Source organism: Ruegeria sp. R13_0 (assembly GCF_017743995.1).
Taxonomy (GTDB): Bacteria; Pseudomonadota; Alphaproteobacteria; order Rhodobacterales; family Rhodobacteraceae; genus Ruegeria.
The window spans coordinates 1-57,671 of the sequence record NZ_JAGHRB010000016.1; the positions used below are offsets into that span (position 1 = coordinate 1).

Annotated in this window: 48 protein-coding genes, 1 tRNA gene and 1 pseudogene; 23 read left to right on the plus strand and 27 right to left on the minus strand. The window is 59.9% G+C overall.

The annotated features are described in order from the left end of the window. The first annotated feature begins 203 nt into the window (after positions 1–203). Positions 204–1,766 (plus strand): trimethylamine methyltransferase family protein, encoded by a 1,563-nt coding sequence (locus tag J7394_RS18575; protein ID WP_209255208.1) that lies wholly within the window; start codon positions 204–206, stop codon positions 1,764–1,766. A 236-nt stretch (positions 1,767–2,002) separates the two neighbouring features. Here the strand turns inward: J7394_RS18575 and J7394_RS18580 are convergent, their stop codons facing one another. The 4 genes from J7394_RS18580 to J7394_RS18595 are packed head-to-tail and all read right to left on the minus strand — an operon-like array spanning position 2,003 to position 6,487. Further along, entirely contained in the window at positions 2,003–3,343 is a 1,341-nt protein-coding gene (locus J7394_RS18580; RefSeq protein WP_209255209.1) for an FAD-binding oxidoreductase, read from the minus strand. Further along, a complete protein-coding gene (locus J7394_RS18585) occupies positions 3,340–4,836 on the minus strand; it encodes an aldehyde dehydrogenase (protein WP_209255210.1) in 1,497 nt (498 codons plus the stop codon). The genes J7394_RS18580 and J7394_RS18585 overlap by 4 nt, the downstream gene beginning before the upstream one ends. A 3-nt stretch (positions 4,837–4,839) precedes the next feature. Beyond that, positions 4,840–5,769: a dihydrodipicolinate synthase family protein gene (locus tag J7394_RS18590; protein ID WP_209255211.1), complete on the minus strand. Its 930-nt coding sequence runs from the start codon at positions 5,767–5,769 to the stop codon at positions 4,840–4,842. 7 nt (positions 5,770–5,776) lie between these two features. Beyond that, complete coding sequence (locus tag J7394_RS18595) at positions 5,777–6,487, minus strand: GntR family transcriptional regulator (RefSeq protein WP_209255212.1); 711 nt, start codon at positions 6,485–6,487, stop codon at positions 5,777–5,779. Positions 6,488–6,651: 164 nt separating this feature from the next. Here J7394_RS18595 and J7394_RS18600 point away from each other — a divergent pair, with 164 nt between their 5' ends. Beyond that, entirely contained in the window at positions 6,652–7,602 is a 951-nt protein-coding gene (locus J7394_RS18600; protein ID WP_209255213.1) for a GlxA family transcriptional regulator, read from the plus strand. A gap of 378 nt (positions 7,603–7,980) precedes the next feature. Here J7394_RS18600 and J7394_RS18605 read toward each other — a convergent pair whose 3' ends face one another. After that, positions 7,981–8,484 (minus strand): DUF2796 domain-containing protein, encoded by a 504-nt coding sequence (locus tag J7394_RS18605; protein ID WP_209255214.1) that lies wholly within the window; start codon positions 8,482–8,484, stop codon positions 7,981–7,983. 273 nt (positions 8,485–8,757) lie between these two features. On the opposite strand from J7394_RS18605, the gene J7394_RS18610 reads away from it, so the two are divergent. The 10 genes from J7394_RS18610 to speB all read left to right on the plus strand — a co-directional run bounded on the left by J7394_RS18610 (position 8,758) and on the right by speB (position 19,818). Further along, complete coding sequence (locus tag J7394_RS18610) at positions 8,758–10,029, plus strand: imelysin family protein (protein WP_209255216.1); 1,272 nt, start codon at positions 8,758–8,760, stop codon at positions 10,027–10,029. A 125-nt stretch (positions 10,030–10,154) separates the two neighbouring features. Then, positions 10,155–10,448 carry a bacterioferritin-associated ferredoxin gene (locus J7394_RS18615; RefSeq protein ID WP_170468500.1) on the plus strand — a complete coding sequence of 98 codons (294 nt, stop codon included), beginning with the start codon at positions 10,155–10,157 and terminating at the stop codon, positions 10,446–10,448. Further along, positions 10,396–10,881, plus strand: coding sequence for a bacterioferritin (gene bfr / locus J7394_RS18620; protein WP_170468502.1), 486 nt, complete (start codon positions 10,396–10,398; stop codon positions 10,879–10,881). The genes J7394_RS18615 and bfr overlap by 53 nt, the downstream gene beginning before the upstream one ends. After that, positions 10,841–12,388: a di-heme oxidoredictase family protein gene (locus tag J7394_RS18625; protein WP_209255218.1), complete on the plus strand. Its 1,548-nt coding sequence runs from the start codon at positions 10,841–10,843 to the stop codon at positions 12,386–12,388. The genes bfr and J7394_RS18625 overlap by 41 nt, the downstream gene beginning before the upstream one ends. A 3-nt stretch (positions 12,389–12,391) precedes the next feature. Beyond that, positions 12,392–13,402, plus strand: a complete 1,011-nt coding sequence (locus tag J7394_RS18630; RefSeq protein ID WP_209255220.1) for an imelysin family protein — start codon at positions 12,392–12,394, stop codon at positions 13,400–13,402. Further along, complete coding sequence (locus tag J7394_RS18635) at positions 13,403–14,488, plus strand: DUF1513 domain-containing protein (protein WP_209255222.1); 1,086 nt, start codon at positions 13,403–13,405, stop codon at positions 14,486–14,488. Positions 14,489–14,589: 101 nt separating this feature from the next. Next, positions 14,590–16,479 carry a biosynthetic arginine decarboxylase gene (gene speA, locus J7394_RS18640; RefSeq protein WP_209255231.1) on the plus strand — a complete coding sequence of 630 codons (1,890 nt, stop codon included), beginning with the start codon at positions 14,590–14,592 and terminating at the stop codon, positions 16,477–16,479. Positions 16,480–16,493: 14 nt separating this feature from the next. Continuing rightward, complete coding sequence (locus J7394_RS18645; protein ID WP_209255233.1) at positions 16,494–17,705, plus strand: saccharopine dehydrogenase family protein; 1,212 nt, start codon at positions 16,494–16,496, stop codon at positions 17,703–17,705. A 104-nt stretch (positions 17,706–17,809) separates the two neighbouring features. Next, positions 17,810–18,979 (plus strand): carboxynorspermidine decarboxylase, encoded by a 1,170-nt coding sequence (nspC, locus tag J7394_RS18650; protein WP_209255243.1) that lies wholly within the window; start codon positions 17,810–17,812, stop codon positions 18,977–18,979. Then, complete coding sequence (speB, locus tag J7394_RS18655; protein WP_209255252.1) at positions 18,976–19,818, plus strand: agmatinase; 843 nt, start codon at positions 18,976–18,978, stop codon at positions 19,816–19,818. Before nspC ends, speB begins: the two co-directional genes overlap by 4 nt. Here speB and J7394_RS18660 read toward each other — a convergent pair. Then, entirely contained in the window at positions 19,815–20,405 is a 591-nt protein-coding gene (locus J7394_RS18660; protein ID WP_209255260.1) for an HD domain-containing protein, read from the minus strand. The two genes, speB and J7394_RS18660, sit on opposite strands and share 4 nt — an antisense overlap. Positions 20,406–20,502: 97 nt before the next feature. Here J7394_RS18660 and J7394_RS18665 point away from each other — a divergent pair, with 97 nt between their 5' ends. Continuing rightward, complete coding sequence (locus J7394_RS18665) at positions 20,503–21,336, plus strand: LysR family transcriptional regulator (protein WP_209255262.1); 834 nt, start codon at positions 20,503–20,505, stop codon at positions 21,334–21,336. Here J7394_RS18665 and lptF read toward each other — a convergent pair. From lptF to J7394_RS18680, 3 genes are all read right to left on the minus strand, one after another. After that, positions 21,333–22,457: an LPS export ABC transporter permease LptF gene (lptF, locus tag J7394_RS18670; protein WP_209255264.1), complete on the minus strand. Its 1,125-nt coding sequence runs from the start codon at positions 22,455–22,457 to the stop codon at positions 21,333–21,335. The two genes, J7394_RS18665 and lptF, sit on opposite strands and share 4 nt — an antisense overlap. Positions 22,458–22,556: 99 nt before the next feature. After that, the gene (locus J7394_RS18675; RefSeq protein ID WP_209255266.1) at positions 22,557–23,402 is read right to left on the minus strand and encodes an FkbM family methyltransferase; all 846 of its coding nucleotides are present in this window, start codon (positions 23,400–23,402) and stop codon (positions 22,557–22,559) included. 744 nt (positions 23,403–24,146) lie between these two features. Then, a tRNA-Trp gene (locus J7394_RS18680) sits at positions 24,147–24,222 on the minus strand. A 142-nt stretch (positions 24,223–24,364) separates the two neighbouring features. On the opposite strand from J7394_RS18680, the gene J7394_RS18685 reads away from it, so the two are divergent. Continuing rightward, complete coding sequence (locus tag J7394_RS18685) at positions 24,365–25,072, plus strand: DUF374 domain-containing protein (protein ID WP_209255268.1); 708 nt, start codon at positions 24,365–24,367, stop codon at positions 25,070–25,072. Here the strand turns inward: J7394_RS18685 and J7394_RS18690 are convergent. The 5 genes from J7394_RS18690 to J7394_RS18710 form a co-directional block, all read right to left on the minus strand. Then, positions 25,069–25,314: a MoaD/ThiS family protein gene (locus tag J7394_RS18690; RefSeq protein WP_170468530.1), complete on the minus strand. Its 246-nt coding sequence runs from the start codon at positions 25,312–25,314 to the stop codon at positions 25,069–25,071. The genes J7394_RS18685 and J7394_RS18690 overlap by 4 nt on opposite strands. Then, the gene (locus J7394_RS18695) at positions 25,307–27,562 is read right to left on the minus strand and encodes a xanthine dehydrogenase family protein molybdopterin-binding subunit (RefSeq protein ID WP_209255270.1); all 2,256 of its coding nucleotides are present in this window, start codon (positions 27,560–27,562) and stop codon (positions 25,307–25,309) included. The genes J7394_RS18690 and J7394_RS18695 overlap by 8 nt, the downstream gene beginning before the upstream one ends. Then, positions 27,562–28,041, minus strand: coding sequence for a (2Fe-2S)-binding protein (locus tag J7394_RS18700; RefSeq protein ID WP_170662786.1), 480 nt, complete (start codon positions 28,039–28,041; stop codon positions 27,562–27,564). The genes J7394_RS18695 and J7394_RS18700 overlap by 1 nt, the downstream gene beginning before the upstream one ends. Then, a complete protein-coding gene (locus tag J7394_RS18705) occupies positions 28,038–28,904 on the minus strand; it encodes a xanthine dehydrogenase family protein subunit M (RefSeq protein ID WP_209255272.1) in 867 nt (288 codons plus the stop codon). The genes J7394_RS18700 and J7394_RS18705 overlap by 4 nt, the downstream gene beginning before the upstream one ends. Positions 28,905–29,031: 127 nt before the next feature. Then, complete coding sequence (locus tag J7394_RS18710; RefSeq protein ID WP_209255280.1) at positions 29,032–32,244, minus strand: reductive dehalogenase; 3,213 nt, start codon at positions 32,242–32,244, stop codon at positions 29,032–29,034. A gap of 74 nt (positions 32,245–32,318) precedes the next feature. On the opposite strand from J7394_RS18710, the gene J7394_RS18715 reads away from it, so the two are divergent. Next, positions 32,319–33,227, plus strand: a complete 909-nt coding sequence (locus J7394_RS18715) for a LysR family transcriptional regulator (RefSeq protein ID WP_209255282.1) — start codon at positions 32,319–32,321, stop codon at positions 33,225–33,227. Between the two features lie 8 nt (positions 33,228–33,235). Here J7394_RS18715 and J7394_RS18720 read toward each other — a convergent pair whose 3' ends face one another. Both J7394_RS18720 and J7394_RS18725 read right to left on the minus strand, forming a co-directional pair. After that, a complete protein-coding gene (locus J7394_RS18720; RefSeq protein WP_209255284.1) occupies positions 33,236–34,270 on the minus strand; it encodes an ACP S-malonyltransferase in 1,035 nt (344 codons plus the stop codon). Beyond that, a complete protein-coding gene (locus J7394_RS18725) occupies positions 34,267–36,459 on the minus strand; it encodes a dehydrogenase E1 component subunit alpha/beta (protein WP_209255285.1) in 2,193 nt (730 codons plus the stop codon). The genes J7394_RS18720 and J7394_RS18725 overlap by 4 nt, the downstream gene beginning before the upstream one ends. A gap of 144 nt (positions 36,460–36,603) precedes the next feature. Between J7394_RS18725 and J7394_RS18730 the strand changes: the two genes are divergently transcribed. Then, entirely contained in the window at positions 36,604–37,500 is an 897-nt protein-coding gene (locus J7394_RS18730) for a LysR substrate-binding domain-containing protein (protein WP_209255286.1), read from the plus strand. A 156-nt stretch (positions 37,501–37,656) separates the two neighbouring features. On the opposite strand, the gene J7394_RS18735 is transcribed toward J7394_RS18730, so the two are convergent. Together J7394_RS18735 and J7394_RS18740 are read right to left on the minus strand one after the other, a co-directional pair. Then, positions 37,657–38,814: an acyl-CoA dehydrogenase family protein gene (locus J7394_RS18735; protein ID WP_209255292.1), complete on the minus strand. Its 1,158-nt coding sequence runs from the start codon at positions 38,812–38,814 to the stop codon at positions 37,657–37,659. A gap of 80 nt (positions 38,815–38,894) precedes the next feature. Further along, positions 38,895–39,479 (minus strand): TetR/AcrR family transcriptional regulator, encoded by a 585-nt coding sequence (locus J7394_RS18740; RefSeq protein ID WP_209255294.1) that lies wholly within the window; start codon positions 39,477–39,479, stop codon positions 38,895–38,897. Positions 39,480–39,769: 290 nt separating this feature from the next. On the opposite strand from J7394_RS18740, the gene J7394_RS18745 reads away from it, so the two are divergent. The 5 genes and pseudogenes from J7394_RS18745 (at position 39,770) to J7394_RS18765 (ending at position 47,006) form a co-directional block, all read left to right on the plus strand. Beyond that, positions 39,770–39,940, plus strand: coding sequence for a hypothetical protein (locus J7394_RS18745; protein WP_170498690.1), 171 nt, complete (start codon positions 39,770–39,772; stop codon positions 39,938–39,940). Positions 39,941–40,018: 78 nt separating this feature from the next. Next, a complete protein-coding gene (locus J7394_RS18750; protein WP_209255296.1) occupies positions 40,019–42,490 on the plus strand; it encodes a heavy metal translocating P-type ATPase in 2,472 nt (823 codons plus the stop codon). Continuing rightward, positions 42,487–42,876, plus strand: a complete 390-nt coding sequence (gene cueR, locus J7394_RS18755) for a Cu(I)-responsive transcriptional regulator (protein ID WP_170468556.1) — start codon at positions 42,487–42,489, stop codon at positions 42,874–42,876. The genes J7394_RS18750 and cueR overlap by 4 nt, the downstream gene beginning before the upstream one ends. Before the next feature lie 27 nt (positions 42,877–42,903). Continuing rightward, a pseudogene (locus J7394_RS18760) lies at positions 42,904–43,839 on the plus strand (NAD(P)-dependent oxidoreductase); the annotation flags it as partial. 101 nt (positions 43,840–43,940) lie between these two features. Next, on the plus strand, positions 43,941–47,006 hold the full coding sequence (locus tag J7394_RS18765) for an aminotransferase class III-fold pyridoxal phosphate-dependent enzyme (protein WP_209255304.1): 3,066 nt from the start codon (positions 43,941–43,943) through the stop codon (positions 47,004–47,006). A 40-nt stretch (positions 47,007–47,046) separates the two neighbouring features. On the opposite strand, the gene J7394_RS18770 is transcribed toward J7394_RS18765, so the two are convergent. Both J7394_RS18770 and hemP read right to left on the minus strand, forming a co-directional pair. Continuing rightward, on the minus strand, positions 47,047–47,523 hold the full coding sequence (locus J7394_RS18770) for a hypothetical protein (protein ID WP_209255306.1): 477 nt from the start codon (positions 47,521–47,523) through the stop codon (positions 47,047–47,049). Continuing rightward, the gene (hemP, locus tag J7394_RS18775) at positions 47,520–47,687 is read right to left on the minus strand and encodes a hemin uptake protein HemP (RefSeq protein ID WP_170484503.1); all 168 of its coding nucleotides are present in this window, start codon (positions 47,685–47,687) and stop codon (positions 47,520–47,522) included. Before hemP ends, J7394_RS18770 begins: the two co-directional genes overlap by 4 nt. Before the next feature lie 220 nt (positions 47,688–47,907). On the opposite strand from hemP, the gene gph reads away from it, so the two are divergent. Then, entirely contained in the window at positions 47,908–48,582 is a 675-nt protein-coding gene (gph, locus tag J7394_RS18780) for a phosphoglycolate phosphatase (RefSeq protein WP_209255308.1), read from the plus strand. A 251-nt stretch (positions 48,583–48,833) separates the two neighbouring features. Here the strand turns inward: gph and dld are convergent, their stop codons facing one another. The 4 genes from dld to J7394_RS18800 form a co-directional block, all read right to left on the minus strand. Further along, entirely contained in the window at positions 48,834–50,522 is a 1,689-nt protein-coding gene (gene dld / locus J7394_RS18785; protein ID WP_209255309.1) for a D-lactate dehydrogenase, read from the minus strand. Between the two features lie 16 nt (positions 50,523–50,538). Then, positions 50,539–51,690 (minus strand): alpha-hydroxy acid oxidase, encoded by a 1,152-nt coding sequence (locus tag J7394_RS18790; RefSeq protein ID WP_170681397.1) that lies wholly within the window; start codon positions 51,688–51,690, stop codon positions 50,539–50,541. Between the two features lie 12 nt (positions 51,691–51,702). Further along, entirely contained in the window at positions 51,703–53,766 is a 2,064-nt protein-coding gene (locus J7394_RS18795; protein WP_209255311.1) for a TRAP transporter large permease subunit, read from the minus strand. A gap of 115 nt (positions 53,767–53,881) precedes the next feature. After that, complete coding sequence (locus tag J7394_RS18800; RefSeq protein WP_209255313.1) at positions 53,882–54,931, minus strand: TRAP transporter substrate-binding protein; 1,050 nt, start codon at positions 54,929–54,931, stop codon at positions 53,882–53,884. Between the two features lie 313 nt (positions 54,932–55,244). On the opposite strand from J7394_RS18800, the gene J7394_RS18805 reads away from it, so the two are divergent. Further along, positions 55,245–56,018 carry a FadR/GntR family transcriptional regulator gene (locus J7394_RS18805; RefSeq protein WP_209255316.1) on the plus strand — a complete coding sequence of 258 codons (774 nt, stop codon included), beginning with the start codon at positions 55,245–55,247 and terminating at the stop codon, positions 56,016–56,018. A gap of 69 nt (positions 56,019–56,087) precedes the next feature. On the opposite strand, the gene comE is transcribed toward J7394_RS18805, so the two are convergent. From comE to J7394_RS18820, 3 genes are read right to left on the minus strand one after another with little or no spacing between them, the layout of a single operon-like run. After that, on the minus strand, positions 56,088–56,642 hold the full coding sequence (comE, locus tag J7394_RS18810; protein ID WP_170494501.1) for a sulfopyruvate decarboxylase subunit beta: 555 nt from the start codon (positions 56,640–56,642) through the stop codon (positions 56,088–56,090). After that, entirely contained in the window at positions 56,639–57,145 is a 507-nt protein-coding gene (locus tag J7394_RS18815) for a sulfopyruvate decarboxylase subunit alpha (protein WP_170468582.1), read from the minus strand. The genes comE and J7394_RS18815 overlap by 4 nt, the downstream gene beginning before the upstream one ends. Before the next feature lie 51 nt (positions 57,146–57,196). Further along, positions 57,197–57,604 carry a universal stress protein gene (locus tag J7394_RS18820; RefSeq protein WP_170718415.1) on the minus strand — a complete coding sequence of 136 codons (408 nt, stop codon included), beginning with the start codon at positions 57,602–57,604 and terminating at the stop codon, positions 57,197–57,199. Positions 57,605–57,671 lie beyond the last annotated feature (67 nt).

The following is a 57,671-nucleotide window of genomic DNA, read 5'->3' on the forward strand; positions in this document are numbered from 1 at the left end:
GGTCTCCCTCGCCAAGGCGCTGTTCCGCGATGGCCAACGTGACAAACACGCCGCCACAACGCAGGCTGCGGAATAAACACACCTAATCCCAAACAATCCAAGCGCCGCCCAAAAAGGGCGGCGCTTTCGCGTGTCGCATCCTGCAAGCACATATCGCTATCAGAGAGGTTGGCGCGCCGCGAATCCGTCATTTTGGTTCCAAGATGGAGGATTGCCCTTTGAATATTCGAACCCAATCACGTTCCGGAGGCCGCGCTGCGCGGCGTGCACAACGCACAGCCCCGAACTTTGAAATGCTCCCCGGCCTGACCCGCGCCATCCCCGAATGCGAGGTGATGGACGGCAGCCAGGTCGAGATGATCGACAATGCCGCCATGGACATTCTGGAAAATGTCGGCGTTCAGTTCCGCGACCCGATCGCGTTGGAAGACTGGAAGGAAGCCGGTGCCAAGGTCGACGGAGAGCTGGTCTATCTTGACCGCAACATGGTGCGCGAGCTGATCTCGACCATTCCGGCACAGTTCACCTATCACGCGCGTAACCCCGCCAACAACGTCAAGCTAGGCGGCAAGCATTCGGTCTTTGTGCCGATGACCGGCGCGCCTTTCCTGCGCGATCTAGACGATGTGCGCCGCAACCCGCTGCTGGAAGATCTGGCGATGTTCCACAAGCTCAGCCATATGATGCCCGCGCTGCACAGTTCGGCCCACCATATCGTCGAGCCTTATGATCACCCGATCAGCCAGCGCCACCTGCGCATTACCTACTCGTCGATGAAATACTCGGACAAGATGTTCATGGGCATGACCACCTCGCCCAAGAATGCCGAGGACGTGATGGATATGTGCGCGATCCTGTTTGGGGATGAGTTTATCGATACCTACCCCGTGACCACTGGCAACTGCAACGGCAACAGCCCTCTGGTCTGGGATGAGACGATGCTGGGCGCGATGCGTGCGTTCTGCCGCCGCAATCAGCCGGTCCTCTGCTCACCCTTCGTTCTGGGGGGTGCAAACACGCCTGCCTCTGTGCCTGCCACCGTGGCGCAATTGACGGCCGAGGCGCTTTCAGCGCTGGCCTATACGCAGGTGGTCCGCAAAGGAGCGCCCGCGATCTGGGGTCACTACCTGTCGACCGTATCGATGAAGTCCGGCGCGCCGATGGCGGGTACGCCCGAGATCAGCCTGATGAACTTCATGATCGGTCAGATGGCGCGATTCTATGATGTTCCCTGGCGCACTTCAAACACGTTGGGTGGTGCCAAGACGTTTGACGCTCAAGCCGGGTACGAATCTGCCACGACGCTCAGCGCGGTTCTGCATGCCGGGGCGAATTACATCTGGCACTCGGCGGGCTGGAACGAGGCCGGTATGCATTGCTCGGTCGCCAAGTTCATCGTGGATTCGGAACAATGCGCCATGGCCTATCGCATGGCGGAAGGTCCCAAATGGGGCGACTTCGATCAGGCACTGGCCGCCGTTCCGGATGTCGGCCCGGGCGGTCACTATCTGGGCCATCCACACACGCAGGACAATTTCCAGACAGCGTTCTTCATGCCCGAGCTCTTCGACAACAACTCGATCGAGCAGTGGCAGGCCGAAGGCAGCGTCGAGATCACGGAACGCGCCCTCAAACACGCCAAGAAACTGCTGGCCGAGTATCAGGAACCAAAACTGGACGAGGCCAAGAACGAAGAGCTTCTGGACTATATCGCGCGACGGGAACGGGAAATTCCGGCAGCAGATGAGTTGAACCAGACCTACTGATACCAACTCCCCTACTGGCCCGCCCACCATTCAGGGCGGGCCTTTTTTTTGCAAATTCGCTAGTGCTGCAACAGGCGAGAGAACGTGCATGTCTCAGGCCGCTAAGTGGCAGCAGGCTCAGTTGAGCCCGCCAAGCCTAGATCGCTTTGCGTTTGATTTGAATCGAAATACGCTGCCTCTCCCTGCGGTCGAACGCGCATTTCGATAGCTTTGCTTCAGGTAAAACGCAAAACGCTTTATTCATCCCGCGCGCTCCATTCTTTCCAACGCAACACGGCATTCGCCCCGATTTCCCGAAACGGCTGGGGCGGCAGGCGCTTGGGCGTGTCTTCGGCTTCAAAAAAACCTGTGATGTCGGAGCTGTGGCCACTGGCCCTCTCGGCTGCGGCGATCCCGGTCAGGGTCCCGCGTGCAGTGCCCAGCCCATTCTGAACGCAACCGGAATAAACACCCGGCTCGATCTCTCGGGCGACGGAGACGCTATTGAGGCTGAGGCATAGGTGACCGGCCCACTGATGCTCCATCCTCAGCCCTGCCAGTTGCGGGAACCGCTGATCGAACTTGCGCTGCATCACTTTGGCGGCGCGTGCCAGATCGCTCGAGGTTGCTGCCATGCCTGGCCGCAACGCCGCACAGGTCCGGGTGACAATGCGATTACCGCCCTGGCCGGTGTCGATCCTGCGCATGGTCGTTCCCATCGGGTCCGAGGGCGTCACGCCCCAGCGCGGCTGCCCGCCCAAACAGGCCAGCGTATTGGCGTCCAACTCGGGCGTCATGGAGGCAAAGAGGAACAGCTGCATCAACCGGTCACGCTCGATCCCGAAGCTTTCCAGATGGCCGTTGACCGTCAGGATGATCTTGCCGGTGCTTACGGTGCTTTTCCCAGTCCGCACCACCCAATCGCTACCGCTTTTTTCAAATCCCAGTACGGGCGAGTTTTCGAAAATGGCGACCCCGTCCCCGGCCAACCCAGCAGCCAACCCACGAACATAGCCCGCCGGTTGCAGCATGACCGTTCCGGGCGTGAACAGGCCTGATTGATAGTGCCGTGATCCGGTGAGCTCGCGCATCTGCGCGGGGTCCAGCATCTCGCTGGTTTCACCCAAGGTTTCCAGATGCCGCGCATAGCTGACATTGTGCGCATGGCCCGTGTCACCAAACGCTCCGTTGACCTTGCCCACTTCGTCGAAAAAGTTGCGGTCGATCTGGTACTGCTCAACCGCGGACCGCGCGAATGCGATGGCCTGCCGATTGAGGCCGATCATGGTCTTGTCATCGCCCGCACCGGCATAGTCGTCCGATGCCAGATCGTGCGGCAGATCGATCATGAAGCCCGAGTTTCGCCCCGCAGCCCCCTCGGCCACGCGACCGGCCTCAAGCACGATAACACGCGCCTTAGGGTCCAATTGGGTCAGACGCCGCGCCGCCGACAAACCGGCAAAGCCGGCGCCGACGACCACGACATCAGCCGTCAGGTCCTTGTCCAACTCCACCGCGGGCGGCTGGGCACCGAGGATGGCGCTCCAAGCCGCTGGGCCGCGATGGGTTGGCAGTTTGCGTGCTGAGTATGCGCTCAATCGACAGCCTCATCCGCATCATCGGCCAGATCAATCCAGATGGTTTTCAACTGGGTGTACTGATCATGCGCATGGACCGAGTTGTCCCGCCCGCCGAAGCCGGACTGCTTATAGCCGCCAAAGGGCGTGGTGATATCCCCTTCGCCAAAGCTGTTCACCGTGACGGTGCCAGCCCGGATCGCCCGAGCACCCCGGATCGCGCGTTTCGCGTTGGCCGTGAAGATCGAGGCGCAAAGGCCATACTCTGTATCATTGGCGATTTTGATGGCCTCATCGAAGCCCGAGACCTCAATCACCGACAGGACGGGGCCAAAGATCTCCTCGCGCGCCAGAGTGGCGTCATTGCCCGAGACTTCGACGACGGTGGCCTCGACAAACCCTTTTTCTGCCTTGCCGCCAATCACTACGTTCTCGGCCTGATCCAGATAGCCGCACACTTTGTTAAAGTGCCCTTCGCTAACCAGCGCGCCCATACGGGTTTCCGGGTCCAGCGGGTCGCCAATGTTCCACTGTTTGGCGTGATGGGCGATGCGCTCCAGCAACTCGGCCTTGACATCCTTGTGCACGATCAGCCGTGACGAGGCCGAGCAGTTTTCGCCCATGTTCCAGAACGCACCATTGACGATATGTGCGGCCACGCGATCCAGGTTTTCGGCGTCGTCCATAACGATGGCGGGGTTCTTGCCGCCCATCTCCAGCACCACCTCTTTGGCGTTGCTTTCAGCGGAGTAGGTCAGGAACCGCTTGCCGGTCACGGTCGAACCGGTGAACGAGACCATGTCGACATCCATATGCCGCCCGATCGGCTCACCCACTGCCGCACCGCCGCCGGGGACGATGTTCAGAACGCCGCGTGGAAGGCCCGCCTCCATTGCCAGTTCGGCCAGACGCAGCGCAGTCAGCGTTGTCTCAGCTGCGGGCTTCACAACGACCGAGCAACCCGCCGCCAGAGCCGGTCCGATTTTCCAGGCCAGCATGAGCAGCGGGAAGTTCCACGGCAGCACCAGACCCACCACGCCAATCGGCTCACGCACGACCATGGCGATATGGTCATCGCTGGCGGGTGAGACCTGATCGTAAATCTTGTCGATCGCTTCCGCGTGCCATTTCAGACAGTGGATCGTTTCAGGCACGTCCACGGTTTCACAGTCATAGATGGTCTTGCCGCTGTCGATGCTCTCCATCACCGCAAGCTCACGGGCGTTGCGGGTCATCAGTTTGCAGAGCCGGATCAAAACGTCCTTGCGCTCCGATGGGTGCAGTTTCGACCACCGCCCATCGTCAAAGGCTTCGCGCGCTTTCTCGACCGCGAAATCAACGTCCGCAGCACCGCAAGCGGCGATATCGGCCAGCTTTTCACCGGTCGCGGGGTTCACCGTCTCGAATGTCTCGCCCGAGATCGCCGGGCGGTACGCGCCGTCAATGAATGCTCCGGTCGGCAGAGTCAGGTCTGCGGCGATGGATTTGTATTCGTCCTGTGTCAGCAATTCCATGCCTTAGCCCCCAATCTTCTTTTCAGCTACGATATCAGCGATTGTTTTCTTCAACACGCGGGTCACCTGTTCCAGCGCTCGCTTGTCATCCTTGTTCAGCCCTTTCAGCGGAGCCCGCATCGCGCCCGCCTCAATGCCGTTCATCGTGACACCATGTTTGATGGTCTGGATGAACTTGCCGCCCTGTTCCAGCACTCGCATCAGAGGCATCATCGCGCTCATGATCCGGCGGCCTTTGGCGAAGTCTCCTTCGATCACACAGGCGTTGTAGAGCGCAACATGCTCTTCCGGCAAAAAGTTCGACCCGCCGCACACCCAGAAAGGTGCGCCCCAGGCAAAGAACTCCAGCGCCTGATCGTCCATGCCACATCCAAGCTGGATATGTGGGTAGTCGCGCGCTAGCAGATGCACTCGGTTGATATCGCCCGAGCTTTCCTTGATGCCGCAGAAATTCCGGCTCCGGCCCACGCGGTCGAGGAATTCCTCGCCCATCATCGTTCCGGTGCGGTGCGGGTAGTTGTACAGCATCACCGGCAGGTCAGCGGCCTTGTCGATGGCCAGCGCGTTCAGCGCGTTTTCCCGGTCGGTGGGCACCGAATAGGGCGGGCTTGCCAGCAGGATCGAGTCTGCTCCGATCTCACGCGCGCCAGAGGCCAGCGCAATCGAGTCCGGTGTCAGCATCGCTCCGGTCCCGACGACCATAGGCAGACGACCTTTCAACTGCGCGTGCGTGAACCTGGCCAGCTCCAGCCGCTCTTCCACGGTCTGGGCATAGTTTTCGCCGGTCGAGCCGCCCGAGATCAGCCCGTGAACGCCGCTGGCGATCAGGTATTCGATCACGTCGGACAAAGCGTCCCAATTCACGCTGCCATCCTCGTGATAGGGCGTGACCACAGGGGTGTAGATCCCCTCAAATTTGAAAATCGGGTTCATTCCGTCCTCATGCAGGTTTCGAAAGAGGCGGGATGCCCATCGGGACATCCAGCGCATCAGGCATCACGAACAGCTCAATCTGATCGCGAGACAGGTTCCAATGGTCCTCGGCCAGCTGCGCAGCAGCCGCCTCATCGCCCGCCTCGATGGCGGCGATGATGGCGTCGTGCTGACGGCTGGCTTCAGTCAGGTTTTCGGTCAGACCCGTGTTGCGCGGTCTGTAAAAGGTCATCCCGATCCGCGCATGGTCGATCAAAAGACGATTGAACGACGGCAACAGATATACATTGCCGGACATCTGCCCCGTGACATCGTGAAACCGGTTATTGGCCAGCGCACGATCCTCGGCAGACCCCGATTGCAAAGCCGAACAAAAGAACCTTTGGGCATCTTTCAAGGCCTCAATCTGATCTGGCAGAGCGTTGCGCGCGGCCAGCCTCAGGATGGCGCCATACACCATCGGGGCCGCCAGAAAGAAATCGCGCAGCGTGGTATGCGACATCTCGGAGACGCGCGTGCTGCGGTTGGCGCGCTGGTCCAGATATCCCTCGCCAGCCAATTGCCGGAACACTTCGCGCAGCGGGGTGCGCGACAGGCCGAAAGCTTCGGACAGATGCGCCTCATCCAGATCCGCGCCGGGTTGTAGCCGCAAGGTCAGAATCGAGACCTTGAGGTGTTCTGCAAGCTCAGATTTGCGCGAGCGCGCCTCGTCCTTCATCCGCCTATCCCTTTGTCGCAGCCGCTTGGCGAATCGAGATCGCCCGGCCAAGGGTGTTGTATGCGATTAAAATACAACTTGTATACAATTAATTTTCGTGCAGGTTGCGGCCCGCGCGACTATTGTCGACTCCACTCAGCAGCCCCGGAACCACAAAGGCGACCATGCCCGATCCCAGCCACATCACTTTCATTCTGATCGAGGAGTTCTCGCACCTCGCGTTTTCCTGCGCGGTCGAGCCTTTGCGGATCGCCAACCTGGTCAGCGGGCAGGATCTCTACAGCTGGTCTTTTGTGTCTGAGCATGGCGAACACGCTGTCTGCTCCAACGGATCGGTGACTCTGGTGCATGGCGGCTTCGATAGTCTCCCCAAATCTGATCAGATCTTCGTGCTGTCCGGCATCCACATGCGGAACCACGCCTCCAAACCTCTGCTGGCTTTGCTGCGGCGCGAACGGGCACGAGGGACGGCGATCGGAGCACTCTGTTCGGGCGCCTGGCTTTTGGCCGAGGCCGGTTTTCTGAACGAAATGCAGGCCGCTATTCATTGGGAATACCATGACGCCTTTACCGAGGCTTTTCCCGACGTGAACCTGGTGCGCAGCGTGTTTGTGGCCGACGAAAAGCACATCACCGCCTCGGGCGGCACGGCGACCGCCGACCTGATGCTGCACCTGATCGAACGAGACCACGGGGTCGCGCTGGCCATGGATGTGGCCGATCAGATGGTCTACAACGCCGTGCGCAACGCAACGGCCAAACAACGCGTTTCCCTGCAATCACGAAACGGAATGCGCAACATCCATCTGGCCAAAGCGATTGAGGTCATGCGAAACAACATCGAAACGCCCGTCTCGCCATCTGCGATTGCAGATGAGCTTGGTATTTCGACACGGCAGCTCGAACGGCTATTCGGGAAATACCTGAACACCTCGCCCAAAAAGTACTTTATGGAGATGCGGCTGGAGCGCGCGCAAAAGCTGCTATTGCAGACCGAGGCCTCGGTGACCGAGGTGGCCATGGCCTGTGGATTTGAGAATCCGGGCCATTTCTCACGGGTATTTCGCCTGAGTTTTGGCGTCACACCCCACGCCCAGCGCAACAAGATCGACTGAAATCAAGCAAGCCCACCACTGGGGGAGAGCGTCCTGATCTGCCCGAAACCGGGCGCAAACACGCTCATCCCCCGATCCTTTCGAGAACCCCCTCATTAAAATCAGACTAGTCAACACCTCGGTCGGATAGTGTTGTCGTACCGCTGAATATTGGCACAACTATTGCCAGATCATGTCACATTGAGGTTTCTTTCCGCCATAAATATTAATTTTTCGGAATTTGATCATAATTCAGTTCAAAAGAGAGTCTTTTGATCACACATAATGACCGGCACACTTGCTCGTGCCACAGACGATTCCCATCCGACATACGAGCTTGCTCGCGTCGCCGTGCCGGCTCACCCCGCCGAAAACGTTGTTATAACCACTGAGAGGATGTCAGTCCGCGCTTTGCAGGGCCGAGACATCAAGAACCGGCGATTGCGAGGTCACGTGGATGCGCCGCGTAACACCCTGCGACGACGCGGTGATATCCAACGCCGAAACGTGATCAAAACGCTCAAAATATGCGAACTCAATCCTGTCCAGAGCCGCCATGTCCGAACACTGAATAAGGTACTCGGCCAGAAATTCTGGCGCGCCCTCGGTGTCTGCTTCCGACCCAAGCCCTTCGCCCGTCAAGGACACATTGGCCGACGCCGTGGCGCACCCAGCCTGTTCAGGGACAACGAAAAGGGTCAACGGCTTTGACAAGGACGAAATGGCATCCGCGACGGCGGAGCGATCCGTGTCATCTGCTGCGCGATGGTCGAACCCCAGAATATCCTCGCTGGGGACTGCCAAAGACACGCTGAATTGAGTTTCTAAAAACGCAATATCCAGCATCCCCGCAGCCGCACCCTGCGCGGGCACCTGATCACCTGCCCACACCTGGGCGGCCATTGCACACAAACCGATCGAGGCACTCAACCCCTTCATGAACTCATACCACTCGCAATAGAATCACACTGAACATTCTAACTTTAAACGAATATGGCGCAATCGCGACGGCTTGTTTCTGACCCGCCAGATATGGGGAGGTCGCTCCCCTGCGGCAATTCTGACTAGATAACTCAGGTTGACATTGCCGACTATTTCACTCAGTTATACGCGTGCAAGTGCGGCCCCTCTTGGACGCACCTGAACGAGATTTCTGACAAGAAAGACCTGAACCCAATGACGAAATTCTTTGCTGCCGCCAGCACTCTGACTCTATGCGTGGCCACCGCCGCATTGGCCGGTGACGCACCTGCAAAAGCGGACGTGCTGACAACTTACGCCAATATTGCAGAAGCCAAATATGATGACAGCCTGATCGCGGCGAAAGCGCTGCAAAGCGCCGTCAACGCGCTGATCGCCGACCCGTCGGATGCAACGCTGAACGCTGCCCGCGCGGCCTGGATCGCCTCCCGCGTCCCCTATCAGCAGACCGAGGTTTACCGCTTTGGCAACGCCATCGTCGATGACTGGGAAGGCAAAGTGAACGCCTGGCCGCTGGACGAAGGCCTGATCGACTATGTCGACGCCTCTTACGGCGGCGCCACGGACGAGAACGAATTCGCCGTTCTCAATGTCATCGCAAACCCGAATTTCGAGCTTTCGGGAACCGCGATTAACGCGAACGAGATCACCCCTGAACTACTGGCAGACACCCTGCACGAAGCCGACGGGATCGAGGCCAACGTCGCCACCGGCTACCATGCCATCGAATTCCTGCTGTGGGGTCAGGACCTGAACGGCCACGGCGCAGGCGCAGGCAACCGCCCGGCCACCGACTATGCCAAAGGCGACGACTGCACCAACGGCAACTGCGACCGTCGCGCGCAATACCTGAGCGCCGCAACCGACCTTCTGGTCAGCGATCTGGAGTGGATGACCGCACAGTGGGCCGAAGGTGGTGATGCACGCGCTGCCCTGACCGAGAATGAATCCGCCGGTATCAGCGCCATTCTGACCGGCATGGGCTCACTGTCTTACGGCGAGCAGGCCGGTGAGCGTATGCGCCTGGGCCTCATGCTGAACGACCCCGAGGAAGAGCATGATTGCTTTGCCGACAACACTCACAACAGCCACTACTACGATGGCCTTGGCATCCAAAACGTCTACCTGGGCAGCTACACCCGCATCGACGGCACCCCGATCTCGGGCGCGTCGCTTTCGGATCTGGTGATGGCCGCTGACCCGGCGCTTGACACTGAAATGAAGGCAAAGCTGTCGACCACGATGCAAGCTCTGGGCCGGATCAAATCGACCGCCGAGGCCGGTTTCGCCTATGACCAGATGCTGGAGCGCGGAAATGCCGGAGGCGAAGCGCTGATCATGGGTGGGGTCAACGGTTTGGTCGACCAGACCAAAACCATCGAGCGTATCGTATCGACTCTCGACCTCGATGGTATCGAGTTCGAAGGATCGGACAGCTTGGACAACCCTGACGCGGTTTTCCACTAGACGCATAAAGGGGCCGGAGGCGTCGGCAAAACGACGCCTCCGGCAACCTTGCCACCGCAAGGTGACTGGACTTGAAGGAATTACCTTACTAAAAAAGTAAGAAACTAAACGAGCCTCGATTCGCCATGATCGTCTGCCACTGCACAAACATCTCCGACCACGACATCCGGGCCGCTATCGACTGGATGCGGACCTCTGACCCGCAAGCAATCATAACCCCGGGCAAGATCTACCACGCGCTCGGGAAATCTGCCGACTGTGGCGGGTGCATGCCGCTTTTCCTAGACACGATGCGAACCGACGATAATCTGGAAGTCCCCATGCAGCTGCGTGCGTTACGCACCGGCCTATCACAGGAGAAGGCAGATGAAGGGCGATCCCAAGGTCATAGAGTATCTCAACAAATCCCTGCGGCATGAACTGACAGCCGTCAGCCAGTATTGGCTGCACTACCGGCTTCAGGAGGACTGGGGCCTGGTCCATATGGCCAAGAAAAGCCGCGAAGAAAGTATCGAAGAGATGGGTCATGCGGACAAGCTGATCGAACGGATCATCTTTCTCGAAGGCCACCCGAACCTGCAAAAGCTCGACCCTCTGCGGATCGGGCAGAACCCCAAGGAAACGCTGGAATGCGATCTGGCCGCCGAACACGACGCCCGTGCCCTTTATGTCGAAGCGCGGGAATATTGCCGCGAGGCGGGCGACTACGTCTCTATGTCGCTCTTCGAGGAATTGATCAGTGATGAAGAAGGTCATATCGACTTCCTCGAAACGCAGCTCGATCTGTATGAAAGGATTGGCGACGCCAATTATGCGCAACTCAACGCCGCGAAAATGGACGCCGAAGAATAGTATTCTCGCCCTCTTGGTGGTCGCAACTGCGGCCACCCCTTCCCTGTCAGCCGAACTGCAGGACCTTCACCTCAACATCACCCCGCGCACCGACGACGAACGCGCGCGCATTGCCGGTGTCACCGCACTCCCGCAGGATTTCAGCGCGCCGCAAAGGTTCGAAGAGTTGCCAGCAGGGGCCGCAACCGTGCGTGTGCGCAACAACGCAGATGCGTTCTCGCAACCGTCCAAGAACCTGAGCTTTGAACAAGAGCTGGACTTCAAGGTCGGCAACGGATTATTCAAGAAAATCTGGGTTTCGTCGCCCTCTTCGACTCTCGCGTCTGATGGCCTTGGGCCGCTTTATAACGCGCGCTCGTGCCAACGTTGCCATATCAAGGATGGGCGCGGGCATACGCCGAACGGGCCGGACGACAACGTCGTCTCGATGTTCCTGCGCGTATCCATTCCCGGAGGCCCTCAGGACGCACCGGAGGGGATCGAAGACTACCTCTCCACCTTGCCCGAGCCCAACTACGGCGGCCAGATGCAGGACTTCGCTCTGGCCGGGCATCCAGCGGAATACCGGTTGGATATAGTCTACGAAGAGATCCCGGTTGCACTGTCCGAGGGCGAGAGCGCCTCGCTCCGCCGTCCCACCTACACGGCTGCCGATCTGGGATACGGCCCGTTGCACCCAGATGCCATGCTCAGCCCGCGCGTTGCGCCGCAGATGATTGGCCTCGGTCTGCTTGAGGCGATCCCGGTCGAGGACCTTCTGGCCAAAGCCGACCCGGACGATACGGATGGCGATGGTATCTCGGGCCGAGCTAACATTGTCTGGTCGACCGAGTTTGACGCCCCGATGATGGGCCGCTTTGGCCACAAAGCCGGCATGCCCACGGTCATGGAGCAATCGGCGGCGGCTTTTGCAGGTGATATCGGCATCTCGACCCCGCTGTTTCCGGCCCCTTACGGAGATTGCACCGATGCGCAGGACAATTGCTTAAAAGCCCCGCATGGCGACGGCGATGTGCGCGTCTTCGAGGTTGATCAGGTCGGCATGGACCTCGTGGCCTTCTACAGCCGCAATCTGGGCGTCCCGGGTCGCCGGGATGAGGATGACCCGCAAGTTCTGCGCGGGAAAGAGGTGTTCCACACAACGGGCTGCGCCGCCTGCCATACCCCGGCCCATGTCACCCATCGCCTGGAAGACCGGCCCGAGCACAGTTTTCAGCTGATCTGGCCCTATACCGACCTGCTGTTGCATGACATGGGTGAAGGTCTGGCTGACAACCGCCCCGAAGCCCGCGCCACAGGCCGTGAATGGCGCACGCCGCCCCTCTGGGGGATTGGCCTGACCCAGCGTGTGTCCGGCCATACCGAATTCCTGCATGACGGGCGCGCCCGCAACTTGCTCGAGGCTGTGCTGTGGCACGGGGGTGAGGCGCAACCCGCCCGCGACACTGTCGTGACCATGCCCAAAGCCGACCGCGACGCCCTTATCCGTTTCCTCGAAAGTCTTTGACCCATGCGCCTGTTTGCTTTTGCCATTGCCTTAACTGCCCCTCTGGCGGCGTCGGCCCAAGATCGTGCAGCGATCCTGACGGATGTTCCTTCCGCACATATTCTGCCGCGCTTTGCTGAATTGGCAGACGCGACCGAGGCTTTGTCCGACGCGTCCCAATCCGATTGCGCCCCTCAATCAGAGGCTCTGCGCACGGCCTATGGCACCGCCTTTGACGCGTGGATATCGGCCAGCCATCTACGCTTTGGCCCCACCGAGGCCGACGACCGCGCCTTTGCCATGGCCTTTTGGCCGGATACGAAAGGGTTCACGCCCAAGGCCCTGTCGCAACATATCGCAGCCGAAGACCCTGCGGTGAACGACACCGCCGCCTATGCCGAGACCTCGGTCGCGGGGCGTGGGTTCTTTGCGCTTGAGCAGATGCTCTACGATCCCAAATTCGCCGATCAGGGCAGTGCCGAATATCGGTGCGCTCTGATCCGGGCCATCACGGCCGATATCGACGCCAATGCCGATGCGATGGCGGAAGAATGGCAAAGCTACGCGGTGAAGCTGAAACAGCCGGGGGGCGACAGCCCGTACCGCACGCAGGATGAGGCGATGCAGGAGCTGTTCAAAGCGCTCTCGACCGGGCTGCAATTCACCGCCGAGACCCGATTGGGCCGCCCTCTTGGCACATTCGACCGCCCCCGCCCCAACAGGGCCGAAGCCCGCCGCTCGGAACGCGCCTTGCGTCATGTCGAGCTGTCCTTGATTGCCCTGCAGGACCTAGCAGCGCGGCTGTCCGCCGACCATCCCGAGATCGCGCAGGATCTGGACGTGGCCTTCAACCGAGCAATCAAAAGCGCCCGGTCCATCGACGACCCCGCCTTCGCTGGCGTGGCCGATCCCGCAGGCCGGTTCCGTGTCGAAGCGCTGCAACAGGCCGTGAATGACATCCGCACCATTGCCACGACCGAGCTTGGCCCGACCCTCGGCATCAGCGCCGGGTTCAATTCTCTGGACGGGGACTGAATGACCAACCGCCGCGATTTCCTGACCGGTCTTGCGGCTGCAAGCCTTGCGCCCGCTACGGGGTGGGCCTCGGTCGGGGCGCCCGCCTTTCTGGCCGCCGGGCTGTTTCCGGATGGCGCGTTCCGTCTGGCCGGTTTGGATGAGGGCGGAGACATTCTGTTCTCACTGCCCCTGCCCGCAAGGGGCCACGCCGCCGCCGCCCATCCCCGCAAGGCGCAGGCTGTGGCCTTTGCCCGCCGTCCCGGCACGTTTGCGCTGGTCATCGACTGCGCCACCGGGCGGGAGCTTGCACGGCTACAGGCCCCCGAGGGGCGGCATTTCTACGGTCACGGTACGTTCACAGCGGATGGCACCCGGTTCTTTGCCACCGAAAACGACTATGAGGCTGGCGAAGGCCGCGTCAGCCTTTGGGACGCCACCAGCTTTGAACGTCTGGGAGAGGTGTCGTCGGGCGGTGTTGGCCCGCATGACATGCGCCTGATGCCGGACGGCCAAAGCCTTGCGATCGCCAATGGCGGGATCGAGACCCACCCCGAGACCGGACGGACCAAGCTGAACCTGCCCGTCATGCAGCCGAACCTGACCTATCTGGACCTGTCCGGGAACCTGCTTGAACGGGTCGAGTTGCCGGGCGACTTGCACAAGAACTCCATCCGCCATCTCAGCGTGCGTAGCGACGGGCTGGTGGGGTTCGCGATGCAGTGGCAGGGCAACCAGACCAAGCATCCGCCCCTGCTGGGCCTGCACCATCGAGGCGCGCCTCCGCAGCTTCTGTCAGCACCAGAAGACCTCCAAAACACCTTGCAAGGCTACGCGGGCAGCATCGCCTTCTCGTCCAACGGATCCGAGGTCGCCATAACTTGCCCACGAGGAAATGCGCTGCATCTGTTCGATGTGGCAGGTGGCAGCTTCACGAGAGCATTCGAACTGGAGGATGTCTGCGGTCTGGGCGCCGGTCCAGACGGACTGGTCTTCACCACCGGCACAGGCACGTTTGGCGCTGTAGACGGGCTCCGCGCGCGAGTTCTGGCCCGCCCCGATTGCCAATGGGACAACCACTTGATCCCGATCCGCTCGCACGCGTAGCGTTCGGCAATCGCTGTCACATAGTTTACACTTGGACGAATCAAAATGCTGCCGTATTGGCGGGCGCGAAACCGGCACCTCTGAGTTAAGGACTGACTTGATTGAAACACACGCCCGACGCACCGCATACCATCTACGGGGTTGAGAAATGGGGCAAAGGCCTCATCGAGGTGACGGAGCAGGGCGAGATCGGTCTGCGCAACCCGATGTCTCCGGACACAGCGGCGATCAGCCTGCCCGGTATCCTCAACGATCTGGATGACCGTGGGATCAAGGCGCCGATGCTGCTGCGCGTCAGTTCCTATCTGGAACATGAGATCGCGCATCTTAACGAGAGCTTTGCCGACGCCATCGCGCGGGTGGGCTACAAAGGCCCCTATCGCGGCGTGTTTCCGATCAAGGTGAACCAGCAAGCGCAGGTGGTCGACCGCATCGTCGAGTTCGGTAAGAAATACAATTATGGCCTCGAGGCCGGATCAAAGCCCGAATTGGTCGTGGCTCTGGCCCACCGGCTGGCCCCTGAGGCGCTGATCGTCTGCAACGGTGTCAAGGATGCCGAGTTCATCCAGCTGGCGATCCTGTCCCGCAAGATCGGGTTCAACACCGTCATCGTGCTGGAAAGCCCAAAAGAGGCGGATACGGTGATCGAGGTCTACAGGGAACTCGGCATCGAACCTCTGATCGGCGTGCGGGTGAAACTGACCAACCAGATCAGCGGCAAGTGGGAAGAAAGCTCGGGCGACCGCTCGGCCTTTGGCATGAACACCGACCAGTTGGTCGCCACTGTGGACAAACTGCGCGAGGCGGGTTTGTTGCATTGCCTGAAGCTGCAGCACTCGCATCTGGGCAGCCAGGTGCAGGACGTGAACGACGTCCGCCGCGCCGTAGGTGAGGCCTGTCGCTACTACACCGAGTTGACCCGCGAAGGCGTACCGCTGACCCATCTGGACCTCGGCGGCGGCATGGGCGTGGACTATACGGGCGAGAAGAAGGCGGCGGAGAACTCGATCAACTACACGGTCGAGGAATATTGCAGCAACGTGGTCGAAACCGTGGCCTACGCGATGGACGAGGCCGAGATTGCGCACCCAACATTGGTCACCGAAAGCGGCCGCGCCGTAGTGGCGACTTCATCCATGTTGGTGTTCAACGTGCTAGAAACCACGCTCTACGATGCGCCCACCGCACCGGATGTGGAGCCTGACGACAACCATCTGGTCTCGGACCTTGCCGCCGTACACGGCTACCTGAGCAAAGACCGCCTGCAGGAATGCTGGAACGATGCCACCTTCTACCGCAACGAGCTGCGCGCCCTGTTCCGCCGTGGATACGTGGATCTGCGCCAGATGGCCCGGGCTGAGCGTATCTACCTGTCGCTGATGGCCCGCCTCAAGGCGCTGGCCGCCAGTGATGATCTGGAAACGGATGTAGACGACCAGCTTGAGAAAGTGGCCGATATCTACCACTGCAACTTCTCGCTATTCCAATCCCTGCCCGATGTCTGGGCCATTGACCAGTTACACCCAATCGTGCCGCTGCAAGGTCTGAATGAAACGCCCGACCGCCGCGCCGTGCTGTCTGACATAACCTGCGACAGCGACGGCAAGATCGACCAGTTCATTCTGGCCGACGGGGTCTCCCCCAGCCTGCCGGTGCATTCGCTCCCGGATGAGGGCGAATACTTCATGGGCGTCTTCTTCGTCGGCGCCTATCAGGAAACACTCGGCGACTTGCACAACCTGTTCGGAGACACAAATGTCGTCACCATCGACCTGCGGGCAGATGGCGGCTTCGACCTGCTGCACGAACAAGAGGGCGACACGATCAGTCAGGTCCTGTCTTACGTTGAATTCGACCCCCAAGACTGCGTCGCTGCCTTCCGCAAAATGGTGGACGAGGCGATCTCGACCGGTACTCTGCAAGCCAAAGACCGTAAAACCCTGATGAGCGCCTATCGCGACTCCATAAACGGCTACACATATTACGAATAAGAAGGAGACAGACCATGGGCAAAACACTGGTTGTCGGCGCGGGCGGCGTATCCCACGCAGCCGTGCATAAGATGGCGATGAACTCGGATATCTTCACCGAGATCACTCTGGCCAGCCGCACGAAATCGAAATGCGATGCAATTGCCGCGGCTGTTAAAGATCGCGTCGGTGTGGACATCAAGACCGCCGAACTGGACGCCTATAAGGTCGAAGACACGGTCAAACTGATCAAGGAAACCGGGGCCGAGATTCTGGTGAACCTCGCCCTGCCCTATCAGGATCTGGTGCTGATGGACGCCTGCCTTGAGGCCGGTATCCACTATCTCGACACTGCGAATTATGAACCAGAGGACGAAGCCAAGTTCGAATACCACTGGCAGTGGGCCTATCAGGAGCGGTTCAAAGAGGCCGGTCTGACCGCCATACTCGGCTCGGGCTTCGATCCGGGTGTGACCAGCGTGTTTGCCAAATGGCTCAAGAAACACAAGCTGGACACGATCCGCCAGATCGATGTGCTGGACGCCAATGGCGGCAGCAACGATCAGGAATTCGCCACCAACTTCAACCCGGAAATTAACCTGCGCGAAGTGCTGGCCGAAGTCCGCCATTGGGAAGGTGGCGAGTGGAAACACTCCCCCGCCATGACCCACAAGGTCGAATTCGACTTCCCCGCCATCGGCCCCAAAAACATGTACCTGATGTATCACGAGGAACTGGAGAGCCTCAGCACCCACTTCCCCGAGATCGAGCGCGCCCGCTTCTGGATGACCTTCGGCGACGCCTACATCACCCACGCCAAAGTGCTGGAAAACGTCGGCATGACCCGCATCGACCCGGTGATGCACGACGGCAAAGAAATCATCCCGATCCAGTTCCTGAAAACCCTGCTGCCCGACCCAGGCGATCTGGGCGCGGAAACCAAGGGCAAAGCCTGCATCGGCGACATCGCCACGGGTCAGGCCAAGGACGGCTCGGGCGAGAAGACCTACTACATCTACAACATCTGCGACCACGAAGAGTGCTTTGCCGAGGTCGGCTCCCAGGCCGTCAGCTACACCACCGGCGTCCCGGCAATGATCGGCGCGGCACAGGTGCTGAAAGGCAACTGGACCGAGCCCGGCGTGTGGAACATGGAGCAACTAGACCCAGATGACTTCATGGACATGCTCAACACCCACGGCCTGCCGTGGCAGGTCCACGAACTCGACGGCCCGGTCACCTTCTGATCCTCGCGGGCGGTCCCCACGGCCGCCCTGCTTCATCTGTCCAAAAATATCCCGGGGTTCGGGGGGCTGGCCCCCCGGCCGCGCCACAAACGGAGACGCCGGACATGTCCGACATGATGACCACACAGGCCGGCGACGCCGGTGCCTTTCGCGATTTCGACCTCAGCCGCGTCCCCACCCCCTGTTTCGTGGTCGACGAGAAAGCCGTCGAGCGGAACCTGCGCATCCTCTCCGATATCGGCACACAGTCGGGCGCACATGTCCTTTCAGCGCTCAAGGCGTTTTCGATGTTCTCGCTGGCCCCGCTGGTGCGCCAACACCTCGGCGGCACCTGCGCCTCTGGCATCTACGAAGCCCGTCTGGGCCGCGAGGAATATGGCGGCGAGGTCGCAACCTTTTGCGCCGGGTACAAGGATGCGGATATCGACGAGATCCTGTCGCTGTCCGACCACATCATCTTCAACTCGCCCGCTCAAAAAGACCGATTCCTCGCCAAGGCCCAAGCGGCCAATGTGCAGATCGGCCTGCGGATCAACCCGGAACATTCCGAAGGCGAGATTCCCAAATACGACCCCTGCGCGCCCTGTTCACGCCTCGGGACACCCGTCAGCCAACTCACCTCCGAGACCCTGATCGGCGCAGACGGCCTGCACATGCACACGCTCTGCGAACAGGGTTTCGATCCCCTTCAACGCACTTGGGAAGCGGTCGAACCCAAGCTTAAACCTTTCCTCGGTCAGCTCAAATGGCTGAACTTCGGCGGCGGCCACCATATCACGCGCGATGACTATGACCGTGACGGGCTGGTGGAATTCATCAAATCCATCCGCACGAAATATGATGTCGACGTCTACCTCGAACCCGGCGAGGCCGTCGCGTTGGACGCGGGTATTCTGGTCGGAGAAATCCTCGACCTGCCCACCAATGGCATGACTCTCGCCATCACCGATATCTCGGCCACCTGCCACATGCCCGACGTGATCGAGGCCCCCTATCGCCCCGCCCTGATGGACGAGGCCAAGGCGGGCCACACTTACCGTCTGGGCGGGCCGTCTTGCCTCGCAGGCGATGTGATCGGCGACTACACGTGGGACAAACCGCTAGAGGTCGGGCAACGCTTTGCCTTCCTCGACCAAGCGCATTACTCGATGGTCAAGACCAACACGTTCAACGGTGTTCCCCTGCCGACCATCGCCCTGTGGAACAGCGAAACGGACGAGCTGAAGATCATCAAACAGTTCGGCTATGACGACTTTAAGGACCGCCTCTCATGAGCATTTTCCTCGACAGTGAACTGACCGAAGCTGAGCGCTCGGAAGGCGCGCGCTTTCGCGTGATTCCGGTTCCGCTGGAACGCACGGTTTCGTATGGCTCCGGCACCGCCAAGGGCCCCGAGGCGATCATCGAAGCCAGCAATGAGCTGGAGCGCATCACCGGCCATGCAGAACCCTGCGTCGAGGGTATCTTTACCGAAACCCCACTGGATTGCGGCGGTCCCTTGCCCGAGGTGATGGAACGCCTCGCCCAACGGACCGAAGCCGCCATTCGCGCGGGCAAGGTGCCGGTCACGCTAGGCGGAGAACATTCCCTCAGCTACGGCGCAGTGACGGGTGTGGCGCGGGCGTTGAACCAGCCCGTCGGGATCGTGCAAATCGACGCCCATGCCGATTTGCGCAACGCGTATCAGGGCGAGAAGCACTCCCACGCCTCGGTCATGCACTTGCTGGCCGAAGAGGGTATTCGTCTGGCCCAGTTCGGCGTGCGTGCATTCTCGACCGAGGAAGCCAAAAGCCGTCTGAAAAACCATGTCTTCCACGTCGACGCCGAGGAACTGGTCACTGGCAACATCCACGCTGTCGATCTGCCCGAGGACTTCCCGGAGCTGGTTTATGTCAGCTTTGACGTGGATGGTCTCGACCCGTCCCAAATGCCCGCCACTGGAACGCCTGTACCGGGCGGTTTGGGATACTATCAGGCGCTGAGGCTTGTCGAACACGCCCTTAAAGGCCGCAAGTGTGTCGGCTTCGACGTTGTCGAGCTGGCCCCCGACGGCAATGCCGCCTGGGACTTCACTGCAGCTCAGATCGTCTATCGTCTGATGGCGGCCTGCTAACCCTCCGAGGTTTCGTTCAGCTCCATGTGCCCTTCGCCCTTGTTCAACACGCGGCGCAACATGGGCTCGAAAAACTCCAGCGGTTTGGTCGGGTAGTTTGGGTCAAACGCCTTCTGATCGTATTCATGGCAGAAATAGCGACAGTCCTCCCAATAGGGGCTGTCGCGATACTTGTCGCGCGCGTTGCGGTCTCCGCCAAGATGATGGTTGTAGTAATAGCCCTGAAACACGCAGTGATGCTTGAGAATCCAATGGGTTTTCTCGCTGACATAGGGCTTCATCATCGCCGCTGACAGCTCACCATGGTTGTAGGGCGACAGGATATCGCCCGTGTCATGGATCAGCGCGGCGACCACAAGCTCCTCATCCGCGCCATCCTCATAGGCCCGCGTCGCGGCCTGCAGAGAGTGTTGGTAGCGGTTCACCGGATACGGCGTCCATTCCTCGTCCAACGAACGAATCGCGTCCAGAATTCGGTCTGGCAGGGCGGCATTGTAGGCCTCTTCATAGTCCATAACGGCGTCCCAGTCGGCCTTTGTGGCCTCTTCAAAACTGGTCCAGGTCGGCTTGTGGCTTTTGTCCAGCATGGCATGTCCTTTGTCCTGATCGGGAACAGGATATCTCGACTTGCCTGCTGAAAAAAATAAATTGATTTTATCATAGCGATCAAAAAATACTGCCACCATGCAGATCAAAGCTTTTGAAACTTTTCTATGCGTTGCAGAGACGGGAGGGTTTCACGCAGCAGCGCGCAAGCTGAATGTGACCCAAACGGCTGTCAGCGCGCGCATACGGCAGATCGAGGACGCCACCGGAAAGCCCCTTTTCACTCGCGGTGCCGGAGGCACGGCACTCACAGACTTCGGCCGCCAATTTCGCCCTTACGCCGAGCAGATGCTCTCACTTTGGTCCTATGCGTCGACTGATTTGCCCACACAAAACCAGAATCGTCCGGCACTGAGGCTGGGGGCGCAGCTCAGCGTTTGGGATCCCTTGCTGGTCGATCTCGCCATACGTTTCGAACAGCATCTTGGCCAATTGCTGCTGACGCTGAACTACGATCATGATCTGGATATGGTGGACGCGGTCGCAACACATGTGCTGGACGCCGCTCTGACCCATGAAAAGCCCTCAGACAGGCGGGTGATGTTTGAAACCCTGCCACCAGAGCGATTGGTTCTGGTCGAAACCGCTGAGGCAATGGTCGGCAACTCGGTGTTCGTCAATCTCGAACTTGGCGCCGCCTATCAGGACCATGTGCGGACTACGGCCCGCAAGGCAGAGGGGCAGACGGTCTTTCTGGGCAATTGCATGATGGCCCTGCGCTATGTCCTCAAACGAGGGGGGCGCGGGTTTTTTCCCGCCTATTTGGCCGCCGAGCATATTCGCTCTGGCGCGCTGGTGCGAGTTGCTCAGAGCCCGGACCTGATGTTGCCGCTATATCTCGTAACCCGCCCGGACAGCGCTGCGTTCGAGGATATTCTAGACTGCTTGCAGGTTCTGCGAGACCCTGCCTAGACAGCGACCTCGGCCCTGGAACGGCGCCAGATTGGGCGTCCCGCAACCGCCAGGAACAGGCACGAGATTAGGATACCAATGACCGCCGGTGCATAGAGAACGATCCAAAGACCCGGCTCATCTATCACGACCGGAGAAACAAACCCCCGAACGCCTTCCAGCAGAACCAGAATGGTAAACGCCCCCAGAATCTGGGGCCACAACCCGAACCTCGAGAAGCTTCCCAGCATCAGGGTGGCATATCCGACCAGCCCAACCGCCACGCAAATCGCGATCCACGAGAAACGCTGGTGCAACTCATCCGTCAGTTCACCCGGGCTGAACCCTTCGGCGCTGGCGATCGCCTCGCGGTCCCGGATCAATTCCATCGTGGGGATCGCTTCAAGGCTACGGGTATTCATGCCGCCGGTACTGGTCAGCGCCGAAATATCGTAAGAGGCGTCCTGAAAAAGGGTCGATGACAGAGTGCGCCCGTCCTTGTCCAGCCGCAGCGCGACCCCATCCAGCATGACAAGGTTGATGCCCGCCGCATTGTTCACCAGATACGCCGTTGAGCTTGAATAGCTGACAGAATTCGCCGGGTCTCGCCGGTCTGAGACAAAGACCTCATGCAGGGTCCCGTCCAGATCAATCCGACCGATATAGACCGTGACACCGTCGGCGGGGTGCAGAAACTCACCTTCGTTCAGCAATTGGGCGGTCACGTCGCCTGCGACCTCAGCCTGCCGGATCTCGAGCTGTTCGACAGATGCGGGGCGCAGGAAAACGCTGATCGCCGCCATCATCACCCCTGTGACAAGACCGAACAGGACCACAGCCCGCGCCAGACGCCACGGGCTGGAGCCGGTCGCCAGCATGACCGTCATCTCACTTTCCCGGCTGAGGCGGTTCGTGGCGTAAACGGCAGCAGCAAACACAGCCATCGGCATCACCGTCCGGATCAGGGTCGGCAGCGTCAGAGCGGTGAATTCGAGGAAAACAATCGCCGACTGGCCACCACTGATGACCCGGTCAAACAGGCTAACAGACCGCGTGATCCAGAAAACACCGACCAAAACCAGAGTAAAAAAGCCGAACAGCACCAGCAACTGCCGCAGGAAGTAACCATCGAAACGCGACATGTACCCTCATTCCCGGTGTCTGCGATTTGCGGAGACTTTAGGCTATCCCGCAGGCAGAGGAAAGACGGTCACCGCCCTGCTTTGTGATCGGGTGGGGTTTCAGATGACCAGAAGATCGACCTGATGTTTGATCTGTGCGAACGCGTCACGCGACACGGGATGAAAGCCCCCAGCGTGACGATATACGCCCCGATAGTTGTCAAATAGCAGGTCACACAGCTCTTGCTGGGTGCTGTGCTGTCCGTCAGGGGTAAATTCCAAAAAAATCGGCGGGCGGAAATCGGTGATCAACTGCTTCATCCCCTTCAGGGCAGATAGCTCATGGCCCTCAACATCCATCCAAACCAGCCCAATTTGATCAGCCTGAAGGGCGCCCGACTGCACCAGATCGTCAATCCGGATGATCTCGACTGAAAAACTCTCTCGGGTTTTGCCGCTTGTGCGTTTGGCCCCCAGACGTGAGCCACCTCGGTTGAACAGATCTCGGGTAAATTCCGCCGTTCCACTCGTGTCAGAAGCCGCGACGCCCAAAATCTCCACTTTGTCTGTCAGCCCGTTCAACGCAAGATTGTGACGCAGCAGGTTCATATTGTCCGGGTCTGGCTCGATCGCCACGACGGCGTCACACTGAAGATCGAGGAAGAAATACACGGTTTGGGTGCCGATATTGGCCCCAACCTCCAGAACGGACATGCCGGGCTTATAGGCATTGTTCTGTTCAAGAAACGTCCGCAGATCCGTGACCGAACCACGGGCAAATTCACCGTTCTGGAAAAGTGAACGTCCGATTGCATCCGTTGGAAAGAAGGCAAAGGCATGATCGCCCAAGTCCCGAAACAACAAAGTATCCTGATCAAGCAGCTCATTCATGACGGCGCGCCGGGTTTTACCGTTGCCCAGAACACGTGAGGCAATCTTTTCGGCAATCAGGCTTCGCAATCCCATTCAACACCTTTGAATACAAATCAAATATTGTCTTCAGTGCATATCTCCACGTTCTCCGCTCAGCAACACAGAGATCGATTTGATACGAAACATGGTGCATTTGCACCCTATCGGGTTAGGCAGCTTCACAGCACGCTTACATTCGGCACGCGTCAGAGCCTTCATCGTGTGTTTGCGGCTGTTTCATTTCCAACAATGTCGTTTGAAACAGGCTCCGGAACTCGGCTTCTTTCACGGTGGGTTCGCTTGTTTCTTCATCCGCGGCGCGAAGCTCTTCGGGCCGAGGCCGCGTCTGCCGTGCTGCTTGCCAACGGTGGTCGCGAAAGATCGACCAAAAACTCTGTATCAAATTCCTTCCCTCCCAATGAACTGTGCAAACCTTGTCACTGCGGGGCCGATCCGAACCTCAGTGGTTGGCCGAGGCTCAAGGATCACAGTCCGTGAGTGGCACCCCGCAGCGACGAGGTGCATTTAGGGATTTCATTTTGAGACGTAAGGGGGAAGAAAACCCCGGTTTTCGTCACTTTTGTGCATGCAAAACAAAAAAGCGAGCCGAAGCTTACGTTTACGTCAACTACGGCGAGGCAGAAGAAATTTCGGGACGCTACGTCAAATCCTGACCCATAGCACAGTATGGCCGTCGCTTTAAAGGCCCCAGAGGAACATCGAATGGAACTTCGTTCGGCAAGTCTGGGGTTCGACACGGCCGCGAAAGCGAATATTCAAGTTTTGGGAAGTTTTGAATGGCAGGGGCAGCAGGGTTCGAACCCGCGACCTACGGTTTTGGAGACCGTCGCTCTACCAACTGAGCTATACCCCTAGGCTGAGCCTCAGATATGCCAGCCGCGCGGCGGACTCAAGAGGCTTTTTCAGTTTCTCGACCACTTCTCGCCAAGACAAACAAGTTGCACGCGGCGTTGAGTTCTATAAGACACGGTTTGGCCAATATGAGGAACCCATCCGTGAGTATCCGCAAAAAGATCGCCGACAGCGAAGCCGTGTTAAATTGGGCGGCGCGCCGTATTGCGAGCTATATTCGGATGGTCAACCGCAACACCAAATGGCAGCGCATCGGCTATGAAGAACTGGACCAGCTGGCCGAACAGGGCGAACCGGTCATCGTTGTTCTGTGGCATCAGCGGCTAGCGCAGTCACCCTATTTCTTCCCTCTGGACAAGGCGCAGATCTGCTCGATCACGTCCTCGGCCCGGGCGGGCAGCATGGTGGGCCGCGTACAAAAGCTTTTCGGCATGGACACGATCGCCATGGCCAGCAAACACAAAAGCAACGTCGCCGTGTCGCGTGAAGTTCTAGGCAAAATGAAGCAGGGGATTTCTATTGGTATTGCCGCCGACGGACCCCGCGGACCAGAACGGGTGCTGTCGACCGTGCCTCTGGTCTGGGCGCGCACATCCGGCAAACGGGTGTTCGGAATCACCTTCTCGGCCCGTCACGGCAGAGAGGCCGGTACATGGGACCGCTTACTCATGCCCAGCCCCTGGCGCAACGAAGGTGTATTTTTATGCCGCGAATGGACCGAAACCGTACCCCGAAAAGCCAGTGAAGAGCAGATCGAAACCCTGCGCCAAAGCCTAGAGCAGCACATGAACGACATCACTGCCGAGGCCGACCGGATGGTCGGGCGCGAACCGTGGTCACCTAAGCCCTAGCCACCGCGCAGCCTCTGCATCAGATAGACTTCGCTACCTTCCGGGATGGGTTCCGTCAGGCCCGTTGCAATCACGCGCCCGTCGATCGCGATTGAGACGCCCGCATCAATGGGGGCCTGCAATTGTGGATGCGCGCGCACCAGGGCGCGCAGCAACTCTCCGGTTGTTTTGGCCTCGACCTCGACGACGGCCAAGCCCCCGGTCAGAGACCGGAGGCCGGACCAGAGGTGAACCTCAACCATTGCTCTTGAGCGCGGCCAGAATGCGCGGAGGCGACATCGGCAGTTGCTTCATCCGCACACCCGCCGCGTTGGAAACCGCGTTGGCGATGGCGGCAAGCGGCGGCACGATGCCGGTCTCACCCACACCGCGCACCCCAAACGGGTGGCCGGGATTGGGCACTTCGACAATCACCGTGTCGATCATCGGCAGGTCACTGGCAACGGGGATCCGGTAGTCGAGGAAGATCGAGTTCTGCAACCGCCCGTCCTCGCCGTAGATGTACTCCTCGTTCAGAGCCCAGCCGATGCCTTGCGCGGCACCGCCCTGGAACTGGCCTTCCACATAAGTTGGGTGGATCGCCTTGCCGGCGTCTTGAATGACCGTGTAGCGGGTCACGCTGGTTTTGCCGGTTTCCGGGTCAACCTCAGCATCGACAATATGGGTGCCAAAGGACACGCCTGCGCCTTCCGGAGTTGCCTCGAAATGGCCCGAGATCGGGCCGCCGGTGCGCCCCATATCCGCCGTGATGTCGGACAGAGCGAGCGGGTCAAAATCGCCAGCGTTGGGGCCTGAAGGCACGGCGCAGCCGTCCTCCCATTTCACGGCCTCGACCGGGATACCCCACTTGGCAGCCGCTCGTTCGCACAGTTTTTCAACCGCGTGTTTGGCCGCTTTGATGGTCGCCAGACCCGACGCATAGGTCACGCGCGAGCCATGTGAGACGTCGTTATAGCCCAACGTTGCCGTATCCGCGATGGTGACGCGGATGTTCTCGTATGGGATGCCCAGAACCTCAGCCGCCATCAGCGCCATCGATGCGCGAGAGCCACCGATATCCGGCGTTCCCACCATCAGCTGAGCCGAGCCGTCCTCGGACAAGGCCAGCGACACGCTGGTCTCGCCACCGTGGTTGAACCAGAAACCACAGGAAATTCCGCGCCCCTGCCCCGGCTTCAACGGGGCCGAATAGTGCGGGTGCGCCTTGGCAGCCTCCAGCGTTTCGACCAGGCCAATGCGTTCGTAGGTCGGGCCATAGCTGGCCTTGGTCCCTTCATGAGCGGCGTTTTTCAGGCGGACATCAACGGGGTCGAGGCCCAGCTTATTGCACAACTCGTCAATCACCGACTCGACTGCGAAGGCACCCATAGGAGCGCCCGGTGCGCGGTAGGCGGCCTGTTTCGGACGGTTCGACATCACGTCATAGCCGATCTGCTTGACGTTGGTCAGGTTGTACGGCGCGAAGGCGCACATGGCGGTCATGTCACCCGGCGCACCCGGGAAGGCCCCGCCCTGCAGACGGAACACGCCTTGTGCGGCCGAGATGGTCCCGTCCTTCTTCATGCCGATCTTGACGTCCATCGACGCCGAGGCCGTTGGGCCGGTCGCCCGGAACACCTCGGACCGGGTCATAACGATCTTGACCGGACGGTTGGCCTTGCGGCTCAGCGCCAGCGCAACGGGTTCGATGAAAACAGTGGTTTTGCCGCCGAAGCCTCCGCCAATCTCGGACGCGGTGACGCGAAGTTGCGAGGTCTCAATGCCAAGCAGCGCGGCGCAGGTCTTTTGCGCGATCCAGTGGCCTTGCGTGGTGCACCACAGCTCACCCTTGCCGTCATTGCCCAGCATGCCCAGACAGGCGTGCGGTTCGATATAGCCCTGATGGGTTGCTTCGGTGACAAAGCTGTCTTCGATGACCAGATCCGCCTCGGCAAACCCGGCCTCGACATCTCCGTGGCCGCTTTCGTGGTAGCGTACGACGTTCGGGTGCAGACCTTCGGGCACTGAATAGTCCGCTGCGCCTTCCCGAATGACCGGCGCATCCGAGGCCATCGCTTTGTCCACGTCGGTCACATGGGGAAGAACTTCGTATTCGACCTCGATCAGTTTGAGTGCATCCCGCGCTGCCAGGGCCGACGTGGCTGCAACCGCAGCAACGGCGTGGCCATCATAGAGCGCCTTTTCGCCCGCCATGACGTTTTCCAGCACGTTCCAGAACTCGCCCTCGAGACCGGGTCTGAACGGGACATCGGCAAAGTCCGCGCGGGTGATGACAGCTTTGACGTCCTTATGCGCCTCGGCCTTCGAGGTGTCGATCTTCACGATCCGCGCGTGGGCATGGGGCGAGCGCAGAACCGCACCGTGCAACATGCCGGGCGCATAGGCATCAGCCCCGAATTTGGCGCGGCCCGTGACCTTGTCTAACCCGTCAGGGCGATCCGGGCGCGTGCCAACGAAAGTGAATACAGATTTGCGATCGTCGAGTGCCATTACGAAGCCTCCCGCAGCTCTTCCGCCGTTTCCATCACGGCGCGAATGATCTTGTCATAGCCGGTGCAGCGGCAGAGGTTGCCTGCTAGCCAGTACCGGGTTTCCTCTTCGGTCGGGTTTGGGTTCTTTTCCAGCAACGACTTGGCCGCCACCAAAATGCCCGGGGTGCAGATGCCGCACTGAAGCGCCGCGTGTTCGATGAACTTCTTCTGCAGCGGGTGCAGAACGTCGCCATCCGCGATGCCTTCGACAGTTTCGATGGCCTTACCATCAGCCTCAACGCCCAGCATCAGGCAGGAACAGACCAGACGGCCATCTACGGTGACGGAGCACGCGCCGCAATCGCCGGTGCCGCAGCCTTCTTTCGCGCCGGTCAGGTTCAGCTTGTCGCGCAGACAGTCCAGCAGGGTTTCGCGCGGGTCGCACAGGTATTCGACCGTGTCCCCGTTGACGGTGGTGGATACGTGGAGCTTGCTCATGCGTTTTCTCCCTTCGCGCGGGCATAGGCGATTTTCGCGGCGCGCTTGGCCAAAACACCTGCGACCTCGGTGCGGAACTCGATTGTGCCGCGTTTGTCGTCAATCGGGTTGCAGGCGGCCGAAGCGGCCGCGGCCAACGCGTCGAGGGCGGTGTCGTCCAGTGTGCTGCCGACGATGGCTTTCGCACAGTCTTCAACCAGCAAAACGGTCGGAGCGACAGCGCCCAATGACACGCGCGCCTCGGTGATCACGTCACCGTCCAGACGCAGGCTGACGCCCACGCCGACTACGGCGATGTCCATTTCAGTGCGTGGGATAAAGCGCAGATAGGCGTCACCGCCTTTTTCGCCCCGCGCGGGGAGGTTGACGGCTGAAACCACTTCACCCTTCGCCAGCGCGGTCTTGCCCGGTCCGGTGGGGATGTCCTCAACAGCAACCTCGCGCGCGCCATCAAGGCCGGTCACAGTAACCGTCACGCCCGCAGCAACCATCGCGGGCACCGAATCCGCCGCCGGCGAGCCGTTGCACAGGTTGCCCGTCAACGTCGCGCGGCCCTGCACCTGAGTCGATCCGATCAGATCCATCGCCTCGACCACACCGGGCCAGTCGCGGCCCAGCTGGGGATGCTCGCTCATTTCAGCGCCGGTGACAGCGACGCCAAGTGTCCAGCTGCCATCGGCGTTTTGCGTGATCTGACGCACACCGTTGATTTTCTTGATGTCGATCAGCGTATCGGGCGTCACCAAGTCCGAGCGCAACTGCACCAACACATCGGTGCCGCCTGCCAGAAACCGTGTGGTGCCCGTCGCGTTTGCAGCCAGAGCCGACGCCTCGGCAAAGCTGGCGGGGCTGTGATAATCCATGAAAATACCTCGCACCTGTCAATCAGGATTCACTGGGTTCGGGGGGAAGGTAATGCAGCGCCGCAGCGGCGTCCATGGCCGGAGCGACCTATTTTTTCACAACTTCATGTCGTTTTCCGACCTCGGGTCAGAGGTCGATCTCGATCACGCCATCCGGTTGCGCGGCGCGGCTTTGACACAAAATGATAGCGCTCTCGCGTTGTTTGTTGGACAGGACAAAATCGCGATGTTCGATTTCACCCGAAACAACACCGCATTTGCAGACGCCACAGATGCCATCTGCGCATTTCACATCCACGTGAATACCTGCCTCGTTCAGCACCTGCGCGGCGTCCTTGTCTTCCGGCACGGTCAGTTCGAGGCCTGATTTCGCCAGCTTCAAGGTGAATGGGTAGTTTTCATAGTCCGGTTGCTCGGGGACCGAGAAATACTCCAGATGTCGCGCCTCATTCGGGAAGCCCTGCCGCGCGGCCGCTTGCATGACGCCATCCATGAAGCGATCTGGCCCACAGGTATAGACGTGCCAGCCGTCCTGATAGCCTGAGAGGACCGCATCCAGATCGGCCCGCGTGCCTTCATCCGAGAAATGGTAATGAACGTGATCTGCCCACGGCATCGCGGCCAGATCTTCTAAATACCCGGCCCCTGCGCGGGTGCTGGCGGAGTAGTGCAGCTCGAACGGTTTGCCCAGCGCGTGCAAACGATGGGCGAAGGCGATCATCGGGGTGATGCCTATCCCGCCACCCATCAGGAAGGTTTTTGTCGCGGTCTCATCGAGCTCGAAATGATTGATCGGCTTCGAGATGAAAACCTTGCGGCCTTCGTTGAAGATGCGATGCAACAGAGCCGAACCACCGCGCCCCTCCTCCTCACGCAAGACACCGATCTGGTAGGTCGACGGGTCCGAGGGGTCACCGGACATCGAATACTGGCGCAGAAACTCAGGCGCGACCAACACGTCCAGATGCGCGCCTGCAGTCCATGGGGGTAGCGGCGATCCGTCCAGTGTCGAGAACTCATACTTTGTCACATCAGCCGTCATCTTTTCGACTTTGGTCAGTTCAACCCGCATGACCGGAGCATCGCCCGCGATCTCATAGCGGTGAACGACTGACATATCGCCCACCGCTTTGCGTGCCTTGTATTCCTTGGCGCTCACCATTGCCTCATAGGCGGCAATCCCGGCCTCACGGTCCATCGCAAAGGGATAGGGCCACGGGTGCGGGGCCAGATAGGCGGGGTAAACGGCCAGTGTCTGATCTTCGTACTTCAGATCCAGATCAGGCTGCAGGTCGCGCCGGTTCAGCGGATGCACCGAGGGGCGATAGGCACCATCCGACTGCAGCTCGATATCCCACCACCATTTTTTGACATCGTTCAGACCACCATTGCCCACCGCGTCATCCAGTTTCGCCAATGCCGGGGCGGCCTGAGGGATGTTCATTGCCGCCCATCGGAAGGGGCGTTCTTTGAAAATCCCCTCAAGGTTCCACGGGCAGGTCTTCATGCAGCGCCCGCACATCGACCCTCCGGGCGTGGTCACGCGGTAGGTCGCGCACTTCTGACTGTCAGATTTCCAGATTTCATAGCCGTTGAACATCAGCTTTGGCCCGGCGGTGATCGCACCCGAGGGGCATTCGCGGGCACATTTGTTACAGCTTTCGCAGAAACTCTGCAGGCCGAAATCAATCGGCTTGTCATGCGCCATCGGCATATCAGTCGTCACCGCCCCGGATTTCAGGCGCGGGCCGAGATAGGGGTTCAGGATGACCTCACCGATCCGGCTGACCTCGCCCAATCCCGACAACAGCAATAGCGGCGGCTGCAGCACCTCACCATCCATCACCGTATGGGCCTTGGCCTTGTAGCCGAGGTTGCGGATCTGTTGCGCGATCACGCCACCCAGGAGTGAAAACCGCAGATAGGCGCGCATGGATTGCGCAACGCTGATCCAGTCGTCACCGCTTGCGCCCTCCATCGTCTCATAGCCCTGATCGATGATCATGCTGATGGCCTGATCATGCGGCGGCGTGATCTCTTCCCCCGTCGCATCGTGGGAATACCACGCCCAGTCCGGGCAACGGCTGAGGCCAACCGCATCGACCCCAAGAAAGTAACTGGCGGCCTTGATATTGGCGGCATTACGCTCAGCATCGGTCGGGGTCGAGACCTTTGCACTTTCGCCATCCTGCAACAGAACAAACGCGCCCAGCGCCCGGCGTTGCGCGAAACTGGGGGCCGATTTGCGCACGTAGTATCCGCCCTTGGCGGCATCCTGCAGGTGTTTGCCCATATCGCCGAACTGCGCCCGCGCGAACATGTCAGCGCGCTTGGGAACGCGCGCAACGTTGGCTTCATCAAAATAAGTGGTGGGCGTCTCGACCCGCTTGAGCCGCTCAAACGGATGCGCCCCGTCCACGTAGCGACGTTTGGCATAGGCATCGCGGTTCAGAGCGTTCTTGGCGAACCCGGTTCCCAGCCACCACGCAGGGCCTTGGGTCCGGAACCACGGTTGTTGCGCCATCGGTTGCAAGGGCTGATCGTGGGCAATCTCCATCTCGGTCGTGACAGCGGCCAGACCAAAACGACGCCCCAGCCATGGGGCAACAAGCGTGCCGTCTTCGACCAAGGCCAAACCCGCCGCGACCGCCAGCTTGCCCAGATCCACCTCGGTCGACATCGCCGTGTGTGCCCGCGCATCGAATCCCAGCAGCCGGATGTAATTGGCAATCACAACGGCATTCTCGGTCGCCAGCAGGCAGGCCCGATGGTCCTGCGCATCCATGATCCACTCGGACCCCGGCTCGTCCGGGTTCGGGTCGCGGTTATGTTCATACAGGAACACCAGAGCGTGACGATGCGAGGCCATCGGACGCGGCGCGGCCTCCATGCTTTCCTTGAGATCGGCCATGATGACATCGATCCCCGAGGCCAGCGTTTTGGTCTGGCGCGTCTTCAACGCATGGGCCAGACGGTCGATATCGGGGTTGCGGCGCGGATCGTCCAACAGCGCCTCGTGCGGCAACGGCCCGCAGCCCATCATCGAGGCATCGTTGAAATAGCCAAACGCCTTGATGTGATCTGCCCGCGCCTGCGGGTCCCGCGGGATGTCCGAAGCGACAGGGTTCACCAGCCCATCCCGGATCGTGTCCAGCATGGCCTGAAACTCGCCCATCGCATTCACGATGCTTTCGGGCCGGTCAGGCCGGTGAAAGCCAAGCTCGGGCATCGGGGGCAGTTGGGACAGGTCGGGCATCGCCTTCTGACGCGCCAGACGCTCCAACGGGTATGACCCCATATGAACGGGTCGGTTCTTGTCCGAGAAAAAGCGAAGTCCCATGTGCATGTCCCTTGTTTGCGCCTGACCTAGCGCCCTCTCGACAGCAAAACCATTCATACTTAATCATAGATTGTATGAGCAAAATTGATTTCACGGATCTGGACGGCAAGGTCCTGCGCATCTTTCTGACGATACTCGAGGAAAGCTCGGTCTCGAAAGCGGCGGATCGGCTGGGCGTCACACAGTCGGCCATCAGCCACACATTGGCCAAGCTACGGCAGGTGCTGGGCGATCCGCTATTCGTGCGATCCGGTCAAGGCCTGACACCGACCGAGCGCGCGCTTGCCCTGCAAGAGCCGGTCCGCCACGTGCTGGACGGCATGCGCGCCCTGACGGATGAACGCCCCTTCGATCCCCTGTCAGAGCAGATGGAAATCCGCATCGCCACCAACGATATGCCGCGAGAGCTGATCTTTCCCGACCTTCTGCGCGCGACCCGAGCCCAGGGTATCAGGCTGCAGTTGGAATTCATCTCATCCGGCGTACCGGGGCCGGACCCGCTGCGCAGCGACCGGTGCCAACTGATGCTGACGCCGCTGCCGCCGGACGGGCCGGACATCTTTCAGAAGCGGCTGATCACAAGCCCCTTGATGGTGTTTTATGACAGCAGTCAACGCACCGCGCCCGAGACGTGGGAGGCCTACTGTCAGAGCGAACATGTCGAGGTTCGCTTTCCCGACGGTCGCAATGCCCGCGCTGTGATGCGCGGGGTGGATCAAAGCCAGATCCGCCCGCCAACCGTCATGCTGCCACATTTCAACGCCATCCCGTCTTTCATCGCGGGCAGCCCGCTGATTTCCACCGACACGGCGCTGATGAAAAACGGACCACTGGCCGCGCTGGATTGTGCGCCCTTGCCGTTCGACTGCGAGCCAGTTTCGATCTACATGGTCTGGCACCAACGCTCGGCCAATGACCCGGCCCATCGCTGGTTGCGGGACCGGATCGAAACCCTCGCCAGCGCTATTCATGCCAAGACCTGAAGCAGGGCCTAGCCCGTCGCCAGAGCCCTCTGATCCTCGCGCCCCATGGCTACAAGAATGGGCGAGTCCTCTTGCCGCGCGATGAATGAAGCCTTGTCGGTCATGCCGCTCCACCCCGCCATGGTCAGAGACTGCGCCACCGCGCCGCCCAGTGTCGCCCCCGGCCCGGTCACGATGAACAGGTCCGACGCGAACTCTCGCGCGGCGGTTTGAATGGCATGGGTGAAATCGTAGGGTTCGGTCACCTGATGGCCTAGCGTATAGTCCCACAGCGCCTCGGTATCGGTGGCGCCCGGCCACCAGATCTTGCCGCGCCCGTCGATCATCGGGTGACGGGGTTGGCCGAACATATCGGGTTTCAGCCGCGCCCGACCCTCAGCGGCAATCGGGGCCTGCAGAGAGGTATGGAACGCCGCATGGTTCGGCAGCCGCATGGGAAAGCGGTCCTGAACGGTTGGATGAGATGCCTCAAACGCCGCCAGACCAGCCTCATTCCCGGCCAGCACCAACATACCGCCCAGATCAATCGACAGCGCCAGATCCTGTCCCTCGACCGCGTTGATGTCAGAGACGTCCTGCAACAACGCCTGTTTCTGGTTCGCGCTGTCGACCCAGCTGTCATCGGTGAAGGGATAGACCAATTGCCCGCCGATCAGATGGTCCTGCATCAGAGAGCCCATGGTGTTCACCACGCGGAGCCCGTTCTCAGCGCTCAGCGCGCCAGCGGCGGCCAGCGCGATGTACCAACCCATCGAGTTTCCGGTCACGGCCACCACCTCGATATCATCCGCCAGCGACTGCGCATCCGCCAGCGCGGCGGCATAGATCAGGGGTGAGGCCACATCGCCGCGCGAATAGGTGCTGACCGCAAAGCGCGCGGCTCCGTCCAGCGTGGTTACCCCCTCTTGCCCAGCCTCGGCGCGCAGGGCGTCAAACCGTTGGAACATCGACATCTTGTCCGCATGGTGGCGGTGCAGGTAGCCCAGCTCGGGCTTGTTATAGGTGCCCCGACCGGGGCAGATCACGACAGCTGTTCGGGTCATTTCCACACTCCGGTCAGGGTCAGGGCCGCAGCGACGATACCGTCCTTGGACGGCAGGGGTGCGGCATAGGCCGGGCCAGTCGCGATAAAGCAATCCTCTGCCACAACGCGGGCGACCCGCGTCTGGGCGCGTTCTTCGCGGAAGAGAGTCATCAGCCCCTCGGACTGGCTGCCTGTGCGGCGGCATTCATCCACGATCAAGATGTGTTTGCAGTCCTTGGTCGCCTCTAGCAGCGCCTTGGAAGGTAGCGGAGCCAGCCAGCGCAGATCGACGATACGAGCGTTCACCCCGGCCGCCTGCAACTCAGGCAACGCCTGACGCGACAGGTAGTGGCCGTTTCCGTAGGTCACGATAGCCAGATCGGAGCCGTCGCCATGCACCCCAACCTCGCCCAGCGCAATCCGCCGGTCGGGCGAGGGGTAGGTCGTCATCCAGCCCCCGTCCTGTGCCACATTCAGATCCCGCATGGGATAGAGCGCAATCGGTTCGAGGAACACGACGACCCGCTGCTCTTCCCGCGCCAGCCGCACGCATTCGCGCAGAATCTGCGCCGCGTCTTCCCCGGTCGAGGGGCAGGCAATGATAACACCCGGAATGTCGCGCAAAACGGCCAGAGAGTTGTCGTTGTGGAAATGCCCTCCAAAGCCTTTCTGATACCCAAGCCCAGCGATCCGTAGCACCATCGGGTTGGTGAATTGCCCATTCGAAAAGAAGGGCAATGTGGCAGCCTCACCGCGGATCTGATCCTCGGCATTGTGCAGATAGGCGAGGAACTGGATTTCGGGGATCGGCACAAACCCGTTGTGGCCCATGCCAATAGCAAGACCGAGGATTGATTGTTCGTCCAGCAGAGTGTCGATCACGCGGTCCTGACCGAACCGCTGCTGCAGCTTCTGCGTTACGCCGTAGACACCGCCCTTGCGGCCCACATCCTCGCCCATGCAGACGATCTCGCCATGTTCCAGCATCAGATCGGTCAGCGCCCAGTTGATCAGGCGGCTCATGGGTTGCGGGTCGGCCATCGCGCGCATGTCGCCCCCGAACGCTTTTGCCCGCGCATCCGCACTGGGGCCGTTCGTCGGCTTGCAGACGCGTTTGGGCGGGATCAGGCTGGCTATGACATCTTGCGCGGTCGACAAATGCGGGCGCGTGGCAGCCTCGACAGCAACACGATCCGTACGAGCGCAGCTGTCCTGGTAGATTTTCAACGCCTCATCCGGAGCCAATGCCCCCGCCTGATCCAACAGGCGAACAGAATGGAGAAGCGGATCGTTTGCCTCATCCGCCTCAACCTCGGCCTTGCTGAGATATGTGGTCGGCACATCCGCCCCCGCATGGCCATAGAGGCGTACGGTCCGCAGGTGCAGGAAGGCGGGCTTGCGGCGCGTGCGGACATAATGCGCGGCTTCCTGAGCCACGGCGTAGGTCTCATAGATGTTCAGCCCATTGGCCTGAAAATACTTGATGCCTGGACGATGCGCCATCGACGCCTCGATCCAACCTTTGGGTGTTTTCACCGAGATCCCGATGCCATTGTCTTCGCATACGAACAGCAATGGCAGTGGCGTGGATTGGACACTTGTCCAACCCGCCGTGTTGATCGCCCCTTGCGCGGTCGAGTGGTTGGCCGAGGCGTCCCCGAACGAACACATGGCGATGCCATCTTCGGGCAGCACCCGATGCTCGGGATCATGACGCCGCGCGGCCCCTAACGCATAGGCCGCGCCGACCGCCTTGGGTAAGTGGCTGGCAATGGTCGAGGTCTGAGGCGGGATCATCAGAGCCTTCGAGCCAAGTACCTTGTGACGCCCGCCCGAAGTCGGATCCTCTTTCGAGCACGCAAAGCTCAGCAGCATATCCCAGGCGATCTGTTGGCCCGGAACCTGCTCGGCCCGGGCGATCTGAAACGCCGCATCGCGGTAGTGCAAAAAGGCGATATCCGTCGGGCGCAGGGCGTGGGCGACTGCGGCCATACCCTCATGACCCGATGAGCCGATGGTATAGAACCCCTGCCCCGCCTTCTGCATCGCCCGGCTCGTGCGATCCAGCGCCCTGCTGAGGACTTGCGAACGATAGAGCGACACCGCATCTGCGTGGCTCAGCCCGCCGACCGGGCGCGCGCCTTCGGGAAAATCCCGGTTTGCCACGCGGGACAGGAAATTCTCATGGACGATCTGCGCGCGATCCATAGCTCGGCCTTCTCAAATAGTGCGGGGCTGTCCGCGGGTCTTGTTTTCGAACGGCGCGGGCGCGCGCGTTGCAGGGCACTATATCCGGCTGGTGCCCGCAAAAAGCCAGTGATAATCAAACCCAAAGGTATGAGGAAATGTAATATGATCGCGCCCCGACGCTTTCTTCCGTCGATTTCATCCCTGCTCGCGCTTGAAGCCGTGGACAGGTTGGGCAGCGCATCCGCCGCGGCCGAGGAGCTATCGCTGACCCAAAGCGCCATCAGCCGCCAGCTGAAAACGATGGAAGAACAGTTGGGCATCGAACTGATCCAACGCACCCAGATGCGGCTGCACCTGACACCGGCCGCGCAAGAGTATGTCCAGACGGCCCGCACGGCCCTGCATCAACTGGCGCAGGCGTCGTTGAAACTGAAGGCCAACCCAACCGGAGGGTCCCTCAACCTGTCCATTCTGCCGGCATTCGGGATGCACTGGCTGGCCCCGCGCCTTCAGGACTTCGCCCGCAATCATCCCGAGGTGACGGTTAACCTGAATACAAGGCTGCGACCCTTCGACTTCGAGACCGAAGCCTTCGACGCGGGTTTTCACTTTGGTCGCCAGAATTGGAGCGGTGTGAACTACCTGAAGATCATGACAGAGTATGTCGTGCCCGTCTGCGCGCCTGACCTTCTGCCCGACCAGAGCGATCAAATCGACTGGCTGGAACAGGCGCCCCTATTACACATGGAAACGCGCCCCGACGGATGGGAGCGCTGGTTTGCTGCTCAGGGTCATCCGGTTAGCGGGTCGCGCGGGATGCTGTTCGATCAGTTTTCCACGATGATACAGGCCACGATCCATGGGCTAGGCGTTGGCCTGTTCCCCAGCTATCTCGTCGAAGAGCATCTCAAAACCGGCCGCCTTGCATTGGCGTGGGATGGGCCAGAGGTCAGCTTGGGCGCGTACTATCTGGTATGGCCCAAGAACAGGATTGAGTCCGAACCGTTGAAGTCATTTCGGGCATGGCTCGAACGGCAGCTGAACCCGGAGATCACCTAGAGTTCTGAACAGGCCGCCACCCGAAAAACTGCGCGGCCTATGGCCTTGCGTCCTGCGGACGGCAGGGGGCCGAGCAGGCGCGGGCTGCGCCCGCGCCTGCTCGGCCCAACGGAAGGAGATGTTCCGAAAGGAACTTCGACGACGGGCGGGAGGGCCTCAGACGTCAATCGAACGCGCGATGAGTTCCTTCATGACCTCATTGGTGCCGCCATAGATCATCTGCACACGGGCGTCGGCATAAAGGCGGGCGATCGGATATTCCATCATGAAGCCGTAGCCGCCAAAAAGCTGCAGGCATTCGTGCATGATCTCGTTCTGGACCTCAGAGCCCCAGTATTTGACCATTGACGCAGTGGCGGCATCCAACTCACCCGCCTCCAACTTGCCAATGCAATCATTCACGAAACTACGCAGCACTTCCGCCTTGGTTTTGCACTCGGCCAGTTTGAACCGCGTGTTCTGGAAATCCATGACGCGCTGACCAAAGGCCTTGCGCTCCTGCACGTATTTCACTGTCTCGGCGATGGCAAAATCAATCGCGCCCAGCGCCATGATACCGATGGTCAAACGCTCCCACGGAAGCTGTTTCATCAGCTGATAGAACCCCTGCCCCTCATCCGGGCCAAGCAGATTGGTCATCGGCACTTTGACATCTTCAAAGAGCAGCTCGGCAGTGTCATTGCCCTTCATGCCTAGCTTCTTGAGGTTGCGCCCGCGCCGGAAACCCTCGGCCCCGTCCGTCTCGACAACGATCAAAGACACGCCCTTGGCACCCAAGGTCTTGTCCGTCTTGGCGGCAACGATGATCAGATCTGCGCTCTGACCGTTGGTGATGAAAATTTTCGATCCGTTCAGGCGATAGGAGTTGCCGTCTTTCTCAGCCGAGGTCCGCACGGCCTGCACATCCGAACCTGTGCCCGGCTCGGTCATGGCCAAAGCTCCGACCATCTCGCCCGAGGCCAGCTTGGGCAACCAGCGCTGTTTTTGGTCCTCACTGCCATAGGCCGTGATGTAATGCGTCACGATCGACTGAATGCCATATCCCCATCCGGCATCCCCACGCGCCGTCTGCTCGTACAGAGTGACCGAGTCAAACCCCATGTCCCCGCCGACGCCGCCATATTCCTCCGGGATCGCACCGGCCATCAGACCCGTTTCCCCGGCTTTGTGCCAGAATGCACGGTCTACGATGCCATTCTCAGCCCAGTTTTCGGCATTGGGGACCAGTTCATCATCCAGAAACCGCCCCGCCATTTCGGCAAACATCCGGTGTTCGTCAGTGACCCAGGCTGCGGTCGAGGTAAAAAGCGACATGTGGTATTCTCCGATCAGGTGTTACCTGAAAGGCTATCGCGGCGCCGTAGACAGGCCAATCCACGTAACGCCGCGTTCCGTCAATGCAACGCAGCGTTCTTTCGGGTCAGGGCAGCATCCAGCAGCATTTGCGCGGCGGCTTTGGCGTCTTCCGCAGGATCACCGTTTTTCAGCAAAACGGCCGAGACGATCGCGCCCTCTTGCAGCAAAACGATCTGACGGGCCAGAAGCTCTGGCGCATGCGCGCCGGATTGGTGGGCCAATGAGGTCAGGTGTTCCAACATAACCCGTTTATGTTCTGCGGCCTGCACATGGATCGGATGGCTGGCGTCCTGATACTCGGCCGCAGCTTTCAGGAACATGCAGCCGCGGAAATCGTCCTCTTCGAACCATTCTTTCAACGCATCAAAAGTAGCAATCAATTGCCCCGCTGGCGTGTCTGCCAGCTGCTCAACCCGTCGCAGGATCCGATTGCGGAAACTCTCATCCCGTAGGCGCAGAACAGCCAGAATCAGATCCTCCTTGGTACGGAAGTGTTTGTACATCGAGGTCTTGGACACACCGGTTTCCACCACCAGTTTATCCATGCCGGTCGCGTGGAACCCGTCTCGGTAGAAGACCTCCATCGCCTTTCGCACCAGTTCATCGCGTTTGTTTGGACGCATCAGAAAGCACCTGAGTGTACCGGGCTGTACATTTTTATCCCACTTCCATTGCGGTTTCTTCACGTCACTTAACGTCGTGAACCCAAAGCATCACAACGACTTCACTTTTTTGCAACGTGAGCTCTTGCAAATCATAGCCAGTGAGAACATTTTTTAAAGAGTTACCGATCTGTACACCCAAGGATCTGACGATGAAACGCTACTCCAGCTTTGTTGCCCCGCGATATGTGCCGATCATTTTGGTGCTCGCTTTGCTGACTGCGGCGGTGGCGACATGAAAGGGCAGTAGTATGATACGCTCAGCTTTGCAGATCGTCTCGGCCTTGATCATCGGGTCTGCCTTTTTGTTGCTTGTGGTACTGTTTGGCTTTTTTGCCTCACCTGATGCGGTGCGGTCGACCCCCGAGAGCGCCAATGGCCAATCCTTGCTTGAAAGCCTATTTCAGCGCGAGGGCCGCTAAAAATCACGCAACACCTCTTGACCTTCCTGTCACTGGAACCCCCAAGTGGATAGCAAGATATCTGTCGGGATGAGTCGCATGACCCAAAGCACTCAATTGAAAATCACAGGCATGAGCTGTGCCTCATGCGTTGGACGCGCCGAGGCTGCCTTACAGGCCGTGCCCGGCGTGCAGGACGCCTCGGTCAATTTTGCGACCAAGACGGCTCAGGTCACGTTTGACGGTCCGGTCTCGGCCCTCAATGATGCGCTGCAGGCGGCTGGCTATCCGGCGGCAACGCATCAGACCGCTTTGCAGATCACCGGGATGAATTGCGCGTCTTGTGTGGCGAAGATCGAACGTACTCTACAGGCCAGCCCTGGCGTTCTTGAGGCAAGCGTGAACCTCGCCAACCAAAGCGCATCACTCACCTATGTCGAGGGCGCGACCACGCCGCAGGCGCTGGCACAGATCACAACTCAGCTTGGATTTCCCGCGCAACTTAAGACGCCTCCGGGGTCGGAAACCCGATCCGATGACACGACGGATGAGGCACGCGACCTGAAACGCGCGACAGTGCTGGCTGCCATTTTGGCCCTGCCCGTATTTGTTCTGGAGATGGGCGGGCACATGGCTCCAGCCTTCCACCATTGGGTTCACGCAGCCCTCGGACAGCAGACCAGCTATCTGATCCAGTTTGCCCTGACCACGGCCCTATTGATTGGCCCGGGACGAGTCTTTTACGCCAAGGGCATACGGTCGCTGTTGCGCGGGATGCCGGACATGAACGCTCTGGTCGCTTTGGGGACGGGGGCGGCTTATTTGTTCTCTGTCATCTCGACCTTCGCGCCCGACCTGCTGCCAAAGGGCACGGCAAATGTGTATTTTGAGGCAGCAGCCGTGATCATAGTACTGATCCTTCTCGGCCGCATGATGGAGGCGCGCGTTAAGGGCAAAACCGGCGCGGCCATTCGCGCGCTGATCGGGCTTCAGCCCAAGACCGCGCGCGTCGTACAAAATGGCGCAACCGAAGATCGCCCCATTGCCGAAATAGCGGTGGGTGACGTGCTGCAAATTCGTCCCGGAGAACGCGTTCCGGTGGATGGAGATATCCTCGAAGGAACCTCTTACGTCGATGAAAGCATGATCACGGGAGAGCCAGTACCGGTTGGCAAATCCGCTGGCGACCCGGTGGTGGGCGGCACCGTGAACGGAACCGGTGCGCTGCGAGTGCTGGCGACTCGCGTTGGGGCGGATACGGTTCTGGCCCAAGTCATCTCGATGGTGGAACAAGCGCAGGGGGCCAAGCTGCCCATCCAAAGTCTGGTCGACCGACTGACCTATCGCTTTGTTCCAGCGGTGATGCTGGTTGCGGCTTTGACGATCCTTGCTTGGCTGTTCTTCGGGCCTTCTTCGTCACTGCCACATGCGCTGGTGGCTGGCGTTTCGGTCCTGATCATCGCCTGCCCCTGCGCCATGGGTCTGGCCACGCCGACCTCGATCATGGTGGGAACAGGCCGCGCGGCAGAGCTGGGTGTTTTGTTCCGGAAGGGCGATGCGCTGCAACACTTGCAGCAGACCAAGGTGATCGCCTTCGACAAAACCGGTACGCTGACTCTCGGGCGTCCTGAACTTGACCACGTGACCACCACCAACGGCTTTGAGCGGGATCAGGTCCTGCTACTGGCCGCTGCAATCGAGTCCCGCTCGGAACACCCTATTGCCACTGCGATCACCCGCGCCGGGCCCTCTGATCTGCCCGAAGTTTCTCAGGTTCAGTCCCTCACCGGCCTTGGCCTTCAGGGCCGCGCAGAGGGGCATGACCTGCTGATTGGCTCATACAAATTGATGCATCAGGAAGGCGTGGATATCTCGGATCTGAAGCCAGACGCCGATGCACGGGCTGCGCAGGGGGCGAGCCCTCTGTTCTTGGCCATTGATGGGGTAGCGGCAGCCAGTCTGGCTGTCTCGGACCCTGTGAAGCCGGGCACGGCCGAAGCGCTGGCCAAGCTACACGATATGGGCCTGACGCTTGCCATGGCAACCGGAGACAACGCGCAAACGGCGCAAGCGATTGCCGACAGGCTGGGCCTTGATCACGTGGCCGCCGACTTGCTGCCCGGTGACAAACAGAAAACGCTGGAAGGCTTGGGCCGCGAATTCGGCGCGCTCGCCTTTGTGGGCGATGGAATAAACGACGCGCCTGCGCTGGCGGCAGCTGATGTCGGCGTCGCTATCGGCACCGGAACGGATGTCGCGATCGAGGCCGCAGATGTGGTTCTGATGTCCGGCGATCTGCGCGGCGTCGTGAACGCAATCGACATCAGCCACCGGACCATGCGCAACATTCGCCAGAACCTCGGATGGGCATTTGGCTACAACACATTACTGATCCCGGTGGCCGCCGGAGTGTTGTACCCCTTTGGCGGGCCATTGCTGTCCCCGGTGCTTGCGGCGGGCGCGATGGCCCTGTCCAGCGTCTTTGTCGTCACCAATGCGCTGCGTCTGCGATGGATCCGCCCCAATGTCGCCGAAGGCGCGCAGAAAACCGCGAAGGAGGCGCACGCATGAATATCGGCGATGTCTCAACCCGGACCGGTCTACCTGCGAAAACGATCCGCTACTATGAGGATATCGCGCTGATCAAACCTCTGCGCGATGACAACGGTTATCGCCGGTTTCGCGAACAGGACATCCACAAGCTGACCTTTCTGGGTCGCGCCCGTGCCTTGGGGTTTACCATCGAAGACTGCCGCACATTGCTGGCGCTCTATGAAGATGAAAGCCGGGCGAGCGCCGATGTAAAGCAAGTTGCACGGGATCATCTGGCGCAGATTGACGCAAAAATCGCCGACCTCAAGGCGATGCGCGACACGCTGAGTCATTTGATCGAAGCCTGCGCCGGAGACGACCGACCGGACTGCCCGATCCTGAAGGATCTAGGCGGGAACGGCTAACACGGGGTTGCCCTTTCGCGCAGGCTTTGCTTTGTCAGTGCCAAACACTCCGGCAATCAATCAATGCCGGTCAGCGGAGAGGATCATCCCATGGCAAAAGTCGCGTTTCTTGGTTTGGGTGTCATGGGTTATCCCATGGCTGGGCACCTTCAGGCTGCAGGTCATCAGGTTACCGTTTACAATCGGACCGCCTCCAAAGCCGAAGCCTGGGTGGCTGAACATGGCGGCGCAATGGCGACGACCCCCAAAGAAGCTGCGGAGGGGGCAGAATTCGTCATGTCCTGTGTTGGCAATGATGACGACCTGCGAATGGTGTGCACGGGCGCGGATGGTGCCTTTGCCGGGATGTCGGATGGCGCGATCTTTGTGGATCACACGACCGTCTCGGCCAAGGTGACGCGCGAGCTGTATGAGGCGGCCAAGGGGCAAGGGATCTCTTTTGTCGATGCTCCGATTTCGGGCGGGCAAGCCGGGGCCGAGAATGGCGTGCTGTCGATCATGTGCGGCGGCGATCAGGCGGTGTTTGATGCGGCCGAGCCGATCATGCAGGTCTATTCGAAAATCTGTCGCCGGATTGGTGACACCGGTGCCGGTCAGATGACCAAGATGTGCAACCAGATCGCGATTGCCGGCTTGGTACAGGGCCTCAGCGAAGCGCTGCATTTCGCCGAGAAGGCCGGTCTGGACGGGCGCGCGGTGGTAGAAGTGATCAGCCAGGGTGCGGCGGGCAGCTGGCAGATGGCGAACCGGTACGAAACCATGCTGGACGACCATTTCGACCACGGCTTTGCGGTAGACTGGATGCGCAAGGATCTGGGCATCTGTCTGGACACGGCGAATGAGACGGGCGCGTCTTTGCCTGTCACCGCGCTGGTGGACCAGTTCTACAAGGATGTGCAAAAACTTGGTGGTGGGCGGTGGGATACCTCCTCGCTGATCAAGCGATTGCGGGCGTTGGATTAAAGGGGCTGTCTGCCCCCTCTTGGCCCTGTGGGCCAATTCACCCCCGAGGATATTTTTAGCCAGATGAAGAGATCCGCGTTGCGCGGCGGATAGGGATGGGAATGAAAGACATGAATGATTTCTGGGCAGATGCTCTGCGCAAGTATTGGGGCCTGGAGGCCCTTCTGACACGGCTGAACGGAGAGTATGACCTGAACTTTCTGGTCGAAGCGAAGAACGGACAGGACTATGTCCTGAAAGTCATGCGCGCGGGGTGTGAGCCAGAGTTTGTCGACCTTCAAGTCCAAGCGCTCGAACATATCGCGGCTGGGGCGCCGGGGCTGCCCTTCCCCAAGGTATTCCCCTCGCTGGATGGTGCTGTCCTGCCCGAGATCGAAGATCAGGACGGCCAACCGCGCCTGGCTTGGTTGTTGGAGCGCCTTCCGGGCCAGTGCTACGCCAAGGTCGAGCCGAAATCCGAAGACTTGATCCTGAAACTCGGACGCGTTCTTGGCGCGACCGATCGCGCTCTGGCTGGGTTTGCGCATGACAGCCTGCAGCGGGACGAGTTCAAATGGGACCTGATGCAAGGCGGCTGGATCGCGGATCAGCTGGACGCGGTCAGCGACCCCGACCGTCGCGCGCTCTTGGAAGAGATCGTTCAGGGCTTCTCCGCGATCTCGGAAACGCTGCAAAGCCTTCCCACGCAAGCCATTCACAACGACGCCAATGACTACAACATTCTCGTCGAAGGTGAGCTGAGCGAACGGCGTACCGTATCCGGCCTGATCGACCTGGGCGACATGTGCGCCGCGCCGCGCGTATGCGATGTGGCCATTGCCGGGGCCTATATCGTTCTGGATCACCCGAAACCCGAACGCGCTCTGACCGCTCTGGTCCGGGGCTATCACGCCGCCAATAGACTGAGCGCAGAGGAGGTCGATCTGATCTGGCCCCTGTTGCGGATGCGGTTGGCGGTGTCCGTAGTGAACTCAACCCTGATGGCGGCTGAAAACCCCGATGATCCTTACGTGACCATCAGTCAGGCCCCGGCCTGGCGGTTCCTTGAGAACGAAGCCGTCAATGGCGGCCTGATGTCCGCCCGCTTGCGCGGTGCCTGCGGCTTACCGGTGGTCGATGGGGCCGAGCGCATCCACGCTTACCTCTCAGACCATCGCGGCCACTTTGCCGAGATGTTTGGCCAAGACCTGAGCAATGTGCCGATGGGGTCTCTTTCTGTTGAGAATTCGACCTGGCCGCAGAACCCGTTTCACATGCCGCTCGAAGAAGCCGCGCGCGTAGGTGAGGAATTCGGCGATGGCCTGTGGCTGGGCTATTACAACGAACCCCGCCTGATCTATGCCGAGTCCGGGTTCCGCAAGGGGCCGTGGAAAGCCTCGGACCGGCGCACGGTGCATCTGGCCGTGGACGTGTTTGCGCCCGCTGGCACAGTTTTGCACGCCCCGATGAGCGGTCGGGTCGAAGTGGTCGAAAATCGCGACAACCATCTTGACTATGGCGGCGTGGTGATCCTGCATCATGAAACGCCCGAGGGGGATCCGTTCTACACGCTCTACGGTCATCTGGACCCAGAGGTTTGTGACCGCTTGAAACCGGGCGATCCGGTGGCACAAGGCGCTGCGTTTGTGCGCCTTGGGGATGCCTCGCAAAACGGCGGATGGGCCCCGCATGTGCATTTCCAACTCGCCTTGACAACAGACGGCATGGAGGCCGACTGGCCCGGCGTCGCTGACCCGGATGAGCTGGAGTTCTGGAACGCGGTCTGTCCGAACCCAGCGGCTTTGCTGAATCTGGCCGATGACAAGGTTTGCTATCAGCCGACAGATAAACAGGCCGTTCTGCAAGGGCGTCACGATCATTTCGGCGGCAACCTGAGCCTGACCTATAACGATCCGGTCATGTTGGTGCGCGGTTGGAAACACCACCTGTTCGACGAGTGGGGTCGCCCCTATCTGGACGCTTATAACAACGTCCCGCATGCGGGCCACGCCCACCCGCGCATTCAGGCCGTTGCGGCGGATCAGCTGAAGCGGATGAACTCGAACACCCGCTATCTGCACCCGGCGCAGACCGCGTTTGCCAACAAGGTGCTATCGAAACTGCCGGATCATTTCGAGGTCTGCTTTTTCGTCAACTCGGGCACCGAAGCCAACGAGTTGGCCTTGCGTCTGGCCCGCGCCCATACCGGCGCAAAGGGGATCGTGACGCCGGATCACGGCTATCACGGCAATACCAACGCGGCTGTGGCGATATCGGCCTATAAGTTCAACAAACCCGGCGGGATCGGTCAGGCTGATTGGGTCGAGCTGGTCAAGGTCGCGGATGACTACCGTGGCGCGTTCAAACGTGACGACGCCGACCGCGCGCAAAAATACGCAGATCTCGTGGACCCGGCGATAGCTGCTCTGCAGGCAAAGGGTCAGGGCGTGGCCGGTTTCATCGCCGAGACCTTCCCCTCGGTCGGTGGGCAGATCATTCCACCGAAACGCTATCTACCTGCAGTGTATGAGAAAATCCGCGCAGCTGGCGGTGTCTGTATCGCGGATGAGGTCCAGACCGGGCTTGGACGGCTGGGCGAATACTATTTCGGTTTCGAACACCAAGGCGCGCTGCCCGATATCGTTGTCATGGGCAAACCGATCGGCAACGGTCACCCTCTGGGCGTGCTGGTGACGACCAAAGAGATCGCCCAGAGCTTTGACAATGGGATCGAGTTCTTCTCGACCTTCGGCGGCTCCACCCTATCCTGCCGCATCGGGAAAGAGGTGCTGGACATCGTTGATGACGAAGGCCTGCAGGACAATGCCCGCGTCATGGGCGACCGTTTGATAGAGGGCCTGCGGCAGATCGAATCCGAGTTTGGCTGCGTCGGCGACGTGCGCGGGATGGGGCTGTTTCTGGGGGTTGAACTGATCAACCCGGATGGCTCGGAGGGGACCGAGATCTGCAACTTCGTGAAGAACCGGATGCGCGATCATCGCATCCTGATTGGCAGCGAAGGGCCCAAAGACAATATCCTGAAAATCCGCCCACCTCTGACCATCGAGGCCGAGGATGTGGACATGATCCTATGGGCATTGCGCGATGTCCTGAAAGGTGTCGGCGACTACGCCCCTGCCTCGGTTTGCGACCACGACCACCATCACGCAGGTTGTGGCTGCTGCTAGTGAAAAGTCCCGGCGCAACCGCCGGGGCTTCATTTGCCGATCAATGCAACACGGCCGAGGGGGTTTGATGACCGGTTGTCGGCATTGGAACGGCGGCTGTCATGCGGCGCAGGGCCATCCCCAGCTCTTCTGACAAAGAGGCAAGGGCGGGCGCAAAATCCGGGCGCACGATCAGTGAGGCCATCATCATCGCGTCTTCGCGCGCGCCTTCCGATGCGGCGGCAATCATCTGGGCGAAACAGTTTTCGTCCGCGCCCAGACAGGCACATCCCAATCCATGGCGGATCAAGGGGCGCCGACCGTGGTTGGCGCAGAGCGAGCACAGACGATCCAGGGTCAGCATCGCGGCACGCCCTTGATCCGCGCCCAGGGCGATGTCGAAATCACTGGCAGCGTCGGCGCGGCCTCTGGCACCTTCGCTCCAGAGGCGCAGATACATCACCGCGCCTGCCTCGATCGGGGCGAGGTCCGTCAGACGTCCGACGGGTGCGCCGCCCCGCGACGACGGGCTGCTCATTTTGTCAGGATCAGTTTGCCGGCACGGGTGATGCGCAGCGTATAAAGCTGATCACCCAGTTCGATATGGGCGAGATTGCCCCCTTTGGTCAGCTCTTCGGCCTTGTGCGAAGGCAGCATGGATACGGCAAAGGACTGGGTGGCGATAGGGGTCTGCGCGTTCATTTGACAACTCCGGGGTATCTCAGGCATGGGCCTGCTCTGTTCGCTTTTTCAATGACCTGGCTGACCCGAGTCTGGGGTGGCTGTCGGCTTCTTCTCTTATTCTGATTATTTTAGTAAGGTTTGTCAAGCCACGCTTTTGCGGTTGCAGAAACATGCCGTGTTGCGCCTTGTTTACAGGCAGGTTAGGCCTAAGCGCATAGGCAAAAACACCGAGGTTACTATGGGCGCGGCAATTGTATTTGATCTGGATGGAACTCTGGTCGACAGCCTGGGCGACATCGTTGCAGCCGCGAACCAGACGCTGAGCGATCTCGACCTGCCCCCTCTGCCGCGCGAGGTGATCGGGCGATTCGTCGGCAATGGGCTCCCCAAGCTGGTTGAGCGTATGATCCGGCACTGCGAATTGCCCTTGGACCGTCATGACGAGCTGACGAAAGTGACGCTTGCGCATTACACGGCGGGGGCCAGCAAAACGACGGTGCCCTATCCCGGCATTCCTCAGGCTTTGGCCAGCTTGCGGTCGCAGGGGCATACACTGGGCGTCTGCACCAACAAGCCCGAGGCCCCTGCCCGGCATATCCTCGACGCACTGGACCTGTCGCAATATTTCGATGCGGTTCTGGGTGGCGATAGCCTGACTACAAGGAAACCCGACCCTCAGCATCTATTTGCAAGCTTCGACGCGTTGCCAGCTCATGGGTTGCGTGTTTTCGTGGGCGACAGCGAGGTGGACGCAGAAACAGCCGAGCGCGCCGAGATCCCCTTTCTCCTGTTCACACAAGGCTATCGGAAGTCGCCCGTGACAGATATTCCGCACGACATCGCCTATGACACGTCGGACGAGATTCCGCCCCTGGTCGCGCAGATGCTGCAGATGTCTGCTCAGGTGAAATAGGTCTCAGCGCATACCCTTAAAATTATTGAGGGGCCGGCCGAGGGGGTATGGACCAGCCCCTCATCGGGGAAACTCTGTATGGCCCGTCGAGGCCAGCTGTTGTCTCTTGTTTAGCGGGCCGCGACGGGTGGCGAAATTGGGGGATTCCCGTAGGGCTGGATTTTTTTGCCTCAACGCAGCAGAGAAACCTGCGCCTGACCTCAGGTTTGAGGGGCGATCAGGGCCCTGACCATACGCACCATGCGTCCGAGTTATTCGGGCTCGGCGTAGTTTCGTGCTTTGGACATATTACCGATCCCCGGATTGAAGGAATTGGTCGGGTCGCAGCATTTATAATGGGCCGCTAGATCGGGCTTGGCCTTGTACAGATGCCCCACATTATGTTCGGCGGGGTATTCCGCGCCGCGCGTGTCGAACAACTCCAGCATTGCGGCTTTCAAAGCCTTTGGGTCGGCGCCTTTTTTGACCACGTAGTCCTGATGCATCACATGGCACATGAAATGCCCGTAGTAGAGCTTGTGGACCAGTTGGCCCTCAATCTCGGGCGGCAATTGTTCGAGCCAGTCCTGATCGTTGCGGCGCAGGGCCACGTCGAGTGCGATGATGTCCTCGACCTCATTGGCGTGCAGCGCCATGTAACGCACGGCGGCCCCGGCGGCGGCAAAGCGGTGCAGCCCAGCGATCTTGGCCTCGCGCGTGGTGCATTCAAAGAAACCCGCATCGCGGTCTTTCATGAATTCCGGCAACCAGTCGGCGGTCTCGGCGATGCCGTCATCATTCATTTTTAGGATCAGGTGGTGTTCGTATTTGTCGCGGAACGCCATCATGCGTTTTGGTAGCACGCGGGGCCACAGGGACACCGCCATCTGCATGAATCGATCAGTGAAATTGCGCAGGAAGGGAATTCGGCGCAGGCGGGCATCGACTGCGCCTTTGAGCGCAAAGAACATCGGCAGCCGGTCAGTGCCCAGCTTGTCGATCATCACGACCGTATCCTTGCCGTATCGCGCCGTGATGTCGAACACCTCGCGCTGCATGTATTCGGCGGACACTGGCAACGACTTGAATTCGGATAGAATATGACGGCGCAAGGCGGCCAGATCATCGGGACTGTTTGTTCCGATGTAAAACACCTTCTCGGCCTCGTTCTTGGGGAACGTATCAAGCCGCACGGCAAAGACGGCCAGCTTGCCCGCCGAGCCAGCGGATTCGAACAGCTTGGCCTTGTCCGCGTTGAACCGCGCAGGCGTTTCGGCGTCGACATCGCGCACGATCTGTGCGTAGTCGCTGGCCGAGGCGCGCTTGTTCGTGGCTCCGGGGTTACGGTCGAACGTGCCTGCATCGAGGTTCGCCAGGATCTCTTCCGGCGTGTCGCCCAGATCAATTCCCAGATGGTTGACCAGCTCCAACTCGCCCTTCTCGGATATCCGCGCGTGGACCGAAAGCTCGGTGTAAACAGGGCCGCGTTCCACCAGCGACCCGCCCGAGTTGTTGCAGACCCCGCCCACAATCGACGCGCCAATGCACGAGGAGCCGATCACCGAATGCGGCTCTCGCCCCAGTGGGGCCAACAGTTTTTCCAGCGCAAACAGGGTGGCGCCGGGAAAGCTGACGATCTGCTCGCCGTCGTTCAGCGGTACCAGAGTGTCCATGCGGCGTGTATTGATCAGTACCACTTCCCGGTCATAGCGGCCCGAGGGGGTCGACCCTTCGGTCAGGCCGGTGTTGGCCGCCTGCATGATGACAATCTTATCGGCTGCAACGCAGGCCTTCAGGACCTTCCACTGCTCCAGAAGGCTGCCGGGTTGAATGACGCACAGTGCCTCGCCTTCGCCCGAGCGAAAGCCACGCCGGAACCGTTCCGTCGCGCGTTCGCCAGTCAGGACATGCCGCGCACCAACGACAGAGCGGAAATGTTCAATCAACGCGTCATTGGTCATGGCATCCCTCGTGTCTTTATGCAGCGCGGAAACGGATGTTCTCGCGGCTCAGTTGGTCGATTCTGGTCACACCCATCAGCTTCATGTCGCGCTCGATCTCGGCCCGCATGAGGCCCAGCGCGCGTTCGACACCCGGCTGACCAGCGGCGGCCAGAGGATACAGGTACTGACGTCCAACACCGACCGCTTTGGCGCCGATCGAAAGCGCCTTCAGCACATGAGTACCGCGCTGAATGCCACTGTCCATGATCACGTCCAGCTTGTCGCCGACGGCATCCACGATCTCGGCCAGTTGATCGAACGGCGTGCGTGAGCCATCCAGCTGCCGCCCGCCATGGTTCGATAGAATGATCCCGGTACAGCCAATCTCGGCCGCACGTTTGGCATCTTCGACGGTCATGATCCCCTTGAGGCAGAATTGACCATCCCAATCCCGCACCATCTGCGCGACATCGTCCCAATTCATCGACGGGTCCAGCATCTCGGTGAAATAGCCACCGATCGAGCTGGCACCGCCGCCCATATCCACATGCTCTTCCAATTGCGGCAGGCGGAATTTTTCGTGGGTGACATAGTTGATCCCCCACATCGGCTTGATCGCAAACTGGATCATACCGCCCAGTGTCAGGCGGAACGGGATCGAGAAACCGGTACGCAGGTCACGCTCGCGGTTGCCGCCGGTAATGCTGTCCACGGTCAGCATCATGACCTCCACCCCGGCCTCTTTCGCGCGCTGCATCATGGCCGCGTTCAGGCCGCGATCTTTGTGGAAATAGAACTGATAGACCTGCGGGTTCTTGTGCTTCTTGCGCAGTTCTTCAAGTGAGACGGTGCCCAGAGATGAGACACCGAACATGGTGCCATATTTCTCAGCCGCAGCGGCCACGGCGCGTTCGCCTTGATGGTGGAACAGCCGCTGCAGAGCGGTCGGCGAGCAGTAGAATGGCATATCCAGCTTCTGGCCCATCACGGTGACGGACATGTCTACGTCCTTCACCCCGCGCAGAACAGACGGCAGCAGATCGCAGCGGTCGAAAGCGGCGGTGTTCTGGCGATAGGTCACCTCATCATCCGCACCGCCATCGATATAGTTGAAGATCGGCCCCGGCAGGCGGCGCTTGGCAAGCTGCCGGAAGTCGTGAAAGTTGTGGCAATGCTTGAGACGCATAGTGTGATCTCCTTAGTACGCCACAGAGGGCAGCCAGGTGGCGAGTGTCGGCCATAGGAAGACAAGCGCCAATCCGGTCAGTTGTAGCAGCACAAAGGGGATGATGCCTTTGTAGATATGCATCAGCTTGATCTCGGGCGGGCAGACGCCTTTCAGGTAGAAGAGCGCGAAGCCAACCGGCGGGGTCAGGAAGCTGGTTTGCAGCGTCACCGCCACCAAGATCACGAACCAGACCAGCGCGGGTTCATCCAGCACTCCGAAGCCCGGAATATCGATGCCAAGGCCGTTCACGATCGGACGCATCAGAGGCAGCACGATCAGGGTGATCTCGATCCAGTCCAGAACAAAGCCCAGCAGGAATACGATGAACAGGATGAACAGGATCGTGCCGTTGGCACCAAAGCCGGTGGATTGGACCACATGTTCGATCAGTTCATCGCCGCCAAGTTCACGTAGAACATAGGAGAATACCGTCGCGCCAAGGAAGATCGCGAAGATGTAGGCGGTGGTGTTGAAGGTCGAAACCAGCACGTTCCACAGTTTCGCGAAGGTCAGCTTGCGGTATCCAAGCGCCAGCAGCGTCGCGCCCAATGCACCGATGCCCGAGGCCTCGGTCGGGGTGGTCAAACCTCCGAAGATCGAGCCCAGAACCGCGAGGATCAACAGCAGTGTTGGAATGACCGCGATCAGAACGTCTTTGACAGCATCCCAGTCGGGCGCTTTTGCGCCTTCAGGCACGGGGGCCGTGTCGCGCTTCACCTGTGCAAGAATGAAGATATAGGTCAGGTATAGCCCCCCGATGATCACACCGGGAAAGACAGCAGCCATGAACAGGTCTCCGACAGACAGCGCCATCTGGTCGGCCATGATCACCAGCATGATCGAGGGCGGGATCAGGATACCCAGCGTGCCCGAAGCAGAGACCACACCTGCCGCCAGCGTCGGCTGATATTTCTGCTGCATCATCGACGGCAAAGACAGCACGCCCAGCAACACCACAGATGCACCAATAATGCCGGTCGAGGCCGCCAGAATGATCCCGATCAGGGTCACGGTGACGGCAAGGCCGCCCCGCACGGTGCCGAACAGGCGCTGCATCGAGGTCATCAGACGCTCGGCCACACCGGATTCGTCCAGCATCAGACCCATGAAGATGAACATCGGCAGGGCAACCAGAACCGCGTTGGACATGGTCGCGTAGACCCGGTTCACCACCGCGCCGAGGGTCAGATAATCGAGACCGGTAAAGGTGCTCTCCAACCCGGTCCACAGCATCAGGTCATTGTCGAACAGGTAAGCCAGACCGCAATAGGCGACACCGACACCGGCCAGCACCCAGGCCACCGGATAGCCGGTGAAGAGCAGCGCGATGAAGGTCAGGAACATCGCAATGACCAGCTTTTCCTCGGTCGTTTCGACCAGGAAGGTCAGGCCCACACAGACGGCGGCAAATACAGCCAGCACCAGAAGGATGCGACGCAGCGGAGCCCCTTCGCGTTCCGAAGCCGGTCCGTACATCAATGCGTGCCCGTCGTGGATCAGCCGCGCCAGCGCAGCCAGGGCCAACAGAACAAAACTGATCGGAATGACCGCCTTGAAGGCCCAGCGCGCAGGCAGACCGGTGGGGCTGTCCGAGCGTTCGTTGACGCGGAAGCTTTCGTAGAAATAGTCATAGCCCTGATCGATCATCAGATAGATGAACGGGGTCAGCAGGGTCAGAATGCCGATCACCTCGATGATCCGCTGCGCCCGGCGGGACAATTGCATATGCAGAACGTCGACGCGCACATGGCTGTCTGTGATCAAGGCATATGAGATGCCGATCATCGTAACGATGCCGTAGAAGTGCCACTGGATCTCATCCAGTTTGGGGTAGTTCTGGCTGAGCAGATAGCGCAGCGCGACCTGCGAAAAAATCGCCGCCATCAGCAGCACGTTCGCCCACATGACGACATGGCCGACAGCCTTGACGCCGGCATCAATGGCTACGGCGATTTTTTGGCGGTCGGTATCGGGATGCTCCAGGATGCCTTCATAGGCCTCAACCGGATCTTTGGTGGTATTTGGATTGCTCATGGTCATTCCTCGCCCGGCAGCCCTGTGCAAGGGCGGTGAAAGTTTGGAAAAATCCGAAGATCAGAAATCGACCGGGGCAGCAGTGTCCGCTGCCCCAGAGACGTCAGTGAGGACGTTACTGACGTGGGAGGAAGGCGTTGGTCTTCCAGAGGTTGTAGCCGTCACGGAACTCGGTCATATCGGCCAGAACCTTGGCAAAGAAGGCGTCATTTGCGGCCTCTTCGGCGGCGACCTCTTCCCAAGTGCTGCGGAAGGTATCCAGCATCTCGGGTGACCACTGCTTGAGGGTGACGCCGTTGTTTTCAACGTTGTCGATCAGAGCCGCGTGCTGGATCGCTTCACCTTCGGCAAAGCTGTCGGCCATCGAAGCCTTACAGGCGTTTTCGATGATGGCCTTGTGCTGGTCGCTGGTCTCTGCCCAGACGTCTTTGTTGATCATCAATTCGAACACGGTCGCTTGCTGGTGCCAGCCGGGGAAGTAGTTGAACTTGACCAGCTTGTGGAAGCCCAAGCGCGCATCGATGGCGGGCATCGAGAATTCGGTCGCGTCGATCGCACCTTTTTCCAGCGCCGGGAAGATCTCACCACCGGGCAGCAAAGAGGTCGCAACTCCCAGTTTCTGCATCACCTTGCCGCCCAGACCGAAGAAACGCATCTTCAGGCCGCTCAAGTCTTCGGGAGAGTTGATCTCGGTGGCGAACCAGCCCGAGGTCTCGGGGGCGATCACAGCGCAAGGGATCACGTGGACGTTATAGCCCGCCTGATCATACATCTCCTGGTACAGCGTCATGCCGTTGCCGTAGTAGAGCCACGCCATGTATTCGCCCGCCTCAGGGCCGAAAGGAACGGCTGAGAACAGCGGAGCAGCCGGGATTTTGCCCGCCCAGTAACCGGCGGTGGTGTAGCCCGAGTTGATCTTGCCAGTGGATACAGCATCCAGAATTTCAAACGGCGGAACCAGTTTGCCTGGCTCATACACCTTCATCTTCAGCGTGCCGCCCGACATCAGGTCCAACTGCTCGGCAACGCGCGGGATTGGCGAACCAAGACCAGGCAGTTCGGTCGAGAATGCAATCGGGGTTTTCAACAGCAGCTTATCTTTAGCAACCGCAGGTGCGGCCATCAGGCTGGCGGCTACGGCAAGGCTCGTCAGGGTCTTTTTCATAATGTCTCCTCCTGGGTGAGTCGGGCATCTGCCTCAAACACAAACGCAGACCCTTGCGGGTTTGCACTAGTGGTTCACTAACTTTACCAGTGTTCCTCAGTCAATAATTTTGTTTACCACTGGATCTGCAGAAATGCCCCTGACTGGGCGCGCTCCGTTTCGATGGAATCCTACGTGTTTTCAGAAATTCTTATTTTGTTGAACACATTAAGATGCATTTCCATGCTCAGACTGAATGCTTGAAAAACGCACCAATATGGTTACATTTATTTACCAATATATCTCACTTCGGCATCTTACTTAGGTATATCCCATGAACACCAAGGCGATTTTTGAACCGGTCGGACACGAATCGCTGGCCGACGCCGTGGTGGCGCAGATCGAAGACCTCATCGCGTCGGGCATTCTGAAACAGGGGCGCAAGCTGCCGTCCGAGAGGGATCTGGCCGAGATGCTTCGGGTCTCACGGCCAAAGCTGCGCGAAGCACTGGCCGTACTGGAAGAGCGCGGGCTGGTCACCACTCAGCATGGTGAGGGGACCTTTGTCGCCGCCCTGACCGGGCAAGCGATGTTGCCGGCCCTTCTGGCGCTCTACGAACGGCACGAGCCTGCCTTTTTCGACCACCTGGAATACCGCCGAGAACAAGAAGGCTTCGCCGCCCGCCTTGCCGCCCGCAGGTCCACCAAGGCCGACAAGGAAAGGATCGCCGAAATCCTCGACGAGAATGTTCGGGCGTGGGAGGCGAACGATGCGCAAGCCTCACGCGAGGCGGATTTCGCCCTGCATGCGGCCATCGTCGACGCCAGCCAGAACGCCACTTTGATCCACATGATGGCCTCAATCTACGAACTGACCAAGCGCGGCGTTTTCTACAACCGCAGCTTTCTGAAATCGATTGACGGTTCGGGCAAACAGCTGCTGGATCAGCACCTTGCCCTGGGCCAAGCGGTGATTGACGGAGACGAAAAGCGCGCTGAACAGGCCGCGCTGGACCATATAGACTTTGTCGAGCGTTCTTTCCGGACGGGGATAGAACAGCAGCGCCGCGAGGCTATGGCCGAGAAACGGCGTCTTCTGTCGCGCTAGACAAGTAGTGCCAAAGCCGCCCGCAAAGGACGGCTTTGATCAGTGCATTCGACAAAACCGAAGAAGTGTTCAGGCCTGTACCGCCTTCATAAACCGATCTCGGATCACCACAGGGTCCATCGTGATCGGCGGCATCTTGGCATTGCCGCTTTCGCATTTGCTGACGATGATGGTCATCTGCCGGGCGTCCAGCGCCTCTTGCAACACACGCCCGGTATCTTCGGCGGCGCATTCAATCACACGCTCACACCCTGCCGCAGCCGCCATTTTCGCCAGCGACGTCTTCAACCCGGCATAGGTCGGCTGATCCCCGGTGGACCCGTATGAGCCATTGTCGACGATCAGGAGGATGTAATTGTCAGCCACGTTGTTCGCGATGGTCGGCAGCGTTCCCAGATTGGTCAGAACGGAGCCGTCCCCGTCGATCACGATCACCGGCTTGGGCTGGGACAGGGCCAACCCCAGACCTATGGATGAAGCCAACCCCATCGTGCCCAGCATGTAGAAATTCGTTGGCTGGTCATCAATCGCATGAAGCTCTTGGCTGGGAATGCCGATGTTACAAACCACCAGTTGATCCCGCAGGATCGGAGCGATTTCTTTCAGGATTTCAGAACGGATCATTGGTCGCCATAGCCTCCCCAGAAGTTGGCGTCGGTCAGAATGGCGACCGGCTTGTTGCACATGAACGTGTATTTCAGGATCGCATCCAACTCGGCCACATCCGCCTGATGGTGAAAATGGTACGTCGGGATATTGAGCTGCGCCAACAACGCTTTGGTGTGAACAGCCATCTCAACCTGACATGCAATCGGCTCGCGCAGCTCGCCCCGGTACGAGATCAGCATCGGTAGTGGCATCCGGTAATACTGGATCAAAGTCGCCAATGTGTTGATCGTCACCCCGATCGCCGTGTTCTGCATGATAATGGCGGGGCGCTTACCGCCCATCCATGCGCCTGCACACAGGCCCATCCCCTCATCCTCTTTGTTTGACGGGATGTGATAGATGCCTTCGCGCTGGTCGATCTCATCAATGACTCCAGCCAGTTGTTTGCAGGGGACGGTGGTTACGAACGAAATGTCATTCGCCACCAGATCGTCAGTGATCTTCTTGTCTATGTTCATCTTCCGGCTGTCAGTCCTGTTGTTGGCGCCCAAGAGCGCGATTGACGGTAGTCACCTGCGGTACACATGCACCGCGCAAGGGGCATGACGCACGACGCGCGACGCTGTGGAGCCCAGGAAATAGTCGCTGAGATCGGGCTTGTGAGACCCGATGACGATGCAATCGACACCGTTCTCTGCCGCAAAATCTATGATCGTACGCGCCGTGTGGCCCTTTACGAGTTCGGAACTCACCCCATCCAGCCCCTCGACTTTGCGCGACAATTCCAGTCGGGCGCGGCGAAACCCTTCGGCCACCAGATCCTTGTCCAGAAACGCACTGACAGAGCCCTGAGGCATTTCGTAAACGTGCAGAGCAATGATCTCTCCGCCTCCCTGCGATAAGGCTCGGGCCACTTCCAGAGTGTGTTGCGAGATATCGTGATCCAGCGCCATTGGAACGAGAACTTTCTTGTACATGTCAAACTCCTTTCGGCCCGGTCGGCCCTATCGTTCCAAGGATAGTACCCGGTGCGGCATCAAGGCC

Excerpts from the sequence above, each read along its gene's own strand:
- gph (WP_209255308.1), top strand. The coding sequence starts at position 47,908 with ATGGGCGCGGCAATTGTATTTGATCTGGATGGAACTCTGGTCGACAGC.
- J7394_RS18590 (WP_209255211.1), bottom strand. The coding sequence starts at position 5,769 with ATGAACCCGATTTTCAAATTTGAGGGGATCTACACCCCTGTGGTCACG.
- bfr (WP_170468502.1), top strand. The coding sequence starts at position 10,396 with ATGAAGGGCGATCCCAAGGTCATAGAGTATCTCAACAAATCCCTGCGG.
- hemP (WP_170484503.1), bottom strand. The coding sequence starts at position 47,687 with ATGAACGCGCAGACCCCTATCGCCACCCAGTCCTTTGCCGTATCCATG.
- J7394_RS18740 (WP_209255294.1), bottom strand. The coding sequence starts at position 39,479 with ATGCGTCCAAACAAACGCGATGAACTGGTGCGAAAGGCGATGGAGGTC.
- J7394_RS18610 (WP_209255216.1), top strand. The coding sequence starts at position 8,758 with ATGACGAAATTCTTTGCTGCCGCCAGCACTCTGACTCTATGCGTGGCC.
- J7394_RS18585 (WP_209255210.1), bottom strand. The coding sequence starts at position 4,836 with ATGGAATTGCTGACACAGGACGAATACAAATCCATCGCCGCAGACCTG.
- J7394_RS18815 (WP_170468582.1), bottom strand. The coding sequence starts at position 57,145 with ATGAACATAGACAAGAAGATCACTGACGATCTGGTGGCGAATGACATT.
- J7394_RS18820 (WP_170718415.1), bottom strand. The coding sequence starts at position 57,604 with ATGTACAAGAAAGTTCTCGTTCCAATGGCGCTGGATCACGATATCTCG.
- lptF (WP_209255264.1), bottom strand. The coding sequence starts at position 22,457 with ATGTCGCGTTTCGATGGTTACTTCCTGCGGCAGTTGCTGGTGCTGTTC.
- J7394_RS18765 (WP_209255304.1), top strand. The coding sequence starts at position 43,941 with ATGAAAGACATGAATGATTTCTGGGCAGATGCTCTGCGCAAGTATTGG.
- J7394_RS18690 (WP_170468530.1), bottom strand. The coding sequence starts at position 25,314 with ATGGTTGAGGTTCACCTCTGGTCCGGCCTCCGGTCTCTGACCGGGGGC.
- J7394_RS18630 (WP_209255220.1), top strand. The coding sequence starts at position 12,392 with ATGCGCCTGTTTGCTTTTGCCATTGCCTTAACTGCCCCTCTGGCGGCG.
- J7394_RS18600 (WP_209255213.1), top strand. The coding sequence starts at position 6,652 with ATGCCCGATCCCAGCCACATCACTTTCATTCTGATCGAGGAGTTCTCG.
- J7394_RS18800 (WP_209255313.1), bottom strand. The coding sequence starts at position 54,931 with ATGAAAAAGACCCTGACGAGCCTTGCCGTAGCCGCCAGCCTGATGGCC.
- J7394_RS18575 (WP_209255208.1), top strand. The coding sequence starts at position 204 with ATGGAGGATTGCCCTTTGAATATTCGAACCCAATCACGTTCCGGAGGC.
- J7394_RS18595 (WP_209255212.1), bottom strand. The coding sequence starts at position 6,487 with ATGAAGGACGAGGCGCGCTCGCGCAAATCTGAGCTTGCAGAACACCTC.
- J7394_RS18735 (WP_209255292.1), bottom strand. The coding sequence starts at position 38,814 with ATGTCGCTTTTTACCTCGACCGCAGCCTGGGTCACTGACGAACACCGG.
- J7394_RS18795 (WP_209255311.1), bottom strand. The coding sequence starts at position 53,766 with ATGAGCAATCCAAATACCACCAAAGATCCGGTTGAGGCCTATGAAGGC.
- J7394_RS18790 (WP_170681397.1), bottom strand. The coding sequence starts at position 51,690 with ATGCGTCTCAAGCATTGCCACAACTTTCACGACTTCCGGCAGCTTGCC.
- J7394_RS18695 (WP_209255270.1), bottom strand. The coding sequence starts at position 27,562 with ATGGCACTCGACGATCGCAAATCTGTATTCACTTTCGTTGGCACGCGC.
- J7394_RS18675 (WP_209255266.1), bottom strand. The coding sequence starts at position 23,402 with ATGGGATTGCGAAGCCTGATTGCCGAAAAGATTGCCTCACGTGTTCTG.
- J7394_RS18705 (WP_209255272.1), bottom strand. The coding sequence starts at position 28,904 with ATGGATTATCACAGCCCCGCCAGCTTTGCCGAGGCGTCGGCTCTGGCT.
- dld (WP_209255309.1), bottom strand. The coding sequence starts at position 50,522 with ATGACCAATGACGCGTTGATTGAACATTTCCGCTCTGTCGTTGGTGCG.
- J7394_RS18770 (WP_209255306.1), bottom strand. The coding sequence starts at position 47,523 with ATGAGCAGCCCGTCGTCGCGGGGCGGCGCACCCGTCGGACGTCTGACG.
- J7394_RS18645 (WP_209255233.1), top strand. The coding sequence starts at position 16,494 with ATGGGCAAAACACTGGTTGTCGGCGCGGGCGGCGTATCCCACGCAGCC.
- J7394_RS18725 (WP_209255285.1), bottom strand. The coding sequence starts at position 36,459 with ATGGATCGCGCGCAGATCGTCCATGAGAATTTCCTGTCCCGCGTGGCA.
- J7394_RS18730 (WP_209255286.1), top strand. The coding sequence starts at position 36,604 with ATGATCGCGCCCCGACGCTTTCTTCCGTCGATTTCATCCCTGCTCGCG.
- J7394_RS18745 (WP_170498690.1), top strand. The coding sequence starts at position 39,770 with ATGATACGCTCAGCTTTGCAGATCGTCTCGGCCTTGATCATCGGGTCT.
- cueR (WP_170468556.1), top strand. The coding sequence starts at position 42,487 with ATGAATATCGGCGATGTCTCAACCCGGACCGGTCTACCTGCGAAAACG.
- J7394_RS18660 (WP_209255260.1), bottom strand. The coding sequence starts at position 20,405 with ATGCTGGACAAAAGCCACAAGCCGACCTGGACCAGTTTTGAAGAGGCC.
- J7394_RS18615 (WP_170468500.1), top strand. The coding sequence starts at position 10,155 with ATGATCGTCTGCCACTGCACAAACATCTCCGACCACGACATCCGGGCC.
- J7394_RS18665 (WP_209255262.1), top strand. The coding sequence starts at position 20,503 with ATGCAGATCAAAGCTTTTGAAACTTTTCTATGCGTTGCAGAGACGGGA.
- J7394_RS18700 (WP_170662786.1), bottom strand. The coding sequence starts at position 28,041 with ATGAGCAAGCTCCACGTATCCACCACCGTCAACGGGGACACGGTCGAA.
- J7394_RS18625 (WP_209255218.1), top strand. The coding sequence starts at position 10,841 with ATGCGCAACTCAACGCCGCGAAAATGGACGCCGAAGAATAGTATTCTC.
- J7394_RS18635 (WP_209255222.1), top strand. The coding sequence starts at position 13,403 with ATGACCAACCGCCGCGATTTCCTGACCGGTCTTGCGGCTGCAAGCCTT.
- speB (WP_209255252.1), top strand. The coding sequence starts at position 18,976 with ATGAGCATTTTCCTCGACAGTGAACTGACCGAAGCTGAGCGCTCGGAA.
- J7394_RS18720 (WP_209255284.1), bottom strand. The coding sequence starts at position 34,270 with ATGACCCGAACAGCTGTCGTGATCTGCCCCGGTCGGGGCACCTATAAC.
- J7394_RS18715 (WP_209255282.1), top strand. The coding sequence starts at position 32,319 with ATGAGCAAAATTGATTTCACGGATCTGGACGGCAAGGTCCTGCGCATC.
- comE (WP_170494501.1), bottom strand. The coding sequence starts at position 56,642 with ATGATCCGTTCTGAAATCCTGAAAGAAATCGCTCCGATCCTGCGGGAT.
- J7394_RS18605 (WP_209255214.1), bottom strand. The coding sequence starts at position 8,484 with ATGGCCGCCCAGGTGTGGGCAGGTGATCAGGTGCCCGCGCAGGGTGCG.
- nspC (WP_209255243.1), top strand. The coding sequence starts at position 17,810 with ATGTCCGACATGATGACCACACAGGCCGGCGACGCCGGTGCCTTTCGC.
- J7394_RS18805 (WP_209255316.1), top strand. The coding sequence starts at position 55,245 with ATGAACACCAAGGCGATTTTTGAACCGGTCGGACACGAATCGCTGGCC.
- J7394_RS18710 (WP_209255280.1), bottom strand. The coding sequence starts at position 32,244 with ATGGGACTTCGCTTTTTCTCGGACAAGAACCGACCCGTTCATATGGGG.
- J7394_RS18750 (WP_209255296.1), top strand. The coding sequence starts at position 40,019 with ATGACCCAAAGCACTCAATTGAAAATCACAGGCATGAGCTGTGCCTCA.